Below are 57,509 nucleotides of genomic sequence, written 5' to 3'. Positions count from 1 at the left end.
AGCAGACCGAGCTGGCCGCCTGGGTGGCGCTGCACAAGCGGCTCCGTCCGCTGCTGCACGCCGGCCGGGTGGTCCGGGTCGACCACCCGGACCCGGCCGTCTGGGCGCACGGCGTGGTCGCCCATGACCACAACCGAGCGGTGTACGCGGTGGCGCGGCTGGCCACCTCGGTGACGCAGACCCCGGGCGCGGTACGACTGCCCGGCCTGGACCTGCGCCGGCGTTACCGGGTACGGCCGGTGTCGGGCGTACCCGCCCCGGCCACCATCGACCGGTCCGCGCCCGCCTGGCTGGCGCACGGTGTCACCCTCAGCGGGGCGGCGCTGGCCCGGGTGGGTGTGCAGCTGCCCGCGTTGCACCCGGAGCAGAGCCTGGTGCTGGAGGTCGACGCCGTCGACTGAAAAGATTCCGGGGAATCTTCTGCGGGGGTGTCGAGAAGGGTGGCGCCTGCTTCTACCTCAGGGTGAGAGCACCGACGAGGGTGCGCAGGCGTGAGGAGCGAACCATGAAGTACATGCTGCTGATGCAGTTCAGCGCCGCCGGGACAGACTTCCCGGGCATTGACACCTGGACTCCGGACGAGGTCCGGGCGCACATCGCGTTCATGGGCGAGGTCAACAACAAGCTGACCGCCTCCGGGGAGTGGGTCGACGGGCAGGGCCTTGGCGGCCCACAGCAGGCCCGGATCGTCCGTGCCGGTGAGGGCGGGACGCCAGTGGTCACCGAGGGGCCGTTCGCCGAGACGAAGGAGTTCCTCGCCGGCTTCTGGATCGTCGACTGCGACAGCCCGCAGCGGGCGGTGGAGCTGGCCGCGTACATCTCCACCGCACCCGGCCCCGGCGACCGGCCACTGAACATGCCGATCGAGGTGCACCCGGTGATGTCCGCCCCACCTGAGGAGCTGTGAGGGCTGACCACTAATCCCCGCATCGAGGACCTGCTGCGCGAGCTGGCGCCGCAGGTCCTCGGCGTGCTCGCCCGCCGTTTCGGTGATTTCGCCACCGCCGAGGACGCCGTGCAGGAGGCGCTGCTGGCCGCCGCCACCCAGTGGCCAGCCGAAGGGCAGCCGACAAACCCACGCGGCTGGCTGATCCAGGTCGGTTACCGGCGCATGATCGAGCTGGTCCGTGGTGAGCAGGCCCGGCGCCGCCGGGAGGACCTGGTCGCCCGCCAGGATCCCGACGACCGGGCGTACGCACCGGCTGCGGACGAGGAGTTGACCGCCGAGCGGGACGACACCCTGGTCCTGCTGATGCTCTGCTGCCACCCGGCGCTCGCCCCGGCGTCGGCCGTGGCGCTGACCCTGCGCGCGGTCGGCGGGCTGAGTACCGGCGAGATCGCCCGCGCGTTCCTGGTGCCCGAGGCGACCATGGCCCAGCGGATCAGCCGGGCCAAGCAACGCATCCGCGCATCCGGGCTGCCGTTCCGGATGCCCGAGCCGGCGGAGCGGACTGACCGGTTGACGGCCGTCCGGCAGGTGCTCTACCTGGTCTTCACCGAGGGGCACACCAGCACCACCGGCCCGGACCTGCGCCGGATCGACCTCGCGGCGGAGGCGATCCGGCTGACCCGCGCGCTGCACACACTGCTGCCCGACGACAGCGAATCAGCCGGTCTGCTGGCGTTGATGCTGCTCACCGAGGCGCGCGGCCCGGCACGCACCGGGCCCTCTGGCGAGCTGATCTCACTCGCCGATCAGGACCGCAGTCGCTGGGACGCGGCGGCGATCGCCGAGGGCGTCGCACTGGTCACCCGTGCACTGCCGCGTGGACCGATCGGCCCGTACCAGGTGCAGGCCGCCATCGCCGCGCTCCACGACGAGGCGCCGAGCACCGGCGAGACCGACTGGCCGCAGATCCTGGCGCTCTACGAGGTGCTGGAACGGCTCGCCGGCAGCCCCGTGGTGGCGCTCAACCGAGCTGTGGCGACCGCCATGGTGTACGGGCCGGCGGCCGGCCTCGCCGCCCTCGACGCGCTGGCCGACGACCCCCGATTGGCGGGGCACCACCGGCTGCCCGCCGCCCGCGCGCACCTGCACGAGATGGCCGGTGACCGGGCCCGGGCGATCGCCGACTACCGGGCAGCCGCCGCGCGGACGAGCAGCCTTCCCGAGCAGCGCTACCTCACCATGCGGGCAGCCCGACTAGCCGCCGAACCGGAACCGCCCGCCGCCAACTGATCGCCCTCCGCGACCCCGGACCAGCCACCGCCAACGCCGCACCGCCCGCCGCCAACGCCGCACCGCCCACCGCCAACGCCGCACCGCCCGCTACCGCCTCCGCACCAGCCGGCGCCGGATCCAGACCGACCGCCACGGCGGCACCCGGCGCCTGGTTGAGCTGAGCCGGACGCGAGGTCACCTCGCGCCGGGTGTGGACCCGGTCGGCCGGTTGGGTGGGCAGCCAGGCCTCAAGGCCGGAGGAGGTACCCGGACCGCCTTTGGAGCTGATGTCGTAAACGATTCACCGACGCATGCCTGGAGACCGCGGCAAAGGCGGGACGGGCAAGCGGGCCGGCCGAGCGGGCGACGGGCTCGCGGGCTCGCGGGCTGGGCTCGCGGGCTGATCTGAATCGTGTGTGACATCAGCTCCAAAGGGGCCGGAGAACAAGCACCGAACGACGCGGCCCCACCCGTTGATCTAGGGCATATCGTCGCGATTCGAGATCCACTAGCAGTGATACGCCCTAGATCGACGAGGATCGGAGCCGGACGGCGGCGGCGGCGTTAGCCTGACCGGCGACGAGTTTCCCGCCGAACATTCAGGACTGAGGGCCGCATGGCGTACGTGCTGCTGGGGATCGCCATCCTCGCCGAGGTGCTGGCGACCAGCCTGCTCAAGAGCACCGCCGGGTTCAGTCGCCTCTGGCCGACGCTGGGTTGCATCGGCGGTTACCTGCTGGCGTTCATCCTGTTGGCCCAGGCGGTCAAGGAGATCCCGGTGGGCGTCGCGTACGCCCTCTGGTCGGGTCTGGGCACCGCGACCATCGTGGCGATCGGGGCCGTGTTCCTGGACGAGCCGGTCGGGCTGGCCAAGGTCGCCGGGATCGCGTTGATCATCGCCGGGGTGGTCGTCGTGAACCTGGCCGGGGAGCACTGACAGGGGTCACGGTGGCCGGGCCCGTCGCGGGGCCCGGCCACCTGCCCGTCGGTCAGTTCGCGGTGCAGCTCACCGCCGGCGTGGCGTTGCTGCCGGTCCAGCCGCCGATGAAGCCGAAGCTGGTGCTGGCACCGGCCGCCAGCCGGCCGTTGTAGTCCACGTTGCGGGCGGTCACCGCAGCTCCGCTGCTGGTCAGCGTCGTGTTCCAGGACTGGGTGACACTCTGGCCGTTGGCGAACGTCCACCGGGTGGTCCAGCCCGTGATCGCGCTGGAGCCGGCGGTCACCCGCACCTCACCCTGGAAGCCGCCCTGCCACTGGTTGGTCACCGTGTACGTCGCCGTGCAGCCACCGGCAGGCGGAGGCGTGGTCGGCGGGGGCGTGGTCGGTGGAGGCGTGGTCGGTGGGGGCGTCGTGGGCGGAGGCGTGGTCGGCGGGGGGATGCTGTCGAAGACGCTGGCCTGCCGGGCGGTCTGCCGGATGCCGTTGGCGCCGTTGAAGAGCCGCTGACCCCAGGTGGTCAGGCTGGCCGGGTTGAAGGCGGTTGCCAGGTCCAGATACTCCACCCCACCGCCGTTGCCGCTCCACGACCAGCCCAGCCAGCCGATCCCATTGGCCTGGCTGTACGCGAGGATGGTGTCCTCGTCCGGGTCGCCGTCGGAGTGGTTGAAGCCGAACTCACCGACCACGATGGGCAGCCCTGCGGTGCGGAAGCGACCCAGGTAGTCGGTGATCTCCGCGGCGGTGTCGAACACCCCGTACATGTGGATCGAGAAGACGGTGTTGCGTGCCGGGTCGGCGGCGAAGACGGACGCGGCGTTGTCGCGCATGGTGAACGACCAGTCCTGCCCCCAGTTCGGCGCGTCCACCATGATGGTGTGGGTCAGGCCGCCGGTGCGCAGCCGCTTGATCGCGTTGGCGTTGTCGGTGGCCCAGGAGGCGTAGTTCTGGTTGCCGTACGGCTCGTTGCCGATGTTGACGATGACGTATCTTTCCTGGCCGGCGAGGACGTCGGCGAGGCTGAGCCAGTAGTCGACGGCCCGGGCGAGGGTGATTGCCCCGCTCTGCTCGCCGTACCCGGTGGTGTCGTGCACCTCGAGCACGCAGATCAGCCGGTTGGCCTTGCACAGCGAGATGACGTTCGCGACGTCGGCGTTGGTGTTGCGGGTCCACCGGTCGCCGCTGGAGAGCACCACCCGCACGGTGTTCGCGCCCAGCGCCTTGACGTTGGCGAACGAGCTGGTCTGCTGCGGGTACCAGGTGTGCGCGTGGTTGACACCGCGCATGATGAATTCGGTGCCGTTGGCGTCGTACAGCTTGCCGCCCGCGACGGAAAAACCAGCTGCGGCATGCGCCGGCTGGCCGAACGCCAGCACGGCGACGAGCAACGCGAGCAGGGCCGCGCCTGCGGCGGAGAGTCGAGTCTTCATGGCCTTCCTCAGGGAGGACCCCCGGTGCCCGACAGGGGTGGGATGTGACAGGGGAAGGCGGCTGCAGCCCGGCAGCCGCCGCCCGACTCACGGCGCGCACGCATCAGCGTAGGACGATGGATTGGTCGGCGCAACCGGTTCAGTGACCGGGCCCGAGCTGCAGACAGCCGTGACGGCCCACGCAGGCGCGGGCCGTCACGGGGCGATCATCCCCACCACAGGATGTGCGCCACCTCCGGCTCTTAACCGGTTAAGAGGGACCGTAGGCAGGTCGCCGCCATCCGTCAAGCACTGCCGGGGCAGAACCGGACGGGAGGGTTGACCGCTGCCGACCTGGGTATCCCGGGAACGATCCGTCGGTGGAAGGGGATACCAGGATGGTCAGCGTCGGCTACACCCTGATGAGCGAGCAGGCCGGTCCCAAGCACCTGGTCGACCATGCGATACGGGCCGAGGCGGCCGGTTTCGACCAGCTGGTGATGTCCGATCACTACTACCCCTGGTTGGACTCCCAAGGCCACTCCCCGTACGCCTGGTCGGTGCTCGGCGCGGTCGCCCACGCCACCTCCCGCGCGCAGCTGATGTCCTTCGTGACCTGCCCGATCCGCCGCTACCACCCGGCCGTGGTCGCGCAGAAGGCCAGCACGATCGGCGCACTATCGGACGGCCGGTTCACCCTCGGTCTGGGTGCCGGCGAGAACCTGAACGAGCACGTGGTCGGTGGCTGGCCGCACGTACAGCAACGGCACGAGATGTTCGAGGAGGCGCTGCAGATCATCCGCCCGCTGCTCAACGGGGAGACGCTCACCTTCTCCGGCAACCACTTCGACGTGCCCGACGCCTACATCTGGGACCGCCCGGAACAGCCGGTGCCGATGGCCGTCGCCGCGTCCGGTCGACAGTCCGCGACGCTGGCCGCCGAATATGGCAACGGCATCATCTCCACCGAACCCGACCGGCGCCTCATCGAGATGTACGACGACGCCGGTGGTGCCGGCCAGCCCCGCTACGGCCAGGTGGCCATCTGCTACGGCCCCGACGAGGCGGAATGCCGCAAGATCGTGCACGACCAGTTCCGCTGGTTCGGAATGGGCTGGAAGGTCAACGCCGACCTGCCCGGCCCGGAGTCCTTCGCCGCCGCCACCCAGTTCGTCCGGGAGGAGGACGTCGCCGAGGGCATCTCCTGCGGCCCGGACGTGGACGCGCACGTCGAGGCGTTCCGCAAGTTCGTCGACGCCGGTTTCACCCACGTGGCGATCGTCCAGGTCGGCGGCGAGACCCAGCCGATGTTCCTGGACTGGGCGCAGGAGCAGCTGCTGCCCCGGTTGCGCGAGCTGTGAGACTCAGCCCGTCCGGGCGGTTCAGTCTGGCGGAACTGCGGCTCGCCATGGCCGCGCCCAGGCCGTCCGCCGGACTGACCAGCGAGTGGCGGCTCGTCGACGGACGGCGCACCCACACCCGGCGCAGTGCGGACCCGGGGACCGGTGCGCCGCCCGTGGTGCTGGTGCACGGCCTGGCGGTCTCGCACCGTTACCTCACCCCGCTGGCCGTCGCGCTCGCCACCACCCACCCGGTGTACGTGCCGGACCTGCCCGGCTTCGGGCTGACCGAACGCCCCCGGAGCGCGTACGACGTGCGCCGGCATACCGACCACCTCGCCGCCTGGCTGGCCGCGTACCGACTGCCGCCGGTCTGCCTGCTGGGGCACTCGTTCGGCGCGGAGGTGGCCGCCTCGGTCGCCGCGACCCACCCGGGCGCGGTACGCGCGTTGGTGCTGGCCGGATTGACCAGCGACCCGGCGGGCCGGTCCCGCCGTACACAGTTCGGCCGGTGGCTCGTGGACACCCTGCGCGAGGCGCCGTTGCAGTCACCGATCCTGGCCCGGGACGTGTGGAACGCCCGGCCCTGGCGGGTCTTCGCGACGCCGTCGCACTCAGTGCGCAACGCGGTCGAGGCGGACCTCGTGCGCATCACCGCGCCCACCCTCGTCCTGGCCGGCGATCGCGACCCGGTCGCACCGCCACGATGGCGGGACCAGGCAACCCGGCTGGTGCCGGACGCCAGCCTGGTGGTGGTCCCCGCCGCCGCGCACAACGTGGTCACGACCGCCCCGACGGCGGTCGCGACCGCGATCCGCCACATCCTCGCCCCCGATCCCGCACTCACGGACAGGTGAACTCATGCGCTTCGGCAACACGGAGATCCGTCCTCTCGGCGGTGGCCTCGGCTGCCTCCTGATGATCCTCTTCTCGATCCTCGCCTCGGTGGTGCTCACCGTCCTGCTCAACCTGGTGCACTGATTCGTCCGACCCGGCGGCGCGGGCTGGTCAGCGGCGCAGGCCCAGGGCGCTGAGCACCTCCCGGGATGCCAGCCGGGCCGGGTCGAGCACCGAACGGCGGGTCCAGCGGGCCGCCGGCGCGACGATGGCCCGCCAGGCCGCCCGGAGGCCGTGCGCCACCGGCACGACCGTCACCGCCCAGACCCAGCGGACACCCCGCACCAGGGGGCGCACGGTGTGCCGCCACAACCAGCGCAACCCTCGCCCGAGCGGGCGCAGCAACAGTCGATGGAGCAGCCGCAGCACCCAGCCGGCCGTCCACCACGCACCGACCACCGCGGCGACGACCAGCCGGCCGCACCCCACGATGACCCACCAGATCCCCCGGAACAGCCCGATGAGCGCTGTGCGCAGCACCCCAGCGAGCACGCCCAGGCCACGCCACACCAGCCGACCGGCGGGCGTGACCGCCGCGCCCAGCCACCGCAGCGGCCGCAGGACCAGGTGTTCGGCGAGCCAGACCAGCACGCGGCACAGACCGACGAGCGGCGGACGCAGCGCCCTGCGGGCCAACCAGACCAGTGGCCCCCAGAGCAGCCGCCGGGCCGACCGCCCAACCGCCGACCCCAACGCGACCAGCGCGGCACCAAGCCAGACCAGCGGGGACCAGACCACCGTGCGGGCGGCCCGGGTGGCGGCGTACGCCAGCCACACCAGCGGACGCCAGATCAGGGTGCGGGCCACCCACGCGAGGCCACGCGCCAGCCAGACCAGCGGGAGCCAGAGGAGGGTGCGGGACGCCCACGTCAACGGAAGCCACAGCAGATTGCGGGCGCACCAGACCAGCGGGAGCCAGACCAGCCGGTGCAGGGCCCAGGCCAACGGGGACAGCAGCCAGTGGCGCAGGAACCGGCCAGCCGGAGCGAGCAGGTGCCGGTGCAGCAGCCGACCGGTAGCCGCGATCAGCTCCCAGAGCAGACGTACCGGCAGCACCACGACGAGCGCCACACCACGCGCGACGGCCGCGACGAGCGGGAACGCGACGGCGGCCGGCTCGGCCGTGTGCGGGGTTGGCGGGTCGAGGGTCGGCCGCGCCACCGCTGGCGCGGCCGGCTGACCGCTCCGGGGCCCAAGCAACGGCGAGCGGACGGTGGGGCGTTCGGTCACGGTGGGCACGGTAATCGGGTCGCGCCATGTCCCGGGTTGCCGGTCGCACCGTCAGGAAGGGGCCCTTCCGCTCATCAAAGGTCGACCGTGGCGAGGAGCGGATAGTGGTCGGAGGCCGTGTCCGCCGCTCCGCCACGGATCACCTGGCAGTCGCGGACCCGCTCAGCCAACGCGCGGGTGCCGAGCAGGTAGTCCAGTCGCATCCCGGCGAACTCGGCCCCGCCGAACCGGGTCGGGACGGTGAGGCCGTCGGCCTCCGGTGCTCCGGCGGCGAACGACGGCCAGAGGTCGACCAGGCCGGCGGCGAGCAGCCGGGCGATCGCGCGGGTGTCCACCTCGCCACCGGTCCGGCGCAGGTGCCGCCGCCGGTAGAGGGTGGGAATGCCGGCGAGGCGGGCGGTGTGATCGACGGTCGGGTCGAGCGAGTTGAGGTCACCGGTGATCAACGTCAGCGGCCCCTCGGAGCGTCGCATCGCGGCGACCAGCCAGTCGGCCTCCATCCGCCGTCGTCCCCCGGAGTACGGATAGAGGTGGGTGCCGAGCACGGTGAGCGGGCCGGCGGAGGTGGCCACCACGACGCGGGCCGCAGCGTGATGGAACGGCCGGCGCAGCGTCCCCGCGTCGATGACCTGCAACGGCGGCCGGACCAGCACCGCCACGGGCTGCCCGAAGCAGGACCGGGCCAGGTGGGGTGTCATCCCCACCCGGCCCGCCACCTCAGCCATGAGCCCGCCGCGGTCGAAGCCGCGCAGCTCCTGGAGGGCCAGCACGTCCGGTGCCTGCTCGTTGACGACCTGAACCACCTGATCCAGCCGGTCCGGGCCGCCGCGATCCCGACCGCCGGTGCGGATGTTCCAGGTCATCACTCGCAGCACGGTGGTGCTCAGTCGGCTCGGCCGGCCCGCGCCAGCTCGTCGTCGAGGGTGTCCACATCCTCGGACTCGATGGCCGGCTGGTTGCCTTCCTTCAGGTCGGCGTTCGGGCGGATGACGAGGTAGAGCAGCCCGATCCAGAGCGCGGAGAGCAGGATCGCGCCCATGAAGTCGGTCGGGTGGTGCATCCCCCGGTACATCCGGGAGGTGGCCACCCCGACCGGCATGATCACGGCCAACGCCACGAAGATCCAACGCCACCACCGATCGGTACGCGGCAGCACGATGACGGCGATCGCCAGCCAGATGCAGATCGTGGCCGCGATGTGCCCCGACGGGAACGACGAGGTGGGCATCTGCCCGTCCAGGTTCTCCACGGCCGGGCGCGGCCGGTCGATCGCGCGGGCCGAGGCGAGGAAGAGGGTCAGCTCACCCACCATCGCCAGCGCCACGAACAGCACCGGACGCCAGCGCCGCCACACCGCCAGCACCAGTGGGCAGAACACCAGCGAGATCAGCAGGATCGCGTGGGTGTCACCGAACTTGCTCCACCACCAGCTCACGTCGGTCAGCACCTCGGTGTGCCGCTCGGCGAACCAGCGCGGCACCTCGGTGTCGAGGGTGTCGAAGATGGTGCCCTTGGCGTGGTAGCTGACGTACGTGCCGAAGGCGTACAGCGCTCCGAACACGAGCACCCAGCCGACCAGCAGCTCGGCCACCGCCGAGCGGGGATGGGCCAGCACGTGCTCCTCGGCCGGGGCGGGGGCGATGTCGTGCCCCGCCTCCGGCTCCAGGCCCTCGGTCAGCGGCGCCACCGGGCGCCCTCGCTCACGCCGCCACAACCGGAAGGCGTACGCGGTGACGCCCAGCCACGCGGCGCCGAGCAGCCAGCCGGCCAGCACGTCCGAGATGAAGTGCACGCCCAGCGCGATCCGGGTCAGGCCGATCAGCGCCACCAGCACGCCGACACCGACGATCGCAGGCTTGCGCCAGCGGGGGGCCATCGCCGGCAGGAACACCAGCAGCAGGGCCCCGTACGCGACGAACGAGCCCAGCGCGTGCCCACTCGGGAAGCTGTTGCCGGGGGCGCTGGCGATCGGCACATCCACGACCGGGCGGAGCCGGCCGACCAGCGCCTTCAGTGACGGGTCGAGGATCAGGCCACCGACCCCGGTGATGATCAGGTAGACGGCGAGTCGTGGCTGGCGCCGGATCAGCAACCCGACCACGGCGATGGTGACCAACCAGATGAGGATCGGCCGGCCGCCCAGGTCGGTCACCGCCTCCAGGACGGTGACGAGTGCGTGGTGCGGGGCGATGAGCCCGTTGAACCACTCGGCGACCGCGTGGTCGGCGTCCTGCAACGGGCTCCACCGCACCCGGACGAGCAACAGCAGCAGCCCGAACGCCACCCCGGCGCCGGTGACGGCGACCAGACCAGCGATGCTCCGCTCGGTGAAATGACCGATCGGACGCCGCGCCACCTCTTTGACCGCGGTCACCCCGCACCTCCCTTGTCTGCCTGGCGCTGCGCTTTACCCGATCTGCGCGGCGCGTACACCAAGGTGCCGCTAGAGCGCCGTCATGTCCCCGGTGTCCAGGAGCTCGGCGCGGTCGGCCTCGGGCTCCCACAGGTCCGGTTGGGCGGGCTCCTGCACGCCGATGCGCAACGCCTCCAGCTGGGCGGCGAAGGCCAGCCCGCCGAAGAGCGCCATGCCGGTGAGGTTGGCCCAGAGCAGCAGCGCCATCATCCCGGTCAACGCGCCGTAGGTCTGCCCGAAATCGTCGCTGAACCGCACGTACGCGGCGAGCAGCAGGCTGGCCAGCCACCACAGCGCCGTGGCGATGCCGGCGCCGAAGAACAGCCAGGAGAGGCCGGGCTGCTTGCGGCGCGGCGCGCGCCGGAACAGCACCGCCACGGCGAGCACGGTCAGCCCGAGGCTCAGGGGGAAGCGGACCACGTTCCAGACGCCGTTGGCGAGGGCACCCCACTCGTAGTGCTCCCGCACCGAGTCGCCCACCGCCCCGCCGGCGACCAGGATCAGGAAGCCGGCCAACGCGGGCAGGCCAGCGGTGACGGCCAGCACGGCGGCACGGAGGTACTTCGACAGCGCCGGGCGGTCCCGCTCCACGCCGTAGATGCGGTTGGCGCCCCGTTCGATCTGGGCCATCGTGGTGGTCAGTGCGATCAGCCCGGTGAGCAGACCGAGGGTGAGCGCCAGCTCTCCGGCGTCCTCGACACGTTCGCCCTCGCCGAGCAGCTCGGCGACCATCTGCTCGCTCTGGCCGGGGGTGAGCGCGAGGACGGTGTCGGCGACCACGCGGCCGCCCTCTTCGACGCCCAGCTCACTGATCAGGCCGGTGAGGGCGATCATGAACGGCACCACGGCGAGGCAGAGTTGCAGCGCGAAGGCCCGGGAGTGGCTGAAACCGTCGCCGTAGCGAAAGCGGATGAAGGCGTCCCGCAGCAGGTGCCAGCCGCCCTGGCGGCGCAGGGTGCGCCAGGCGTCGTCGGCGGACAGCTCCGCGTCGGCCATCAGCCGGGTCTCCGGCACGATCCGGGTGCTACTCACGGCGCGCTTCCTCGATCAGCTGCTCGCCCCGCTCCCCGGCGCGTTGCGCATCGACGGCAAGGTCGGGGGCGTCCTCGGGCTGTGGGACGCAGAGCCAGAGCGCCTGGGGCCGGACCTCCGCCAGCAGCTGCCGGCCGGGGGAGATGAGGTCGCCGTCCAGCTCCCGAGGCTGGTCCCGGTTACTGGTGACCACCACGCGCCGGCCCCGGAACACCTCCATCTGCGGCACCTTGCCGCTGCGGCGGATGACCGCCCAGCCGAGCGCGAGCCAGTGCCGCAGGTTGCGCGGAGTGAGCACGGCGACGTCGAGCCAGCCGTCGTCCGGCTCGGCCTCGGTGAGCAGGCGTACCCCGCCCTGGAGCCGGCCGACGTTGGCGATCAGCACCGAGCGGGCCCGGCGGCGCACCGGCGGGCGGTCGTCGATGCGGATCTGCACCCGCATCGGCCGGTCCCGTAGGTGGCGGGCGGCGCCCACCACGTACGCCGGCCAGCCGATGCGGGCCTTGGTGGTCTCGGAGGTGGCAGCCAGCATCTGGGCGTCGAAGCCCATGCCCGCCATCACGGTGAAGTACTGGTCCTCGACGGCGCCGACGTCGAGCAGCCGTCGGCCGCGCTCGATGGCGACCTCCAGCCCGGCGGCCAGGTCGGTGGAGAGCCCCAGGTTGGCGGCGAGCAGGTTGCCGGTGCCCTGCGGCAGCACAGCGAGGGCCACGTCGGTGCCGACCAGTGCGCTGACGCAGGACATCACGGTGCCGTCGCCGCCGCAGGCGAAGACCAGGTCGACGCCGGCCTTGACGGCCTGCTCGGTCTGACCGCGGCCCGGGTCGTCAGCGGTCGTCTCGTACCACTGCGGCGCGGGCCAGCCGGCGGCGCTCAGGGCATCCTCGACGGTGCGGCGCAGTTCGTCGAGATCGTCGACCTTGACCGGGTTGACCACCACCGCGGAGCGCAGCCCGCCGTCGCCGCCCGAGGGCCGCCTGTCGTGTCCAGCATCCACGGCGCCAGTGTGCAGCACCCGGACGGCTTCAGCGACCCGGCGGGCGGCCGACGTCGGAAGTGCCACAGACAGGTTTCAACACGACAGCGCCCGTCACGCCGCCGCCCGGAGCGCGAGCTCCACCCGTCGGCGTAGATCGTCGAGGTCGACCCCGGATTCGGTGAGCACCAGCGCGCCCAGCCCGTGCCCCTCCCGGAGCACCCCGAGCAGGATGTGCTCGGTGCCGATGTGGCGGTGGCGCAGGCGCAGCGCCTCCCGCAGCGACAGCTCCAGCGCCTTCTTGGAGCGGGGCGAGAACGGGCCGCCGAGGTACCGCTTGCGCCCCCAGCGGCGGCGCGGTGCCGGCACGGCCTCGCGCAGCGCGTCCGGGCCGAAGGACTGCTCGATGCGGGCCACGATCGCGGCCAGGTCGATGCCGATCTCCCGCAGGGCCGCAGCGTCGGCGTCGCCGAGGCCGGCACCGCCGCTGGCGGTGTGCCGTCGGACGCGCTCGCGGAGGTCGTCGGCGCGCACCCCGGCGTCGGTGAGCACCTGTCTGGCCAGTCCGGCGTCGTCGGCGAGCAGCGCGAGTAGCAGGTGCTCCGTGCCGACTGGCCGCTGACCTTCGGCCCGCGCCTCCTCCAGCGCACGTCGCACGACGTCGCGCGCCCGGTCGGTGAACCGTTCGAACATCACGCCTCCCAGGATGAGTTGACCGCCGGTCGCCCGGCGTGCTTCTTGTGCACCGCCTGCCGGCTGACCTCGAGCGCGTCGGCGATCTCCTGCCAGGACCAGCCCTGTCGACGGGCGTTGTCCACCTGGACCACCTCAAGCCGCTCGAGCAGCCGGCGCAGCGCGCGGACGGCGCGCAGCCCGACCCGGGGGTCGGTGCTGCCGGCTGCCGCCGCGAGTTCTGTCGCCTGACTCATGCCGTCAACATACGTTGACACCGCCACTCGTGTCAACCCCAGTTGACGAGCCCGCGAACGGTGACAGCCCGACCCCCGGCCGTCGACGGGCCCGTCGACGACGAGAGACGCCTCTATAGTGGACAAATGGCATCGGTCAAGCAGATCCAGGTCACCTTCGACTGCGCAGAACCTGAGCGCCTCGCTCGTTTCTGGTGTGAGGTGCTGGGCTACGTCGTGCCGCCGCCACCGGAGGGGTTTGCCACCTGGGACGATTTCGATCGCTCGCTGCCGCCCGCGCATCAGGGTGCGGCGTTCGCCTGCATTGATCCCTCGGGTGTGGGCCCGCGGCTGTTCTTCCAGCGCGTTCCCGAAGGCAAGGTCGTCAAGAATCGGCTGCATCTCGACGTGCGGGTCGGCACCGGGCTCGTGGGCGGCGAGCGCCTGGCCGTGCTTGAGGCCGAATGCGCACGACTGGTCGCGCTCGGCGCGGCACGCGTGCGACTACTGCCTGCCGATGACGACAACGAGTCGTGCCTCGTGATGCAGGACATCGAGGGCAACGAGTTCTGTCTCGACTGAGTGGCCGCGAAGGTGGCACCTTCGCTGGGAACCCACACCGATCCGGCCCGCCGCCGCGCCTATCCGACTACCCTCGGTCAGGGACAGCTTGGCCGCGCCGGGCGCGACGCCCGGGAGGTGATAGCGGATGGCCGCACCCGCCGACGCAGCGGTGCTGGTTGGCCTCGGGTCGGATCACGACCTCCCGGTCGTCGAACAGGCCGCGCAGGAGGCCGCCGGGCAGGGCCGGCCACTGCACCTGCTGCACACCTTCGACTGGCACGCGGCCTTCGCCGCGGACACCGTCGCCGTGCCCCGCGACCAGGCCGAAGAGCTGATCACGCGGGCCGCGCAACTCGCCCACCAGACCGAGCCAGGGCTGACCGTGCAGGCCGAGATCGTCGAGAGCGCCATGCTGCCCACGCTCATCCGCCGGTCGGAGGCGGCCTTCCTGCTGGCCGTCGGCGACAGCGGAATGGCGGGCAGCGGCCAGTGCGTCCCGGCCGAAACGCCTGCCGTGCAGTTGGCCGCACGGGCCGGCTGCCCGCTGTTGGTGGTCCGCCGCGAGCCGCCGCCGCAGGGCCCGGTGCTGGTCGGGGTGGACGGCTCACCCAGCGCACACCTCGCTCTGCAGTGGGCCGTGACGTGCGCGGCCCACCGGGGCGCCCGACTTGTGGCGCTGCGGGTGGTGGAGTACGACGAGGACACCGACGCGGTCGCCGAGCAGCTCAGCGAGGCGCTGGCCCGGCACACCGTCAGCCACGGCGCGGTGCCTACCGAATGCCGCGTCGTGCATGGCGACCCCAGCCAGGTGCTGATCGACACGTCCCGCACCGCACAGGTGGCGCTCGTCGCCGCCCGCGGCGACGAACCCGCCCGGGCCATGCTGGGAGCGGTCGCCCAGTCCCTGCTCTACCACTCCCCGGCCCCGGTGATCGTCGTCCGCGGCCTGGCCGAGGTGCCGCTGACCGGGCCCGACGCCCGCCCGGTGCGGGACCAACGGCCCTGACCCGGGGCGTCCGCAGCGGCGAAGCTGGACGCCGGACGGCCCCCTACCCGCGAGAGGCAGCATGATGGACACCGCTCTCGACGTGCACCGCGCCCTCACCGACGACGAGCTGCGCCGGCTGGATGCCTACTGGCGCGCCGCGAACTACCTCACCGTCGGGCAGATCTACCTGCTGGGCAACCCGCTGCTGCGGGAGCCGCTGACCCGCGATGACATCAAGCCTCGACTGCTCGGGCACTGGGGCACCAGCCCCGGGCTCAACCTGATCTACGCCCACCTCAACCGGGTGATCGTCGCGCGCGACGTCAACGCCATGCTGGTGACCGGCCCCGGGCACGGCGGCCCGGCCATCGTGGCCAACACCTGGCTGGAGGGCACCTGGTCGGAGCGTTACCACGACGTCGCGCGCGACGAGGCGGGGATGTCCAAGCTCTTCCGCCAGTTCTCCTTCCCGGGCGGCATCCCCAGCCACGTCGCGGCGGACGTGCCAGGCTCGATCCACGAGGGCGGCGAGCTGGGGTACGCGTTGAGCCACGCCTACGGCGCCGCGTTCGACCACCCGGACCTGGTGGTGGCCTGCGTGGTCGGCGACGGCGAGGCGGAGACCGGGCCGCTGGCCGGCAGCTGGCTCTCCGACGTGTTCCTCAACCCGGCGCGCGACGGTGCGGTGCTGCCCATCCTGCACCTCAACGGTTACAAGATCGCCAACCCGACCGTACTGTCCCGGATCCCCGAGGCCGACCTGCTCGATCTCATGCGCGGATCGGGCTACCAGCCGTACGTGGTGGCCGGCGACGACCCCGCCCAGGTGCACCGCATCCTCGCGGCGACACTGGACCGCGCTCTGGACGAGATCGCCGAGATCCAGCGGCGGGCCCGCTCCGGGGGCGTCGTCGAACGTCCCCGCTGGCCGATGATCATTCTGCGTACGCCGAAGGGCTGGACCGGCCCCCGCGAGGTCGACGGCACACAGGTGGAGGGCACGTACCGTGCCCACCAGGTGCCGCTGTCGGGGGTACGCGACAACGCGGCTCACCTGGCCGAGCTGGAGCACTGGCTGCGCAGCTACCGGCCGGAGGAGCTGTTCGACGCCACCGGCGCGCCGGTGGAGGAGCTGCGGGCGCTGCCGCCGCGCGGCGACCGGCGGATGAGCGCCAACCCGGTCACCAACGGTGGCCTGGTGCTGCGCGACCTGAGCCTGCCCGACTTCCGCGAATACGGCGTGGACGTCCCCGAACCGGGCAAGACGATGGCCAGCGCGACCGGGACGCTCGGCCCGTGGATCCGCGACGTCATCGCCGCCAACCCGCAGACGTTCCGACTCTTCGGCCCGGACGAGGTCGCCTCCAACCGGCTGGGCGCCGCGTTCGAGGTGACCGACCGGGCGTGGGTGGCCGCCACCGTGCCCGGTGACGACCACCTCTCCCCCGACGGCAGGGTCATGGAGGTGCTCTCCGAGCACCTGTGCCAGGGCTGGCTGGAGGGCTATCTCCTGACCGGCCGACACGGCGTGTTCACCAGCTACGAGGCGTTCATTCACATCGTCGACTCGATGCTCAACCAGCACGCCAAGTGGCTGAAGGTGACCCGGGCCATTCCCTGGCGGCAACCGATCGCCTCGCTGAACTACCTGCTGTCCAGCCACGTCTGGCGTCAGGACCACAACGGCTTCTCCCACCAGGACCCGGGCTTCATCGACCACGTGGTCAACAAGAAGGCCGAGGTGGTGCGGGTCTACCTGCCACCGGACGCCAACACTCTGCTCGCCACGATGGACCACTGCCTGCGCAGCCGGCACTACATCAACGTGGTGGTGGCCGGTAAGCAGCCGGCGCCGAACTGGCTGACGATGGCCGAGGCGATCCAGCACACCCGGCGTGGCCTGGGAATCTGGGATTGGGCCAGCAACGACGGCGGCAGCGAGCCGGACGTGGTGCTCGCCTGCTGCGGCGACGTGCCCACCCTGGAGACGCTGGCCGCCGCCGAGCTGCTGCGCCAGCACCTCCCCGAGCTGAAGGTACGACTGGTCAACGTGGTCGACCTGATGCGACTCCAGCCGGACACCGAGCACCCGCACGGCCTGACCGACAGCGAGTTCGACACCATCTTCACCAAGGATCGGCCGATCATCTTCGCGTACCACGGCTACCCGTGGCTGCTCCACCGACTCACCTACCGCCGCACCAACCACGACAACCTGCACGTGCGCGGCTACAAGGAGGAGGGCACCACCACGACCCCGTTCGACATGGTGATGCTCAACGACCTGGACCGCTTCCACCTGGTCATCGACGTCATCGACCGGGTGCCCGGCCTGGGCGCGCGCACGGCGCACCTGCGCCAGCAGATGATCGACGCCCGCCAGTCGGCGCGCGACTACACCCGCCAGTACGGCGAGGACGACCCCCAGGTCGCCGAGTGGCGCTGGGTCCGCGAAACCGACCCGACCAACCCCTGAGGAGGACGACGTGCGTGACGCTGAGATCCTGGTTGGCTACGACGGCTCCACCGACTCCTCCGTAGCCCTGAACTGGGCGCTGGAGGAGGCTCGGCACAGCGGCCAACCGGTGCGGCTGGCGTACGTCTTCGAATGGTTGACCGTGGCCGGCTGGGTCGGCCCGGGGGTGGCGCCGGGGATCTGGCCGGACGACACCGCCCGCCGGCAGGTCGAGGACCTGGTGCGCAAGGCTGCGGCGGACGCCGACGCCGCGCACCCCGGGCTCACGATCACCGGCGAGGTGTACGACGGGCCGCCGGCTCTGGTGCTGCAGGAACGCTCCGCCGAGGCCGGGCTGCTGGTGCTCGGCAGCCGAGGCCACGGCGGGTTCGGTGGTCTGCTGGTCGGATCGACGGCGGTATCGGTCGCCGCGCACGCACACTGCCCGGTCGTGGTGGTCCGGGACGGGCCCGGCAGCGCTCTTACCGACGCGTCGCCAGGCCCGGTGGCGGTCGGCGTGGACGGCTCGGAGCAGTCGCTGGTGGCGCTCGGCTTCGCGGCCGAACGGGCGGCGCAGCGGCAGGTGCCGCTGCGCGTGCTGCACGCCTGGACACCGGGCCCCGGCGGGGCGGCCGGGGTGCCCGACGAGCGGGCCGCGGTGGAGGAGGCGCTGGAGCCGTGGCGGCGGACGTTCGCCGACCTGAGCATCAGCGTGGACCTGGTCCCGGGCAGCCCGGCGGCGATGCTGATCGAGGCCAGCCGCGACGCGCGGCTGGTGGTGGTCGGCAGCCGAGGCCGGGGCGGGCTGGCGGGAATGCTGCTCGGCTCGGTCAGCCAGCAGCTGATCCAACACGCCAACTGCCCGGTCGCGGTGGTCCGGGAACGCTGATCCCGGGCCCGGGATCAGCGGGGCTCGGGCTCCGGGTCGGACGGGTCGAGCGAGAAGAACTCCTCCTCTTCCTGTGCCAGGTGCAGACGGAGCACGGCGTCCAACCCGTAGAGGGTGGCCAGCAAGTCGGGCACCTGGTCCGGACGCAGCCGGCCGTTGGTGGTCTGGGCGAGCTGGGCCCCGAGCAGGTCGACCTGACGGCGGATCTCCACGTGTGCCCGACTCATCGTCGCGGTGGCCGATCCGCTGCCCAGCGGGTCGGCCAGCGCCGGATAGAGCTGCCGTTCCTCGGTGGCCTCGTGCGGCAACACCTGGTCGGCCAGCCGGCGGTGCGTCTCCCGCACCGCTGGCAGGCACCTCGGCGAGCCAGGGTCGGTGGCGACCAGGTCGGCGGTGTCGCGCAGCCCGGCCAGCACATCGCGTACCGCCTGGTGCTCCCCGGCGAAACGCGCGAGCAGCTCCCGGGTGCGCGGTGGGACGTCACGTCGGCGCAACCCGCCACCGAGGGCCCGCAACGCGTTGAGGATGACCACCACGTCGATGCCCTCCTGCAGGAACGCGCCAGCGACCGGGGGCAGCCGGCCGGCCGCCGCCGCGAACATCGCCAGCACCGCCAGACCCATCCCGACGGTGGCGCTCTGTACGGCGATGCGCCGGGAGTACCGGGCGATCTCCACCGCGTCGGCGAGCCGGTCCAGCCGGTCCACGGTGAGCACCGCGTCGGCCACGTCCGCCGAGGCGCTCGCGCCGGTCGCGCCCATCGCCACGCCCACGTGTGCCTGAGCCAGTGCCGGCGCGTCGTTCACCCCGTCGCCGACCATCACGGTGACCGCCCGGTCGGCTTCCGCCCGAACGCGGTTCACCTTCTCCTGCGGCGTGCAGCGGGCGAGCACGTCGTCCACACCGACCGCCTCGGCGACCTGGGCGGCGGTGGCCGGTCGGTCACCGGTGACCATCACGATGCGCCGCAGCCCCGCCGCGCGCAGCCGGCGGACGGTCCGGCGGGCGTCGGGGCGTACCGGGTCCTCCAGCAGGATCGCGCCGAGCGGGCCGTCGTCGTCGCTGACCCACACCGTGGACCAGCCGGCCAGCTCGGTGCGGGCGCGCGCGCGATCCGCCCAGTCGGGCAGCTCACCGGTGAACTGGCCGACCCGGATGAGTCGCCCGTCGACCCGGCCGCTCACCCCCCGGCCCGGCTCCTCGGTCACCCCGGTCGGCTCGGTCAGCGCCAGCCCTCGCTCGCGGGCCTGCCGGACCAGCGCGGTGGCCAGCACGTGCGGGGAGAGTTGCTCGACCGAGGCGGCCAGCCGCAGCACCTCGTCCCGGTCGCCGCCCGGGGCGACCACCGTCTCGGCGGCGCGCGGACGCCCGGCCGTCAGGGTTCCGGTCTTGTCCACCAGCAGGGTACGAGCCCGCCCGAGCAGCTCCAGCGCACCACCGTCGCGGACCAGCACCCCGCGCCGGGCCACCCGGGACAGCCCGGACACGATCGCGATCGGGGTGGCCAACAGCAGCGGGCAGGGGGTGGCTACCACCAGCACCGACACCGCCCGGACCACATCGCCGGAGAGCAGCCAGGCCAGGCCGGCCACGATGAGCGTGAACGGCACGAACGCGGCGGCGTACCGGTCCGCCAGCCGGACCATCGGGGCCTTGTGGGCGGTCGCCTCCTCGGCCAGCCGCACGATTCCGGCGTAGGTGCTCTGCGCCGCGTTCTTCGTCGCCCGCATGCCGAACCCCGCACCGGCGTTGACGACACCACTGGCCACTGCCTCACCAACCGTTCGCTGGACCAGCCGCGACTCCCCGGTCACCACCGACTCGTCCAGGGTGGCTGCCTCGTCGATGGTCCCGTCGACCGGCACCACGTCCCCCGGGCCGACCAGCAACCGGTCCGCCGCCGCCACCTGGTCCAGCGGCACCACCTCGATCGCGCCGCCCGGCCCGCGCCGTCGCGCGGTACGCGGAGCGCGCTCCAGCAGGGCCCGTAGGTCGCGGGTGGCCCGCTGCTGCGCGTACGCCTCCAACGATCGTCCGGTCGCCACCATCACCGCGATCACCGCCCCGGCCAGGTACTCCCCGACCCCGAGCGCACCGGCCAGGGCCAGCACGGCGATCACGTCCACGCCGAAGTGCCGGTGCCACAGCGCCCGCAGCATCGACCAGACGGCGGGCAACAGCGCGACCACCGTGACGGTCGCCCAGACCAGGTCGGCCGCGTCGGCCCGCCCAGCGATCTGCAGCACGGCACCCGCCAGCACCGCGGCGGTGAGCCCGACCAGCGGCGTCCACGCCCACCAGCGGCGGATGCGGCGTCGGGCCGGCTGTTCCGGCACACACTCGGTCGGCTCCGCCCTCACCTGCGCATCGTCGCAGCTGAGGACCGCCACCGGCCGGACACGGGGCTTTTCGCCGGTCCGGCGGCGACCAGTTGCGGCGGACCGCGGGGTGGGCGATCGGAAGGCGGGCCGGTGGCGGGCGGACGGACCCGGGTCGGGTCGGGCGGGGCGGGTCGGGGCGGTGGCGTGACGACCCGGCGGGGTCGGGACCTGCGGCCCGTGCGGGACGCCGCCGCATGCCACAGGATGGAGCGGCGAGCCACGCAGGCACCCAGCGGTGAGGCACGATGAGCAGAGATGGAAAGGTCGTGACCATGAGTCAGGAGAGCCAGCTGATCACCGCGCTGGCGGAGGCCGCCGCCACCGCCGGCCACGCCCCCTCGGTGCACAACACCCAGCCGTGGCGTTGGCGGGTGCTGCCCGACGCGCTTGAGCTGCGCTCGGTCGCCGACCGGCAGCTCGCCGCCACCGACCCGGAGGGCCGACTGCTCGCGATCAGCTGTGGCACCGCCCTGCACCACGCCCGGTTGGCGCTGGCGGCCGAGGGGTGGCGGGCCGTGGTGGAGCGGCTGCCCGACCCGGGCGACAGCGAGCTGCTGGCCCGACTGACCGACCTGAGCCGGACCGCGGCCGACCCGGACGCCATGCGCATGGTGCAGTGCATGCAGATCCGACACACCGACCGGCGGCCGGTCAGAGACGAGCCGGTGCCGTCCACCGCGATCAAGGAGATCACCCAGGCGGTCACCGCCGAGGGCAGCCGGCTGCAGATCCTCGACCACGACCAGATGTTGGAGCTGGCCGCCACCGCTGGGCACGCCGACACGGTCGAGGCCGAGGATCCGGAGCTGCGCGCCGAGCTGGCGTACTGGACCAGCCGTGCCGGCGACGGCACCGGCCTGCCGCCGGAGGTGCTGCCCGAGCAGCCTCCGCAGACCACCGTGCCGGGTCGCGACTTCGGCCGCCCCGGCAGCCTGCCGGTCGGTCCCGGCCACGACCGCATGGCGATGTACGCGATGCTGCACGGCGACGAGGACGAACCGGACAGCTGGCTGCGCGCTGGCGAGGCGCTCTCCGCCGGCTGGCTGACCGCCACTCGGCTCGGCGTGTCGGTGGTGCCGCTCAGCGCGGTGGTGGAGGTGCCCGGCACCCGGCAGACCCTGCGTCAGCTCCTCTCCGGGATCGGCTTCCCGTACATCGTGCTGCGGTTGGGCATCGCGGACCCGGCGCACGCGGGTCCGCCGCACACGCCGCGGCTGGCCACCGCGCAGGTGGTCGACACCTCCGCGGTCCGCGCCGAGCAGGGCTGACGAGTCTGACCCCGAGGGAAACCGGAGCTACCATCGCCCGGTGACCAGCAGCGTGCCGCAACCCCGTCAGGAACCGCCAGCGACCCCGTCGCTCGGGCTGAGCCCGCTGTCACGTGTGCGCCTCGACGAGCTGCTGCAGGAGATGCTGGTCCGGGTCGGCGAGGTGGTCACCAGCCGGGAGCGGCTGCGCGCCCTGCTCGACGCGGTGGTCAGCATCGGCACCGACCTGGATCTGCGCACCACCCTGCAACGCATCGTGGAGGCGGCCTGCGAGCTGGTCGGCGCCCGGTACGGCGCCCTGGGCGTGATCGGTCCGGACCGCCTGCTGCACGACTTCATCGTGTACGGCATCACCCCCGAGCAGCACGAGCAGATCGGCGACCTGCCACACGGGCGGGGCGTGCTCGGTCTGCTCATCGACGACCCCCGGCCGCTGCGGATGCCGGACATCACCCAGCATCCGCGCTCGTTCGGCTTCCCGGCCAACCACCCGCCGATGCACAGCTTCCTGGGGGTGCCGGTACGCATCCGCGACCAGGTGTTCGGCAACCTCTACCTGGCGGAGAAGCAGGGCGGCGCGCAGTTCACCGAGGACGACGAGGAGATCGTCGTCGCGCTCGCCGCCGCCGCCGGCGTGGCCATCGAGAACGCCCGCCTGTACGCCCTGGCGCACCGGCGGGAACGCTGGCTGGCCGCCACCGCCGAGATCACCACGGTGCTGCTCGGGGAGGTACGCCGTACCGACGCGTTGGCGTTGGTCGCCCGTCGCGCCCGGGAGGTCGCCGAGGCGGAGCTGGCGCTGGTGCTGCTCTACGACACCGACAGCGCGCAGTTCACCGTGGAGGTGGTCGACGGCGCCGACGAGCAGGCCCGAGGGCTGGTCGGCGCGGTCCTGCCGTTCGCCGACACCAGCTTCGGCGCGGCGGTCGTCAAGGGCCAGCACGACCAGGTGGACAATCTCGCGCACGCCGCACCGTGGCCGGCGGTGCTGGACACCGGGCCGGCGGTGATCTCACCACTGACCACCGCCGAGACCCTGCACGGCGTGCTGGTCGTGGCGCACCGGCCGGAGCGCGGCGGTGGTGCCAGCGAGGAGGACGTGGCCCTGCTGGGCAGCTTCGCCGGGCAGGCGGCGCTGGCCATGGAGCGTGCCCGTGGCCAGGAGGAGCGGGAGCTGCTGGTGGTCCTGGAGGACCGCGAACGGATCGCCCGCGACCTGCACGACGTGGTGATCCAGCGGCTCTTCGCCACCGGCCTGCAACTACAGAGCGCCGCACCGATGATGGCCCGCCCGGAGGTGGCCAAGCGGATCAACGCGGCCGTCGACGACCTGGACGCCACCATCCGGGACATCCGCCGGACCATCTTCGAGCTGCGTACACCCATGACCGCGGCGCTGCGTACCGAGATCCGTGAGGCGATCGAGGTGGCCGCCGAGTCGCTGGGCCACAAGCCCCGCCTGGAGCTGACCGGGCCGGTGGACAGCGCGGTCCCGGACGCGGTCCGCCCGGACCTGACCGCCGTGCTGCGCGAAGCGCTGTCCAACGCGGTCCGCCACGCGCGGGCCGACCAGGTCACCGTGGCCGTACGCGTCGACGGCGGCCACGTCACCGTCACCGTCACCGACGACGGGGTGGGCTGCGACCCGGCCGCCGCCCGGGGCGGGCTGGTCAACCTGCGCGAACGCGCCGAACGTCACGCCGGCACCTTCACGGTCCGCCCGGTCGAGCCGCACGGCACCGAGGTGAGCTGGTCCGTGCCGCTGCGCGACTGACCCGCGAGGGTCGGGTCAGGGGGTCTTGCCGAGCAGGCGGGTGGCCAGGACGGCGGCCTGGGTGCGGCGCTCCAGGCCCAGCTTGGCCAGCACGCTGGAGACGTAGTTCTTCACCGTCTTCTCCGCCAGGAACATCCGCCCGGCGATCTCCCGGTTGGTCAGCCCCTCCGCCACGTACTCCAGGATTCGCCGCTCCTGCTCGGTGAGCGACTTCAGCTCGCGCGGCTGCTCGACGCCGTTGCGGATGCGCTCCAGCACCCGGGTGGTGATCGCCGGGTCGAGCAGCGACTGACCGGCCGCCACCCGGCGCACCGCGTCGACCAGGTCGGTGCCCCGGATCTGCTTGAGCACGTATCCGGCGGCACCCGCCATGATCGCCGCGAACAGCGCCTCGTCGTCCTCGTACGAGGTGAGGATCAGGCCCTTGATGGACGAGTCGACGGCGCGGACGTCGCGGCACACGTCGATGCCGTTTCCGTCGGGCAGCCGTGCGTCGAGGATCGCCACGTCGGGCCGCAACGCCGGGATACGCCGGGCCGCCTCCTGCGCGGAGCCGGACTCGCCGACCACCTCGATGTCGCCGCTGCTCTGCAGCAGGTCGGCCAGGCCACGGCGGACGACTTCATGGTCATCGAGGAGGAACACGCGGATCATCCCTCGTTTCTACCCGCATCGTGCGTCAAGTGCACGGGCCGAAGGTCCCGACCAGGCCGGACCGAGGTCCGGGGCGGTGGCGCTCGGGCCTGCGGGGGCGGTCGGGCCCGACGAATCGGGACGTACGGCCCTGCTGGTCACCCACCCGCCGGGCGGAGCGTAGGGGTGGCCAGCGGTCGCGGCGTTCCCCGCCGCCGGCCCACCGCGAAGGGAGCACCGCCATGGACATCGTCGGCTACACCGCGGACCACCTGCGGGCCGCCGCCGTGGACGCGGTCCGGGCACCGTCGTTGCACAACACCCAGCCGTGGCGGCTGCGGCTGCGCGACGGCGGCATCGAGGTGCTGGCCGACCCGACCCGCCGGCTGCCGGCGACCGACCCGAGCGGCTGGGGTGTCCGGATCGCCTGCGGCGCGGCGCTGTTCAACCTGCGGATGGCCCTGGCCGTGGCCGGCGTCCCGGCCCGGGTGCGGCTCCGGCCCGACCCGGCCGAGCCGGACCTGCTGGCCCGGCTGGTGCCGGACATCCCGCGCCGGCCCTCCCCCGCCGAGCAGGGCCTGTACGCGGCCATCCCCCGCCGGTTCAGCAACCGGATGCCGTTCTGGCCCGACCCGGTGCCGGCCGACGCCCGGTGGCGGCTCGGCGAGGCGGCCCGTGCCGAGCAGTGCTGGTTGGAGCTGCTGATCGGGGTGAGCGCGGTCTCCGCGTTCGGCGAGATCGCCCGCAGCGCGCACCGGGTGCTGGAGCGGGACCCCGCGTACCGGGCGGAGCGCGAGCGGTGGCTGCGCCGGGAACCCGCGCCGGACGGCGTACCCGCCTCGGCCGGCGGCCCGCAGGGTGAGCCGCAGGACACGCTGCCGACGCGTGCCTTCGGTGGGCGTGACCGGGCCCCGGGGCGGGACTTCGAGCCGGAGCCCCTGGTGGGGGTGCTCGGCTCGGTGGGCAACACCGCCGTGGACCAGGTGATCGCCGGCCAGGCCCTGCAGCGGCTGCTGCTCACCGCCACCGATGCCGGGCTCAGCGTGTCGATGCTGTCCCAGCCGATCGAGGTGCCCACCGCACGGGAGCAGCTGCGGCTGTCGCTGGGGCGGCTCGGCACGCCGCAGATGGTGCTACGGATCGGGTACGGCCAGCCGGGCCGGCCGACCCCCCGGCGGGGCGTGGACGAGGTGGTGGACCTGCCGGTCGTGCAGAGCTGAGCCGGCACACATCAGCCGCACCCCGTCGACGGCGAACGCCCCGTTCAGGCCATGAGCAGCTCCGCCTCCCGGGCGGCGTCCAGCCCCACCGGCTCCCGGGCCGGCCGACCGGCGCGCGGCGGCACCGACCCCACCGCGCGCAGCCAGCGCCAGGTGTCGGCGGCGGTGTCGGCCACCGGGCGGCAGGTCAGCCCCGCCGCGTACGCCTTCTGCACCCCGCGCTCCTGCATCCACCGGAACTCGTGACCCTCCGGAACCCAGATGGGCAGGTCGTTCCACGGGACCACGCCCGCGGCCAGGATCGGCGCCGGATCGGTCCAGCGCAACCGGGCGGCGGAGCCGGTCACCGCTACGACCGCGTCGAGCAGCTCACCCATCGTGGTGTGCCCCGGTTGGCTGATCACGTTGAACGCCCCACCGACCCCCTCGGCGGCGCGGTCCAACGTCCATGCGGCCAGGTCGCGCACGTCGATGTACTGCACGGGCAGATCCGCCGGGCCGGGCGCGAGCACGTCACCGCCCCGGGCCACCCGCTGCAACCACCAGGGCAGCCGGCCGATGTCCTCCCCCGGCCCGAGGATCAGCCCGGCGCGCACCAGCAGCGCCCGCTCGCCGAAGACCTCCGTCGCGGCCAGTTCCCCGCCCGCCTTGCACTCCGCGTAGTCTCCCCCGGTGGCATCGGCGGCAGCCGTGTCCACAGTGGGCGCATCTTCGCCGACCTGCGGCGGCACCGGCAGGGCGTAGACCGAGCCGCTGGAGATGTAGGCGTAGTGCGGGACCGCACCCACCAGCGCGCGAGCCGCGTCCCGTACCCCCCGGGGCGCACCGTCCCAGGTGTCGACCACCAGGTCCCAATCGCCGCCGGCCAGCGCCGCCAGGCCGTCCGGCGCCGTCCGGTCACCGCGCAACCGCTGAACGCCAGGCGGGACGGTGCCGTGCATCCCCCGGTTGAACACCGTCACCGACCAGCCACGGCGGACCGCCTCGGTGACCGTCGCCCCACCCACGAAACCCGTCCCGCCCAGCACCAGCAGTCTCATGCGCTCCACCCTGCCGGCACGGGACAGCAGACGGCACCCCTGTTCACCGGTAGCGGATCTGCCCGTGGCAGAACCGTCAGGTGAGCAACCGATCCAACGGCTGTGGGATGCCGCTCGGGTCGAGGGCGCGCACGAGCGCTCGGGCGTAGCGGGCCTTCCGGCCGCTCATCGTGCCCATGAAGCGGCGTAGTTGCCGCTCGATCGGCCGCCCGCGCTGCGCCGGCTGGTTCTGGAAGATCCGGAACCTGGCCAGATCCCGCTCGGCGGCGATGACCCGCTCGACGCCGGAGCTGCCCAGCGCACGGATCAACTCGTCCTCCAGGTCGGTCACGCACACGTGGAAGCCGAGCGCCCGCATCGTCGAGCGGGTCAGGTCGGTGCCGAAGCCGGCCTGCTCCAACCCGCGCCGGAAGAAGCCCTCCTCGGCCTCGTCGCAGAGCCCTCGTACGGTCAGCGCCAGCCCGTGCGCCCCGAAGAGCCGCAGGTAGCGAGCGACACCCATCGCGCCACCGATCGGGACGACGCACACGCCCTCGCCGGCCAGGTCGAGGTCACGCCGCTCGGCCAGCGTCTCCACCGCGCACTGGTCGCTGAACCCCTCGACGAGCACGACCACGCGCAGGCCGCCGGCCAGTTCACGGGCCACTGTGGCGGCTGCCGCGGCGTCCGCGCCGCCGGCCGCCCACGCGTGCACGGCGGTTCGGAAGCGGTCCGGCTCTCGCACAGGTCAGAGTCTCGCAACGGCCGACGAGGACCGCCACCGGATTGTGCACGGGAACGGCCCGTCACCGGGTCTCCGGTAACGAGCCGTCTTTTCTGGTGGGCGATACTGGGTTTGAACCAGTGACCTCTTCCGTGTCAGGGAAGCGCGCTCCCACTGCGCCAATCGCCCGTGGTGACCGCCCGACCCGGAAGCCAGGCCCTCAGGGCAGATCGCGAGCGGACGACGGGATTCGAACCCGCGACCCTCACCTTGGCAAGGTGATGCGCTACCAGCTGCGCTACGTCCGCACGTCCCCGACAAGCGTCGGCGACAGGTGAACTCTACCCGATGCCAAGATCGCTTGGCGCGGCGCCCTGAGGGCGGTGGCGATTGCGCTGGTCGACAGTGGGGTAATGAAGAACCTCGACAGCGCACCCCCATCCCCCTTAAGGAGGCTGTCGTGGGTATCGGCACCAGCATCTTCCTGATCGCGCTCGGCGCGATCCTCACCTTCGCGCTCGACGCGAGCGTCGGCGGCATCAACCTCGACGTGGTCGGCTGGATTTTGATGGGGGCCGGCGTGCTCGGCCTGATCATGACCACGCTGATCTGGGGTCGCCGCCGCCAGGTGGTCACCACCACCGAGCAGCCGGTGGAATACCGGCAGGTCGAGGAGCGGCGGGACATCGCCCCGCCGCTGTGACACGACCCCCGTCCATCGCCAGCGGATCAACCGATCTCGGGCCGGCCACCTCGATGAAGGTGGCCGGCCCGTCGCACCCGTGCACACCGCAGGAGGCTCCGAGCGCGGCGCAGCCCGCACCGCTCACCGCATCAGCGCGTTGAGCGTGCCGTAGTCGAGGGCGTTCGCCAGTGCGCCGTACGTGCCCGCACCGAGCGCCTCGACCGCCGCGCGGCGGGCAACCGCGTACGCGGCCTCCGCGACCGACGAGCCGAGGCTCACCCGGGCCACCCCCAGCCGGGCCAACTCCCCCACCGAAGGCGCACCCGGCCCGGCGAGCACGTTCAGCGGCGCCGGCACCGCCTGCACCAGCGCGCGGATCGCCACCGGGTCGACCACACCGGGCACGAAGATGCCGTCCGCGCCGGCTGCGAGATAGGCGGCGGCCCGGGCGACGGTCTCGTCGACGTCCTCGGCGCCGCTGAGGAACGTGTCGATCCGGGCGTTGACGTAGAGCGGCAGCCCTGCCGCGTCGGCCGCGCCCCGCACCGCGCGGATCCGGGCGCACTGGTCGGCCACGTCGCGCAACGGTGCGCCGGCCGCACGTCGGGCGTCCTCGATGTTCACGCCGACGGCACCGGCATCGAGCACCGCGCGGGTGGTCATGCCGACCTCCGCCGGTGTCGCACCGTACCCGGACTCGATGTCCGCGGTGACCGGCAGCGACACCGAGGCGGTAACCCGGCCGACCAGGTCGACGGCCGCGTCGCGGCCGAGGACGTCGCCGTCGGGTGCACCCAGGCTCCAGGCGACGCCGGCGCTGGTGGTGGCCACCGCGCGGGCGCCGGCGGCCGCCACGATGCGGGCGCTCGCGGCATCCCAGGCGTTGACCAGGACCAACGGCGACCCGGGGAGGTGGAGGTACTGGAACAGTTCAGCTCGGGTGTGGTGTTCGCTCACCCGGCAAGTCTCGGCTGGCCACGACCCCGGCGGTAAGAACGATCGACAAAGTACCGCCGGTCACAGGTGCCGAAACGGCCGCCCTCACGTGACCTTTTGAACCGGTCCGCGAGGCGATCCCGGCCTGACCAAACCATTGACTATGGGGGTCAGACAGCGTTGTCTTTCACGTGGCGCCTGGTGAAGGAGAGGAGTGGTCGAAGACGTGTCCCTCGTGTTCTGCGTTAGCGCTGACGTGTCGGTGCGTGAACGAATGGTCCGGCGGCTGGACGGGCTCGGCACTCTGGTGATCTGCACCGACCTAGCAGAGCTGCAGGCGATGATCGGCCCGCCCATGATCGGCGCACCAGCCCCGCTCCTCGGCCCCGCGACCACCCCGGTCGCCGCTCCGCCCGCCGCCACCGCATCAGCCGTCACCCCCGTCGCCGGTCGGATCAGCCTCCGCGACCTCGACATCGATCCGCTCGACCACCTGGTGACCTGGCGCGGACAGCCGCTGGCCCTGACCCGCCTCGAACGCCACCTGCTCACCCAGCTCGCCACCGCACCGGTCGGAGTCTGGACGTACGAGAGGCTCTTCGAGTCGGTCTGGGGCTGTGCGTACCTCGGCGACACGTCGATCCTGCACTCGGCCGTGAAGCGGTTACGCCGCAAACTGCGCGCGGCCGATGACACCCTGAGCGTGCACACCGTACGCGGGATCGGTTACCGGCTGAGCGTGACCTGAGGCCGCGCCCCGGGGACAGAGCCGCGCCCGGTGGACACAAGCGAAACGGCTCGTCACCGGAGATCCGGTAACGAGCCGTCGACCTGCTCATCCAACTGGTGGGCGATACTGGGTTTGAACCAGTGACCTCTTCCGTGTCAAGGAAGCGCGCTCCCACTGCGCCAATCGCCCGTGCTTGTTGCCGAGGTGGGGACGGGATTTGAACCCGCGTACACGGCTTTGCAGGCCGTTGCCTCGCCTCTCGGCCACCCCACCGAGGTTGCCCCCGTCATACATGGCGGCAGCTCCGAGCGGACGACGGGATTCGAACCCGCGACCCTCACCTTGGCAAGGTGATGCGCTACCAGCTGCGCTACGTCCGCACGCCCCCGGACGTTCCCGGGTGACGGATGAGAACTTTAGCCGAGCCGGTGAGCGACTGCCAACTCGGGGTCGCCTCGGCGCGTCCCGCCCAGGAACGGGCAGGATCGGGGTCACCGCCAGCGGGCTTCCTAGGGGGCTGGTCTGGTGCTCCGACCCGCCGCCGACCGTCACACTCCGGCATCGCCGGATCATGATCGCCACCCCCGCGCCGGACGCCGGCCGGCAGACCTCTCCGTGCTCCGGCCAGTGGTAGCGGACCTCGACGAACGCTCCCAGGACAACGATCCACGGCACCCCGAGGAAGTGTCCGGCTTCCGACTGTCGCGTCGCGAATCGGACGGTAGTGGTAACTGTTCGTGTTCAGTCGGATGGGCTACGGTAACGGTCGTGACGAGACGTGCGGCCGAGATCCGCCTGGATGCCCTGCTGCGCACCGCCTGTGACGTGATCGTGGAGCGCGGGCTGGCCAACACCCGGACGGCGGACGTGGCGCAGGCCGCCGGCGTGAGTCAGGCGTTGGTTTTCTACCACTTTGCCACCAAGGACCGGCTACTCGCGCAGGCTTTCGCGTACGCGGTCGAGCAGGATCTGGCCCGGCTGGACGCGGTGACCCGCTCCTCGGCCCCACCACTGACCAAGCTCCGCCGGATCCTCAAGCTCTACACCCCGGCCGGGCGGGCAACCTCCTGGTCAATGTGGATCGACGGCTGGTCCGAGTCGCTGCGTACACCGGAGTTGGAAAAGGTCTCCCGCCGGCTCGATCTGCGCTGGCGACAGGACCTGGCCGCGGTGATCTCCGCCGGGGTGGCCGACGGCACCTTCCAGTGCGCCGACCCGGACGGGGCCGCCTGGCGCATCAGCGCGGTGATGGACGGCCTTGCCGTACAACTCGCCGTGCACGACCGGGTGATCTCTCGCCGGCAGTTCGGCGAGTGGGTCCGGCTGGTCACCGCCCGGGAGCTCGGCCTGGACCCGACCGACCTGGACTGAGCCGGGCGGCCAGTCACCGATCCCCCACACCAGGCCGGGCAAAACGGCTCGGCCCGCCCCGCCGACCGGAACAATCGGCAGCATGGATCTGCTGGAGGCGTACCGCCGGAGCCTGGCCGAGTTCATCGACCGGGTGGACCAGGTCGAGCCCGGCCAGTGGTCCGACCCGACGCCCTGCCCGGACTGGGACGTACGCGCGGTGGTCAACCACGTGGTGAGTGAGGACCGGTGGAGCGTCCCGCTGCTCGCCGGCCGGACCATCGACGAAGTCGGCGACCGGCTCGAGGGCGACCTGCTCGGCGCCGACCCGATCGCGGCGGCGCGGGAGGCGGCCGCGCAGGCCGAGATCGCCGCCACCCATCCGGGCTCGATCGACGGCACCGTGCACCTCTCCGGTGGCGACACCCCGGCGGCGGAGTACCTCCAGCAGCTCCTCGCGGAGCACCTCGTGCACGGCTGGGACGTGGCGGTGGCGATTGGGGTGCAGCCGCGGCTCGACCCGGACGTGGTGCACGCGGCCACCCAATGGTTCGCCGGCCAGATCGACGACTACCGGCGCAACAACCTGGTCCAGACCGGGGTACGGGTGGCCGACGACGCCGACGAGCAGGACCATCTGCTGGCCGCCTTCGGCCGCGACCCGGACTGGGCGCCGGGCGACTGAGCACGCGCAGCGTGCCGGGCGACTGAACACGCGCCGCGTGCCGGGCGACTGAACACGCCCGTCGTCAGCTCCGGCGGTGGACGTTGGCCGCTTGGTCCACGGCACCGCTCGGGCCTCGGCGGCCCTCCCAGCGCGGGCCTTCGGGTAGCCACCATGCCCAGGCACCGCCACCGGCCCGCCAGAGGGCGAAGCCGGCGAAGGGCAACGTCGGGCTTATTTCGATCTGTTGGCGCGTCGGCGCCCTCCAGGCCTTGCCGCCGTCACGACCGGCTGATATCCACAGATGCGCATGCGTTACCGCGCAGCGTCGGCCGGCGACCGCCGGCCATCCCGCTCCCACGAGGAGGTCCCGTGCCACAACCGGAGTGGTCACCCCCGATGAGCCGGCGTCGACGCCGGCTCATCGCCGTCCTGGCGACGACGGCGACGGTCGCCGCGCTGCTCCCGACCGGCGTGAGCACCGCGGCCCCCACCGGCAGCGCAGGGTCCGCCGAGCGCCGGTCCGGACCGTTCGCCGAGGGGCACGAGCCCGCCGACGCCGACAACCGCACCGGTACGGCGGCACCCGACGCCCGCCAGCGCGGCCTGGCCCGCGCCGCCGACCCCGACGTCCGGTGGAACCGGCTCGGCACCCCGCAGGCGCTCGGCCCCGGCCGCACCCCGCTGGCCACCGGGCTGTCCTCCGACCCGGAGGCCGCGGCCCGCGCCTACCTGACCGGCAACCGCGACCTGTTCGGAATGGACGCCGCCGCGGTGACCACCATGGAACGGGTGCTGGTCCGGCCGATCGGCAGCGGTGCCGTGGTCACCCTGCGGCAGCGCTTCGGCGACCTGCCGGCCGGGCCGGACGGCCTGGTCACTCTGGCGGTCGCCGACGGCGCGGTGCTCTCGGTCAGCTCCTCGCTGGCCCGCGACACCAGTGCGCCCGCACCGGCCACCCGCACCGCCGAGCAGGCGTACGCCGCCGCGCTCGCCGACGTCAAGCTGGCCGCCGGCGCGGTGGCCGACCACACCATCCGGGCGGTGGCCGTACCCACCCCGCTGGACGGGCCGCGAGCCGCCTACGAGGTGACCGTGATCGGCGCGGACACCGACCACCCGGCGGCGTTCACCAGCTACGTGGACGGCATCACCGGGCAGGTGCTGGTCCGCGAGGATCTTGTCGACTTCGACTCCGACAACCCGAGCTGGGCGGTCTTCCCCGCCACGCCGCCCCGCGACCTCGGCCCCGGGCAGGACCCCCGGGTGCGCTGGTGCGGCGACCCGGCGCCGGGCTGCCAGGCCGCCTCGCGCGACCCGGCCACCGGCCAACCGTGGGATGTCGACGCGGCCACCGGCACGCCAACCTTCACCTCGCGCGGCAACTCGGCCAACACGGTGCTCTCCTGGGGTGCGGGCACCCCGGTCGTCCCGGCCGCCCCCAGCCCGGAGCGCCGCTACGAGTACCCGTTCACCGACCAGTGGCACCAGTCGAAGTGCAACCCGGAGGTGTTCACCTCCGCGCAGCGCAACGACGCGGACGCGTCGATCGCCAACCTCTTCGCCATGCACAACCGGATGCACGACTGGTCCTACCAGTTGGGCTTCACCGAGTCGGCGTGGAACCTCCAGGCCGTCAACCTCACTCCGGCCGGGCTGGGCGGTGACGCCGAGCAGGGCCGCGCCCAGCAGGGCGCGCTGTCCGGCAACCGCAACAACGCCAACCAGGGCACCCCGCGCGACGGGCTGCCGCCGACCACCAACATGTACCTGTGGCAGCCGCAGGCCGGCGGACCGTACCCGCCGTGTGTGGACGGTGACTACGACATGACCGTGATCGGCCACGAATACACCCACGCGATCACCAACCGGATGATCGCCGGCCCGGACAGCGGGATCGGCGGCCACCAGGGCGGGGCGATGGGTGAGTCGTGGGGCGATCTGCTCGCTGCCGAGTACCTCTTCCAGAACGGGCTGCGCGCACCCGGTGAGACGCCCTTCGTCACCGGCGGCTACGTCACCGGCAACCTGGTCAGCGGCATCCGCAACTACGACCTCAGTCGCAGTCCGCTCAACTACTCCGACATCGGCTACAACACCGGTGGCCCCGCCGTGCACGCCGACGGGGAGATCTGGGGTGCCACCAACTTCCGGGTCCGCTCCGCGCTGGTCAAGCGGTACGGCCTCGGCACCCCGCAGCGACAGATTGAGTGCGCGCAGGGGAAGGTCGCCGCCGACCAGTGCCCGGGCAACCGGCGCTGGTCGCAACTGGTCTTCGACTCGTTCCTGCTCCAGGCCGCCAGCCAGGTCAGCATGCTCGACATGCGGGACAACATGCTCACCGCCGATCTGCTCCGCTTCGGCGGCGCCAACCAGGACCTGATCTGGGCCGAGTTCGCCCGCTCCGGGATGGGTCGGGATGCCGTCACCAACGGTGCCGGCGACACCGACCCGACGCCGAGCTTCGCCTCGCCGCGCGGTGGCAACGCGACGCTCACCCTGCGCCCGCGCGGGGACAGCGCCGACGCGCCGATCCGGGTGTACGTCGGGGCGTACGAGGCGCGGGCCACGCCGGTGGCCGACACCGACCCGGCAACGCCGATCCCGGACACCGTGGAGCTGGTGGCCGGCACGTACGACCTGCTCGCCGTGGCCCCCGGCTTCGGGCACCAGCGGCTCAGCGTGGCCGCCAAGGCCGGTCAGAACGGGTACGTGGACCTGCGGATGAGCCGCAACCTCGCGTCCGCCGCGTCCGGCGCCACGATCAGCGGCGACGGGGTCAACCTGGACCGGATCGTCGACGACACCGAGGCGACGAACTGGGCCTCCCTGGACGGGGTGGCCGGTCGGCAGCTCACCGTGGCGCTGCCGGGCGACGCACCGCAGACGGTCAAGCGAGTCAACGTCAGCGCGATGCTGCGTCCCGCGATCACCGGGGACGCCGACACCGGCAGTCAGAACGCGCTCAGCGCGCTGCGCTCGTTCGCGGTGTCCGCCTGCAACGCGAAGACGACCGACTGCGCGGATCCGGCGCGCTGGCAGCGCATCTACACCAGCGCGGGCGAGGCGTTCCCGGGCGGGGCGTACCGGGCGTACAGCCGCGACATCAACCTGCGGACGTTCGCCGTGCCCACCACCCTCGCCACCCATCTGCGGCTGGAGGTGCTGGCGAGCCAGTGCACCGGCGGCCCGCAGTACGCCGGTGAGCAGGACGACGACCCGGCCACGACGACGGACTGCGCGACCGCCAGCCCGGCTCGGGACCAGGTCAGGATCGCCGAGTTCCAGGCGTTCTCGAAGTGACACCGTGGGGGCTGGCGGACCTCCGCCGGCCCCCACGGCCCCCGATCAGCGGCGGGCCGGTCGCCAGCGGCCGGCCTGCGCCGGCCGCTCCCAGCGCCGGTCCACCGGCGGGTCCTCGGCCTCGTTGGTCGCGGCCCGGGTCAGGTGTCGCAGCCGCAGCAGCAACCCCACCCCGAGCGAGAGCAGCAGCCCGCCGAGCAGGAACGCGGCCTGCACGGCACCGAACCCGCCGGACTGCGATACCGGGCGGCCACCCGCCGGTGGCGCGGCGTCGGCGGGGTAGTCCCCGATCGGCTCCGTGCTCTCCTCCACGGCCGGCTCACTCGGCGGGTCGCTGGGTTGCGCCGGTGTCGCGGTCGGCTTCGGCGTACCCGTCGGGGTGGCGCCCGCCCCAACCACCGAGCGGGTGGCGGTCTGTCGGGCCAGGAGGCGCAGGTTCGCGTCGTACGCCTCGGCGGCGAGGGTGACCCGCCCCTGGGTGACGTCCTCGGCGAAGGCCACCCGGTAGCGGGCCGTGACGGTGCGGCCCGGGCAGAGGGTGCCCGGGTCGAGCTGCCGGTCGGTCAGCCGGGCCACGTCACCCTCGGTCTGGATCTCCAGCGGGAAGTCGCCGGTCTCCTCCACCCGATCCATCTTCACCTGGTCGAGTCGGATGCCCTGCACGCTGAGCACCATCGACCAGCGCACCTTCACGCACCCGCCACGCCGATCCGTCTGCGAGACCACCGCGGAGATCGTCCGCACCTGGTCGCCGGCGGTGAACCGGGCCGGCAGGCCGCCCATCTCGGTGGCGAAGGCCGCCTGTGCCGGTGCGGCCAGGGTCAGCACCGCCCCGGTCACGCCGGCAACCAGGGCCCCGAGCCGCAGCGCGTACCGCCACACGATCACCACCACCTCGCTTCTTCTCGTCCCTTCGGGAAACGCTAGGAGGAACCGGGCGGGCCGGACAGAGGGGTGTCTTCGCATCGGACGTCAAGGACGGGGGGTGATTTCACCGAGAGTGGTGAACCCCTGACCCGTACGGTCGACTCACCCGGCGATCTCCCCGCCACTTCGCCCTGGAGACGCACCTGCCGGAGATCGCCCCACTGATCGCCGACTTCCTCGACCGCGTCGGGTAGCGGCGACCACCTCCGCGCGTCGCCGGGGATGCCCGGTACGAGAGAATCGCCAGGTGTCCGAGCTCTCCAGCGCGTTCGTCCGGCTGCACGCCCGGCTGACCCCGGTCCCCTTCGTCCCCGAGGTGCGGCTGCACCAGGCGGACGAACCGATCGGGCTGTGGGAGCTGACCGAGGGCGAGTTCTCCAGCGACCGGCCCCCGCCGTTCTGGGCGTTCGCCTGGGCCGGCGGGCAGGCACTCGCCCGCTACGTGACCGACCACCCGGAGCTGGTCGCCGGTCGCCGGGTGCTCGACCTCGCCTCCGGCTCCGGCCTGGTGGCCATCGCCGCGGCCCGCGCCGGCGCGGCGTCGGTGCGGGCCGTCGAGGTGGACGAGCTGGCGGTGGCGGCGGTCGCGCTCAACGCCGAGGCCAACGGGGTACGCGTCGACGCCGAGTTCGGCGACATCCTCGACGGCGACGCCGGGGACGCCGAGGTGGTGCTCGCCGGCGACGTCTTCTACAGCGACGCGATGGCCCGCCGGGTCCTGCGGTTCCTGCTCCGCGCCGCCCGAGCCGGCGCACCGGCGCTGGTCGGTGACCCCGGCCGCGCGTTCCTGCCCCGGGACCGCTTCGACGAGTTGGCGGCGTACGACGTGCCGGTGCCGGAGGCGCTGGAGAGCGTCCGGGTGAAGCGCACCACCGTCTGGCGGTTGCGGGCAGGGCTGCCGGGGGCCTCCAGCTAGCGTGTCCGGGTGCTGTTCCGCAGTTGGGCGCAGGTGGCCGACCCCGCATGGCCGGACGTGGCCCGGGTGCCGGACCACGTCGGCGGCACACATCTGGTCATCACCCGGCACGCGCTGGTCCGTCAGGTCCTCGCCGACCCGGTCACCTTCCGGCCGGACAACGCGCTGGACGCGGTGACACCGGTGCCGGTGACGGCGCTGCGGGTGCTCGCGGGGCACCGGTTCCGACTGCCGCCGACCCTGGCGAACAACTCCGGCGTCAGCCACCCGCAGATCCGGGCGATCGTCGCGGACGCGTTGCACCCCGCCCGGGTCGCCGCGCAGCGGCCCTGGCTCACCGCGCTGGTCCGCGACCGGGTCGCCCGGCTCGGCGCCACGCTCGACGTCGGTGAGCCGGTCGACCTGTACGCGGATCTCGCCGCCGATTTGCCACTGCTGGTGCTGGCCCGGCTGGTCGAGCTGCCGGACACGCCGGTCGGCGCCGTCAAGGAGTTCGCCCGCGCCGCGCTGGAGTTGTTCTGGGCACCGCTGGACGCCGACCGGCAGTTGGCCCTCGCCGCCGAGGTGGGCCGGTTCCACCGCGTACTGCGCGACTTCGCGGCTACCGGGGGCGGGTTGGCGGCCGAGCTGCGCGCGGCCGGGCACGCGCCGGACGTGGTGGTCGGCGCGCTCTTCTTCCTGTTGGTCGCCGGGCAGGAGACCACCTCGCAGTTCCTCACCCTGCTGCTGCACCGGCTGGCCGGCGAGCCCTCGGTGCGGGCCGGGCTGCGCACCGGCGAGGTCGCGGTGGCCGACGTGGTGGAGGAGGGACTGCGGTTGGAACCGCCCATCGTCACCTGGCGGCGGGTGGCGGCGACGGACACCACGCTGGGCGGGACGGCGGTGCCGGCGGGCAGCAGTCTCGTGCTCTGGCTGGGCCGCGCCGGCCGGGACCCGGCGGTCGTCGAGTCGCCCGACGAGTTCCGACCGGGCCAGCGCGGATCGCGCCGGCACCTGGCGTTCGGGGCGGGGGCGCACCGCTGCGTCGGTGACGTGCTGGCCCGCATGGAGGCGGCCGTGGTGGTGGCCGAGGCCGCGCCGCTGCTGGACGGGGTGACCGTGGTCCGTCCGCCCTGGTGCCCGGACAATCTCACCTTCCGGATGCCCGACGCCTTCGTCGTCCAGCGCTCTTCGGGAACACCGGGCTGACCGGATCCTGATCACCTCGGTAGGTTTCCGGGCGTGTCAGCGACCCCTGCTCGTCGGATCCTCGCCGTCGTACCGCTTCTGGCCCTGCTGGCGCTGAGTGCCTGCACAGTCGGCCCCGCGTTGCACGCCCGGCGGATCACCACGGCCCAGCCGACCCCGTCCGCCCCGCTCCTCACGCCGTCGGTCTCGCCGTCCCCGACGGCGAAGCCCACTCCCGGGAGCCTGGACTGGTACGTATCCCAGGTGCCGACCTTCACCGAGGCGCCACCGCCGCAACCGGTTCCGCTGTCCGCGACCGACACGGCCCCGTTCTGGCACCGCCTGCCGACCGGCCAGAAGGTCGCCTTCATCACCATCGACGACGGTGGGCTGGCCCGTCCGCCCGAGGTGGCCGACTTCATCTGGCGGGCGCACATCCCGGTCACGATGTTCCTGAACTCACCGGCCGCCGAGGAGCACGACGTCTACTTCCGGCAGATCATGGTGGCGGGCGGGGTCGTCGAGAACCACACCATCACGCACACCTCGCTGGCCGGCCGGTCGTACGACCGCCAGAGGCACGAGATCTGCGGTGCGGCGGACAAGCTGGAGGCGCTGTTCGGCAAGCGACCGACCCTGTTCCGGCCACCGTTCGGCGAGCACGACGCCACCACGTTGAAGGCCGCGCACGACTGTGGCGCGAAGGCGGTCTTCCACTGGACCGGGACCGTGCACGAGGGGAAGGTGCGCTACCAGACCCCGGAGAAGGTGGTCCAGCCCGGCGATGTGCTGCTCATGCACTTCCGGCCGGCGCTGATGGACGACCTGCTCGCGGCGCTGAAGGCGATCCACCGGGCCGGGCTCACACCGGCGCTGCTGGAGGATTACGTCCGCTGACCGACGCGCCTGCGACCTGACGAAAGTCAGGGTCGGGTGCTGCCGTTCGGGCGCATTGGAGCGACGGGCCGCGCGCCTAGCGTCAGCGCATGATCACATTACGTGGGTTGACGAAACGGTTCGGGGCGACCCTCGCGGTCGACGCGTTGACCGTCGACATCGCGCCCGGCCGGGTCACCGGCTTTCTCGGCCCCAACGGCGCCGGCAAGTCCACCACCATGCGGATGATCCTCGGACTGGACCGCCCCACCGCCGGACAGGCCCTGGTCGGCGGGCGCGCGTACCGGGAGTTGCGCCGACCGCTGCACGAGGTGGGCGCGCTGCTCGACGCCCGGGCCATCCACCCGGCCCGGTCCGGTCGGGCGCACCTGCTCGCGATGGCCCGCAGCAACGGCATCCCGGCCCGCCGGGTGGACGAGGTGCTGGACACCGTCGGGCTGGACGGGCGGGCCGCTGGTAAGTCGGGGCGGACCCTCTCCCTCGGCATGGGTCAGCGGCTCGGCATCGCCGGCGCGCTGCTCGGCGACCCACCGGTGCTGATGTTCGACGAGCCGGTGAACGGTCTCGACCCGGACGGGGTGCGCTGGGTCCGACAGCTGATGCGCTCGCTGGCCGACCAGGGGCGGACGGTCTTCGTCTCCAGCCACCTGATGAGCGAGATGCAGCTCACCGCCGACCAGCTCGTGGTGATCGGCCGGGGACGACTGCTCGCCGACGCGCCGATCGGCGACGTGATCGCCGGCAGCACCGTCGCGGTCCGGGTCCGCAGCCCGCACCCGGACGGGCTGGCCACCCTCGCCGCGCGCCTCACGGCCGCCGGCGCGACCGTCGAGGCGGCCGACCGCGACGAGCTGACCGTCTCCGGCACCACCGCTGACCGGGTCGGGGACCTGGCATACGAGCTGGGGGTACGACTGCACGAGCTGAGCCCGCACAACGCGTCGCTGGAGCAGGCGTTCATGGAGCTGACCGCCGACAGCGTCGAGTACGCGGGTGGTTCGACCGGAGGTGGGGCGCGATGAGCACGCACACCAAGGCTGGCGCCCGTTCCGCCGCCACGCCAGCCGCCACCCACGGTGGGGCAACCGCCTTCTGCGGCGCCGTTGCCGCCGAGTGGACCAAGCTTGCCTCCGTGCGGAGCACCTGGTGGACGGCGCTGGCCGGGCTGCTGGTGATGGCCGCGAGCGCCGCACAGCTGGCCATCTACGCGGCCAACGACAACACCAACGACGACCCGGCCGACGACCGGGGAATCGTCACCGTCGGCAGCGTGCTGATCGACTCGGTTGAGCTGACCCAGTACGTGATGCTGGCACTGGGCCTGCTGGCGATCACCGCCGAGTTCACCAGTGGCACCATCCGGACCACCTTGCAGTCCACCCCGTCGCGCGGTCGGGTGCTGCTGGCCAAGGCCGTGGTCGCCGGCGCGGTCACCTTCGCTCTCGGGCTGCTGCTCGGCGGCGTCGGCGCCCTGGTCGCCCGCCCGGTGCTCGGCGACTGGGGCAGCGCCCCGGCCGCCGGCACGATCGGCGACATCGTTGCGGTGGCGACCTACCTGGCACTGGTCGGCGTGCTCGCCCTGGGCCTCGGCGCAGCGCTGCGGAATGCGGTGCTCACGATCACCGTGCTCCTCGCCACCCTGATGATCGTGCCGCTGTCGTTGCAGGAGCCGGACATCGACGTGCTGAACCGGATCGCCGACGTGTTCCCCGGTGTGGCCGGCGGGCACTTCCTGGCCGGCGACACCGAGCCGTACCCGAAATTGGTCGGGCTGCTCCTGCTCGCCGGGTGGGCCGGCGCCACTCTGCTGCTGGGCCGGGCCGCTCTGCGTCGCCGCGACGCGTAAGGCGTGCGGGCTGAGCGGGGGCCGTGGCGGCTCCCGCTCAGCCGTCGACCAGGCCCGCCTCGTACGCGAGGATCGCCGCCTGCACCCGGTTACGCACGTCCAGCCGGGTGAAGATGCTGGTCAGGTAGCTCTTCACGGTGCCCTCCACCAGGTGCAGCCGGCGGGCGATCTCGGCGTTGGACAGCCCCGCCCCGACCAGGGCCAGCACCTCGCGTTCCCGCTCGGTCAGCCCGGCCGTACGGTCCTGGGCGGCAGGCCGACGGGCCAACCGCCCGGCACCCAACTCGATCACCCGGCGGGCCACCCTCGGCGACAGGTACGCACCACCGTCGGCGACGGCGTGCACCCCGGCGAGAAGCTCACGCGGGTCGCCGGCCTTGAGCAGGAACCCGTTGGCGCCGTGCCCGAGCGCCCGGGCCACGTGGTCGTCCTCGCCGAACGTGGTCAGCATGATCGTCGCGGTCTCCGGCACGACCCGGCGGATCTCGGCGGCGGCGGCCAACCCGTCCAACCGCGGCATCCGGATGTCCAGCAGCGCGACCCGCGGTCGGTGCGCACGGACCAACTCCACCGCCGCGTGCCCGTCACCGGCCTCGGCAACCACCTCGATGCCGGGATCGGTGGCGAGGATGGCCCGGACACCGGCCCGGATCATCGCCTCGTCGTCGGCCAGGACCACCCGGACCGGCGGTGCCCCGCCCGTGTCGGTGCTCACTACGCGATCCACTCCTTGCTGGCCAGCCGGCCGTCGGTGAAGCAGAGCCGCCAGGTCGGCTGTGCAAGCGGGAAGTTCCCGTCGGTGTAGTACTCGCATTCGGCCCGGTCGACCGCCGTGGGACGTGTCAACTGCCGTCGGGGCAGCCCGGCCAGCTCCGACCGGGCCGTGCCGACGCGCATCTGGTCGAAGGTGGCCCGGTCCAGCACCGTCCCGGCGGTCACCACCGGGTAGTAGACGAGGGAGAGCACCAGGGCGAAGCCGACCGGCGCCACGAGCGCCACGAGCAGACTGCGCCGGACTCGTCGGCGGGCATCGTGCAGCCGCCGCGCCGCGTCGACCGGCCGCTCCACCGGACCGGGCTGGTCGCCGGACAGTGGTGCCAGGTCAGTTTCGGCTGCCGACTCGATCGCCTCCATCGGCGGCGCGGTGGCCGGCAACGCCGCCCGTACGGCGAAACCGCCGTCGGCGCGTGGGCTGGCGTCGAGCGTCCCACCGGCGAGACGGACCCGCTCGGCGAGTGCGAGCAGCCCGCTGCCCTGCGACGGCGGCGCGGGCAGCGGCCCAGCCGGCGGAGCGCCGTTGACGACGGCCACCTCGACCCGGTCACCGTCGCGGGTGAGGTGCACGTCGACCGAAGCGCCCGGCGCGTACCGGGCGGCGTTGGTCAGCGCCTCCCGGACGATCCGGTGAGCCGCGTGGCCTGTCATCGCCGGTAGCTCGGCGACAGCCGGGGCGGCGTCCATCCGTACCGTCATGCCGGCCTCCCGGGCACCCTCGACCAGGTCGGCGACGGTCTCCCCGCTCGGACGCACCGACGCGCCACCCTCCTCGCGGAGCACCCCGATGATCTCGTGCAGTCGCTCCGTGGCGGCGGAGACGCTGGCCCGCAACTCCCCCGCCGCGGCTCGGTGCCGCACGTCGAGGTCGGCGGCGACCTCCAGTGCGGCCGCGCGCAACGCGATCAGGCTGAGGTCGTGACCGAGCGAGTCGTGCATCTCCCCGGCGATCCGAGCCCGTTCCCGCAGCCGGATCCGCTCGGCGGCACCGCGCTCCTCGCGGGTCAGCGCGTCGACGTGCCGGCGACCGGCGTCGGCCAACTCCTGCTGCTGGCGCCGGTACCGACCAACCAACCAGGGGAACACCGCGGCGAAGAGCAGCACCGAGGCGAGCAGGAACCAGGTCGCCGCGCCGGTGCCGAGCAGCCCCAGGTTGAGCGCCGTGCCGCCGGCCGCGATCAGCACGAAGACAACGGCCGCCGGGCCCGCTGCGGCGCTACGCCGCCCAGCGAGGTAGCTGAAGACCGGGATGGAGAACACGAAGTTGCCATCGACCACCGACCCGAGCACCACCAGCACGAGGGCGACCACCGGTCGGCGTCGACTCGCCACCACCGCCGCGCCGAGCAGCAGCAGCTTGCCGACCAGCAGCGGCAATGTGTACCGCGAATAGGGCGGGCTGACCTCGGCGTAGCCGACCGGGGCGGCGACCAACGCCCAGAGCAGCGCGTCCAGCAGCAGGCGACGCCGCCGGTCCAGCCAACCTGTCGTCGAGGCGTCGAGGATCCGCACGGCGGTCAGGCTACCCACGCCCGACCTGGGCGGGCACCGACGAAAGTCAGGTGTTCAGCCGCTCTCCTCGGCCCAGACCCGCCAGTCGTCGAGCACGCCGTGCAGGGCCGGAGTGAGCCAACCCGGCGCGGAGCGCCGGAACACACCCGGATCCATCGCGCCAGCGCCGTCGGGCAACGCGCCGAGCAGGTTCGGCACCAGGTCGGTGAGATTGGTCCAGTGCACCAGCTCCGGTCTGCTCGGCCAGGCACCGATCACCACGCCAGCCGGTACGGCACGCCGGTCGAGTGCCTCCAGGGTCAGCGCGGTGTGGTTGAGCGTGCCCAACCCGGCGCGGGCCACCACCACCGCGGGCGCACCGAGCGACACCGCCAGGTCGGCCATCGTCCACGGCTCGCCCGACGGACGCAGCCCCATCGGAACCAGCAGCCCACCCGCGCCCTCGATCAACACCAGGTCGTGCTTGTCCGCCTCGTCACGGACGGCGTCCACCGCCGCGTACAACTTCAGCGGCGGCAGGTCGGCGACCCGGGCGGCAGCCAGCGGGGCGAGCGGGTCCGGATAGCTGGCCAGGGTCCGTCCGGTCAGCGGGGCAGCCAGCCGGTTGATCGCGTCCACGTCGCCGGGCTCACCGCCGGCCGTACCGGTCTGGCCCGGTTTGACCACGGCCACCCGCAGCCCGGCGGCCTGCGCGGCGGCCGCGATCGACGCGGTCACCACCGTCTTACCGACCTCGGTGTCAGTCCCGGTAACCAGAACCGGCCCCTCCCACCCGGTCATGAACCCACCTCTGTTCGCGACTGCGGGGCTCGCAAACCCGGCTCACTCCTCGCGCTCACGGTGCACACTCCACGATGACCTCCAGCGCCCGCTCGAACTCCACCCGGGGCACCCCGGCGCTGACCGTGAGACGCAGTCGGGAGCGGCTGTCCGGCGTGGACGGCGGTCGGAAACAGCCCACCGCGACGCCCCGGTCCCGGCAGTCGGCGGCCCAGGCGGTCGCCGCCTCCGGCCCGGGGGCCGTCACCGAGATCACCGCCGCGTCCGGCGCGGAGACGGTCAGCCCGGCCGCACGCAGTCGACCGACCGCCAACCCCACCCGGTCGGACAGCTCCGTGCGCAGGTCGTCGCCGGCCCGGGTCAGCCGCAGCGCGGCGTGCACGCCCGCGGCGACCGCCGGCGGCAGTGCCGTGTCGAAGATGAACGTGCGCCCGGTCTCGACCAGGTGCCGGACGAACTCGGCCGGGCCGGCGACCACTCCACCCGCACCACCGAGCGCCTTGGACAGGGTGGCGGTGACGACCACGTCCGGCTCGCCGGCCAGCCCGGCGGCGGCCACCCCGCCCGCGCCGGCCGGACCGGTCACGCCGAGCGCGTGCGCGTCGTCGACCAGCAGGAGCGCGCCGTGACCGCGGGCCACCGAGTGCAGCCGGGCCAGCGGGGCGAGGTCACCGTCGACCGAGAAGACCGACTCGGTGACCACCACCGCCGGGCGGCCCGGAGCCGCCGCGAGTGCGGCGGCGACCGCGTTCACGTCGGCGTGCGGGGTGACCACCGTCTCCGCACCGGAGATGCGGCAGCCGTCGATCAGGGAGGCGTGGTTGTGCGCATCGGAGACGAGCAGCGTCCGAGGTTGAACGAGGGACCGCAGCGCACCGAGGTTGGCCAGGTAGCCGGAGGAGAAGACGAGGGCGCGGTCGGTGCCGAGCCACTGCGCCAGCTCGTCCTCCAACGCCTGGTGTGCGTCGGTGGAGCCACGCACCAGGCGCGACCCGGTCGCCCCCAGCCCGTACGCCGACAGTGCCGCCGTGGCCGCGGCGGTGACCTCCGGGTGGGTGGCCAGGCCGAGGTAGTCGTTGCCGGCCAGATCGGTCATCTGATCGCCGGCGGGACGCGGGTGCAGCCGCCGGGTCAGCCCGGCCTTCGCCCGCAGCTCCGCGCGGCGGTCGAGCGCCGCCAGCCAGTCCGCCACCGTCACCCCTTTGCGCTGTCCGTGCCGGTCAGCCCGACACCCGCCGGGCGAAATTACCACCCGCCACCACCGGCCCGACGGATCCACTCGGTGCGAGGGGGTCGACGGGCTGCCAGGCCATTCCGACTGATCGGGGGGCCTTGTAGGGTACGAGCCATGCCAGAGATCCTCGACCAGGCCCGGACCCAGGTCCTGGGTGACGGTGTCGGCCTCGACGAGGCCGGCGTCCTCGCCGTGCTGAACCTGCCCGACGAGCACCTGCCCGCCGCCCTGCAGCTCGCCCACGAGGTGCGGATGCGCTGGTGCGGCCCGGAGGTCGAGGTCGAGGGGATCGTCTCGTTGAAGACCGGCGGCTGCCCGGAGGACTGCCACTTCTGCTCCCAGTCCGGCCTGTTCACCTCCCCGGTGCGCTCCGTCCTGCTGGACATCCCGTCGCTGGTCGAGGCGGCGAAGCAGACCGCCAAGACCGGGGCGACCGAGTTCTGCATCGTCGCCGCGGTGCGCGGCCCGGACGCCCGGCTCATGAAGCAGATGCGCGAGGGCGTCGCCGCCATCAGGGCCGAGGTCGACATCCAGGTCGCCGCGTCGCTGGGCATGCTCACCCAGGAGCAGGTCGACGACCTGGTCGACATGGGTGTGCACCGCTACAACCACAACCTGGAGACCTGCCGGTCGTACTTCCCCAACGTGGTCACCACCCACTCTTGGGAGGAGCGCTGGGAGACGCTACGGATGGTCCGCGACTCCGGCATGGAGGTGTGCTGCGGCGGCATCCTCGGCCTCGGCGAGACCGTCGAGCAGCGGGCGGAGTTCGCCGCGCAGCTCGCCGAGCTGAACCCGCACGAGGTGCCACTCAACTTCCTCAACCCCCGACCCGGCACGCCGCTGGGTGACCGCCCGGTCGTGGAGGGCAAGGACGCGCTGCGGGCCATCGCCGCATTCCGGCTGGCCATGCCGCGCACCATCCTGCGGTACGCGGGTGGCCGGGAGATCACCCTCGGTGACCTGGGCACACGTGCCGGCCTGCTCGGCGGCATCAACGCGGTGATCGTCGGCAACTACCTGACCACGTTGGGTCGGCCGGCGAACGCCGACCTGGACCTGCTCGACGAGCTGAAGATGCCGGTGAAGGCGCTGTCGGCGACCCTCTGAGACGATCCGGTGAGGACGACGTGACCAAGCTTGTCGAGACCGTGTCGGCGCGGCGCTGGTGCGACCGGTGTGGCGAGGACGCGGCGGTCGGTGGGCACGAGCCGTGCGCGGCGGCCCGGGCGTTGGAGCCGCCGCGCTACTGCGCGCACTGCCGCCGCCGGATGAAGGTGCAGGTGCTGCCGGTCGGCTGGTCGGCGGTCTGCGTCGAGCACGGCGAGACCCGGGGCTGAGATGGTGCTGCGCGGGCGGGTGGTGACACTGCGACCGGCCACGGTCGCGGATGTGCCGGTCCTCGCGGCGATCCGGGCCGACCCGGAGGTGCGCCGGTGGTGGCGGGGCGGCGACGACCTGACCGCGTCCGTCGACGCCGACCTCGCCGACGACGACCTGCACCTGTACGCGATCGAGCACGACGGCCGGGTGGTCGGCGCGATCCAGTGGCACGCCGAGCAGGACCCGGACTACCGGCACGCCAGCCTGGACGTCTTCCTCGACCCGGCGGTGCGCGGTGCCGGCCTCGGCGGTGACGCGATCCGCACCATGGCCCGGCACCTGATCGACGAGTACGGCCACCACCGCTTCACCATCGACCCGGCCGCGACGAACAGCGCCGCCATCCGGGCGTACGCCAAGGTGGGCTTCCGCCCGGTGGGGGTGCTGCGCCGCTACGAGCGTGGCGAGGACGGTCGCTGGCACGACGGCCTGCTGATGGACCTGCTCGCCGACGACCTCGTGGAGTGAGTGGTCGCCTCAACCGTCCCAGCACAGGTGCCCGTTTGGGAGTCGGCGGGCGCCCTCGGCGGGCTGGTGCGGGCTGAGCTGCCCGTCCGGTATGAGGTGCGCCACCGGCGTCCCGCGACCGAGAGTCGCGACGTCGGCGATCAACCGCCGGTGGCAGCGCCACCAGAGGCTCTCGCTGCACATCACGGCGGTGGTCCGCTGGGCCGCGTCAGCCAGCACCCCGGTCAGCGCCACGTCGAACTCCGGCATGCGGGTGTACGCGGCGTACGCCCGGAACGCCGCGACCCTCCACCAGGTGTCCGGCTCGGGGTCCCCGGCCGGGATGTGCCGACGTCCGCCAAGGCGCGGCTCCCAGCGGTAGTCGATCCCGTACTCGGGCAGCCACCGCTCAAGTTCCTCCCGCCGGACGTCCGGGTTGGTGCGGCTGGCCGGGTACCGCCGCACGTCCACCAGCAGGGCCACCCCGGCTCCGGTCAGCAGCTCCCCCAACCGCACCCGGTCGGCTGTGCCGTGCCCGACGGTCAGCAACTCCCCCACAAGGCTGGCTTGCCCCGAATCCCGATGGCTTATCCCTGGTCCGTGCGGCGAGATCGTGGACAGTTGCCGTTCGCGGGGCCCGCCCCTCGAACGACAACTGTCCAAGATCTCGTCACGCTTCAGGTCAGGCGAGGGCGCAGGAGGAGTTGTTGAGGGTGAAGGCGGTCGGCTTCGGGTTGGTGCCGGTGTGGGTGCCGTTGAAGCCGAAGCTGACTGACGCGCCCGGCGCGAGCGTGCCGTTGTAGGAGAGGTTGGTCGCGGTGACCGCCGCGCCGGTCTGGCTGACCGTCGCCGACCAGCCCTGACTGACGGTCTGCCCACCGGGGAAGCTGAACCGCAACGTCCAGCCGTTGATCGCGGTGGTGCCGGTGTTCGTGATCGACACCGTGGCGGTGAAGCCGGTGCTCCAGTCGTTGGTGGCGTACCCCACGGTGCAGGTGCCGCCGACCGGCGGGGGCGCGGTGGTCACCGCGACCGGCGCGGACGCCGCGGAGGTGTTGCCGGCCGCGTCCACGGCCACCACGTAGAACTGGTACGCCGTGGAGGCCGTCAGGCCGGACACCGCCTGCGTGGTGCCGGTCGGCGAGCCGACCAGCGCGTCGGTGGCGCCGGCCTCCCGGTAGACCCGGTACCCGGTGACGCCGACGTTGTCGGTCGACGGGGTCCAGGCCAGGGTGAGCCCGGTGGCGGTGACCGCCGAGGCGACCGGTGTGCCGGGCGTGCTCGGCGCGGTGGTGTCGGCGGAGCCGGCCGGTGGCGTGGTCACGCTGAGCGTCGGTGAGGCGGCCGACGTGTTGCCGGCGCCGTCGCGGGCCACCACCGTGAACTGGTACGTCCGCTCCGGCAACAGCGTCGAGACGGTCAGCGTGGTGCCGGTGACCGGCCGGTTCAGCACGGTGTCGCTGCCGACCAGGATTTCACGGACGGTGTAGCCGGCCAGGCCGCTGCCGCCGCTGTCGGTGGACGCCGCCCAGGTCAGGGTGACCGACCGGGGCGCGAGGCCGGACGCGACCGGCTGACCCGGCACGGTCGGCGCGGTGGTGTCGGGCACGGCCGGCCCCGGCTCGTCGCCCCAGACGCGGGTGGTGCCGGAATAGAGCGGCACCTTCCGGTTCGGTCCGGCGGTGGCCTGGTACGACGGGTCGTTGGTCGGGTCCCAGGTGCCGCCCTCGGGCACACCGACCTTGAACTGGACCTCCATCCGGTGCTGCGACTGCCCGGCGGGGGCGATGGTGTAGCCGGTGCAGTCCACCTCGACGTACCAGATGTCGCCGCTGAACTGCTTGGCGGTGGTCGGGGACGGGCAGCCCTGGGTGTAGCCGGCCGTGACCTGCACCGGGCCGGTGCCGTCGGGCCGGAAGTAGTACCGGAACCGGCCGTTGGTCAGCGCGCGGGCCGGGAACGCCGACTTGTTGTAGAGCATCACCTTGAGCCCGGTGGCCCGGGGTTCGGCCTGCGTCACCGTGGTCTCCACGGTCAGCTCGTCGATGTCCGGCGTCTCGGCGACCGGGAAGTTGGCGAGTGGCGTGCCGCCGTACTCGGAGGTCAACCGGACCAGCGCGGACGTGAAGCCGGCGTTGTAGTCGGTGGCCACCTCGTTCATCACGTAGTCGGACCGGCTGTCGGTGTACGCGTCGTTGGCCGCGGACGGGCCGCCGACCAGCGCGCCGTAGAGGGTGTGCCGGGTCTCGACGGGCACGGTCTGGCTGTCCCACCAGGAGCCGTGCGCGGTGCGGTGGTGCGGGTTGCGCGGCGCGTTGGCGCCGAAACCGATGACGTAGCTGGAGTTGCGCGGGTTGTCGCCGAGCGCGTAGTTGATCTGCCGGACGGCGAAGTCGTGGTAGCGCGCTTTGCGGGTGGTGTCGGTGGTCTTGTCGCTGTAGACCAGCGCGGCGAACGAGGTGTTGGCGGCGTAGCGCAGCGCACCCCAGGAGTCGAGCACCGCCATCCCGCCCGGCGAGTACGGCACCCGCTGCCCGTTCACCCCGACGGTCCAGTAGTCCAGCCACCGGTTCGCGTCGTCGACGTACTTCTGCTTGCCGGTCAGGTTGGCCAGCAGCACGTACGCCCCGAACTGCTTGTTGTCCCAGGCGATGGTCCACTTGTACGAGCGGGTGGTGGACTGGTTCTCGGTGCCGAGTTTGTCGTACTCACTCTCGGCCTTGGCCAGGTAGCTGGCCTCGCCGGTGGCCCGGTGCAGCCAGATCGCGGCCCAGACCAGCTCGTCCTGCCAGCCGCTCCACGAGCGGTAGAAGCTCGTCGCGTCGGTGATGCACTCGTGGTAGGACTTCCGGACCGTGTCGGCGAACGTGTAGAGCTGTCGGGCGTGCCCGAGCAGCCGGTCGGCGTAGGCCGCGTCGGTGGGCCGGAACACCATCGAGGAGGCGGCCATCGCGGCCGCCGTCTCCCCCGCCAGGTCCGCGCCGCCACAGCTCGCATCGATCCTGTACGCGGGTCGCGCCATCGGCAGCACCTCGGCCGGGCCCCACCACTTGTGGTCGTCGTCGCCCTTGCCGACCTGTCCGTAGAGGACGTTGGCCGACGGGTGTGCCTTGATGAAGTAGTCGTTGACGTAGCGGAGGTTGTTGAGCAGGTGCGGCAGTTGCCCGGACGTGGTGTACCCGCTGCGGTATTCCACCGCACCCCAGGCCAGCATCGTGGCGCTGAATGCCATCGGGAAGCCGAACTTGACGTGGTCGCCCGCGTCGTACCAGCCGCCGGTGAGGTCCAGCCCGACGTCGGCACCGTCGGTGAGCGCGCTGTCGCCGCGCCAGGAGACCCGGTTCCAGTCCGGCAGCCGGCCGGACTGCTGCGCCTCGTAGAAGAGCAGCGACTTCTGCAACGCCTCGGCGTAGTTGTAGGCCGCCTGTGCCGCGGACGCGGGCCCGGACGGCGGTGCGGTGATCGCGAGGGACAGCCCGGTGAGCAGGGCGACGGCGGCGGCCACCAGCCGTCGCGGCCAGGGCTGGTCGACGACCGGCGACCGGCCGCGGTGGCCGGTCGTCGACCAGGTGGGGTGGCGCATGGCGGGCTCCTGTCGGTGGCGCCGCCGGTGGTCGCACCGACGCGGGACGGCGTCGGACGGCACGGCCACCGGCGACAACGGGGGCGACGGTGTGACCAGGGGTCGCCGTGGAAGCGCTCCCATGGATAAGCGACAATGTAATGCGCGCGCGGTCGATTGGGAAGCGTCCGAGCGCCGACAGTGGCCGGTCCCGACGTTGTTACGGTCGTGCCATGGAAGCCCTGGACCCAGCCCGCACCGCCGTTGTCCTGATCGACCTGCAACGACAGATGGTCGACCAGTCCCTCGCCCCGCACTCCGGCCCCGAGGTGGTGGCCCGGTGCGTCACGCTCGCCGACGCCGCACGGGCCGCCGGAGCGCTGGTCGTGGTGGTCCAGTTCGAGCAGCCGGGCGTCGATCCGCAGTCGGCCGGCAACAGGCTGGTCCCGGAGGTCACGCCGAAGCCCGGCGACCTGAAGATCATCAAGCGCACCTGGGGCCCCTTCCAGGACACCGGCCTGGACGCGACCCTGCGCGAGCGGGGCGTCGACACGCTGGTGGTGGCCGGCGTGGCCACCAACTACGGGGTGGAGCAGACCGCCCGGATCGGCTACGAGATCGGCTACCGGATGGTGCTGCCGCAGGACGCGATGAGCGGTCTCCAGACGGAGGCGCACGAGTTCGCGGTGAGCCACATCTTCCGCGCGCTGGGCACGGTCTGCACCACCGCCGAGGTGGTCGACGCACTGGGCGGTTGATCCGCTCCCGCCGTCGATCCGTACTGACGGGTAACCGGTCGACGGCGCCCGGGGGCTAGGTCACATCATCGATGCTCACCGATCAATGGAGGACGTCGTCGCAGGTCGGGCGAGTCACCACCGAGCGAGCTGTCGGGCCGAGTGGCGCGGCGGCGCCCAGCCAGACAAACGTACTGTTGCTGACCCGCTACCCGGCGCGAGACAGTACGGATCACCAGTGGTGCCATCGACGCCGCCGCTCCCCGGTCAACTCTGAGGAGAACGCGATGGCACTACGACTCGCCGACGGCACCGCCTGGTCCGACGTCCTGGCCCGCGCGGTGGCCGCCACCCCGGAGGCGTTCGGCGCCGAGGTCGACGGCGTCACCACCCTGCACAACCTGATCGAGGGCGACTGGCGGGCGGGCGGCCAACCAGCCCCGGTCCGTACCCCGGTGGACAACACAGTCGTCATCAACCTGCCCCGGCTCGACGCCGACGCCGCCCGCGCCGCCGTCGCGCACGCCGCCGCCGCGCACCGGGCCTGGGCGGCGACCCCGCTGGCCGACCGCAAGGCCCGGGTCGCCGACGCGCTGGACTCTCTCACCGCCCACCGCGACCTGCTCGCACTGCTGCTGGTCTGGGAGATCGGCAAGCCGTGGCGGCTCGCCTGCGCCGACGTGGACCGGGCGCTGGACGGCGTCCGCTGGTACGCGGGCGAGATCGACCGGATGCTCGCCGACGGCCGCGAGCCGCTGCCCGGCCCGGTCAGCAACATCGCCTCGTGGAACTACCCGATGAGCGTCCTGGTGCACGCCGAGCTGGTGCAGTTGCTGGCCGGCAACGCGGTGATCGCCAAGACCCCGTCCCAGGGCGGCGCGGTCTGCCTGACCGTCGCGCACGCGCTGATGCGCCGGGCCGGGCTGCCCGCCACCCTCATCTCCGGCGGTGGCGAGGAGTTGTCCGAAGTGCTGGTTCGGGCACCCGAGATCGGTGCCGTGGCGTTCGTCGGCGGTCGCTCCAACGGTGGCAAGGTGGCCGCCGCGCTCCTGGACAGCGACAAGCGGCACTTCATCGAGCAGGAGGGCCTCAACGCCTGGGGCATCTGGAACTTCTCCCAATGGGACCTGCTCGCCACGCACCTGAAGAAGGGCTTCGAGTACGGCAAGCAGCGCTGCACCGCGTACCCCCGGTTCGTGGTGCAACGCGACCTGGTCGACGAGTTCCTCGACATGTACCTGCCGGTCGTGCGCTCGGTCCGCTTCGGCCACCCGCTCGCCGTCGGCGACGACTGGGCCGCCGGCGACCCGCTGCCCGAGCTGGACTTCGGGCCGCTGATCAGCGCAGCCAAGGCCGACGAGTTGCACCGCAAGGTCGAGGAGGCGGTCCGTGGCGGCGCGGTGCCACTGCACCGGGGCAAGCTGACCGGAGCGCCGTTCCTGCCCGGGCAGGACACCTCGGCGTACGTCGCTCCGTCGGTGCTACTCGCCCCACCCGGCCGGTCCCGCCTGATGCACGCCGAGCCGTTCGGGCCGGTCGACACGATCGTCGTGGTGGACACCACCGACGAACTGCTGGCCGCGATGAACGCCTCCAACGGCGCACTGGTCGCATCGCTGGCCTGCGACGACACCGACGAGGCCAGCAAGCTCGCGGTGGACCTGCAGGCGTTCAAGGTGGGCATCAACAAGCCGCGTTCCCGGGGCGACCGCGACGAGGCATTCGGCGGGCGGGGCGCCTCCTGGAAGGGCGCGTTCGTCGGCGGCGACCTGCTGGTGCACGCGGTCACCGTGGGCGGCGACAGCCGGCTCTACGGCAACTTCCCCGACTACAGCAGCTACCCCACCACCTGACGTCGGTCTGCGGAGGGCCCCCTGTGGACGCGTGATGCGGAGCAGGGGGCCCCTGTTGACAGCGGGCCGACGGCAACAGGTTCTGCGTGTCCGGCCGCCGCGAACATCCCGCGCGTTGACGCGTCCACGCCCCATCCCTCAGGTGGACGTCGGCGAGGGGCCCTTCCTATGCGCCAGGCATCAGGTAGGTGCCCTTCCTTTCCGCGGCGAGAGGGACGGTGAGAGTGAGCAGGGCGCCGTCGCGCTCGACCGTGCTGGACCTGCCCAGTCGGTGCAGCGTCCGCACCATGGGGCCGTTCTCGGCGTGGACGTGCAGCACCAGCGCCGCGTACCCGGCCCGGTCGGCGTGTCGGGCCAGCCGGCGCAGCAACGCCGAGCCCAGCCCGCGTCGCTGCCAGTCGTCGCGCACCAACAGCGCGACCTCGGCCTCGTCCCCCTCGCCGAGCAGGTTCGCCATCGCGACCACCGACTCCGCGCCGCCCTCGTCATCGGTGGCCGTGGCGATCAGGGTCAGCCCCCGGCTCGGCTCCAGCAGGCGACGCAGCCGGGCCGGACGCGGCAGGGCCGCCCCACCCAGATAGCGCCGGTGCCGGCTCCCCGGCGAGCAGCCCTCGTGCAACTCCAGCACACCCGACAGGTCGTCCACACAGGCCGGTCGGACGGCCAGCTCGGCGCCGTCGGGCAACACCAGGATGACCTGTTCGGCGGCCCGGCGCGCCACGGTGGCGGCCAACTCGGCCAGAGCCTGCGCCCGCGCGTACTCCGCCGGGGTGAAGGCCGGCGCGGCCCGGCGCAGCGCGAACGAACCGCCCGCCGGGTCGGCCAGCAGCATGCTGGCGCCGATGATCCCCCGCTCGACGCCGGTCGACGCGGGTCGCCAGCTGACCGAGTCCGCGCCGAGCAGGGTCCGCAGCGCCTCACCCGTCGCGTCCGGGTCACGCACCAGCCGGTTGGCCAGCCCGAGCACCCGGGTGGGCTGGTCGGCCAGGCCGCGCGCCTCGCTGCGCGCCACGAAGCAGTCCCGGCCCCGACCCCGCTCGACGGCGGCGATCAGCTCGGCCTCGTCGAGCGCGTCCGGTGCGTCGACCAGGAAGTCATCCACCGCGCCCTGCTCGGTGGGCTGCACCTGCACGGTGAGGATGTTGACCCCGCGCAACGCGAGGCTCGCCGTGAGCACCGACAGGTAACCCGGCCGGTCGTCCACGGTGGCCCGAATCCGCCACAACGTCATGGTTGGCTCCCTTCCCCAGTAAGAGCCTCACCCCCGCCTGTTGCCGCCCGGTTGCCCAGCGGTGTCGGCCCGGGAACTCCTCGGGCTGCTCAGGGGCCGGCGACGACCGGAGGCGCGCCGACCAGGTCCAACCGGTCACCGAGGATCACCGCGCTGGCCCGGACGAGCTGGCTGAGTCGGTCGACCTCCGTGCTGTGGAACGCGGCGGCGGAGAGGGTCTCGCTGTGCTCACGGGCCACCACCAGCACCAGGCCCGCCCGGCCGAACGGCGCGATCGCGTGGTGGGTGCCGTCCGGCGTGGTCATCGACCGGCCGCGCAGCGGGGTCACCTCCGGCAACCGCGGGGGTACGGGAGCACGCCAGCTCGCGTGCCCCACGGTCGCCCCGCCACCCCCGGTCCGCGAGGCCCAGTCGACCGGCACCACGGCGGCGACGGCCCAGTCGGCCGCTAACAGCCCGGGCACCGCGTCGACCAGGGTGGCCAGCCCGTCGGCCGGGTTGGCCGCGACCTGGGCCAGCAACTCCGCGTCCTGGCCGGTGGTGGTGGGCGCGCCGATCGCCCGCCACACACCGTCGACCCGCACGCCCGGAATCGCCGCGAGACCAGCCAACAGCCGCTCGACCCGCGCCGCGCCCGGCCAGACCACCGTGAAGTCGTCCACCGCGCGCCCGCCGAGCCGTTCGAGGACCACCACCTGGACGATGTCCGCCCCGGAGACGCCCAACGTGCGGGCGACCTGGCCGAGGGTTCCCGGACGATCCGGCAGGGTGACCCGAACTCGCAGCAACATGTCTGTCCCTCCGCTCGGCGGGCCGGCGAAGAGCGGCCGGCAGGCTGGCTCCAGCCTGGTAGTTGACCATTTCGTCCCTGTTGCAGGGGCATGTCCCAAGGGGAAAATCTGACCTTGACAACGTGAGCGAGCTGCCATCAACTAGTCGGATGAGCGATCCGGCCGTCGATGCGCTGCGGCCGGGGGCCGTCCCCACCTCCCCCGCGGGGCTGACCCTGGACCGGCTCGCCGACTATCTGTCCCAGCACCAACCCGAGCTGGCCGTCGGGCCGCTGCGGGCCAGCCTGATCGCGGGCGGCAAATCCAACCTCACCTACCTGCTGCACCTCGGCGACCGCGAGGTCGTGCTGCGCCGGCCGCCGCTGGGGCACGTGCTGGCGACCGCGCACGACATGGCCCGCGAGTTCCGGGTCATCTCGGCGCTGGCGTCGACCGAGGTGCCGGTGCCGGGCGCGCTGCTGCTCTGCACCGACCCGGAGGTGATCGGCGCGCCGTTCTACCTCATGGAGCGGATGCCCGGCGAGGTGTTCCGCACCCGCGCACAGACCGACCCGCTGGGCGACGAGCGACGTCGGGCCCTCGCGATGGCGATGATGGACACGCTCGCCGCACTGCACAGCGTCGAGCCGTCCACGGTCGGGCTGAGCGACTTCGGCCGCCCGGAGGGCTACCTGGCCCGGCAGGTCCGCCGCTGGGCCGGGCAGCTCGACCGCTCGCGCAGCCGTCCACTGCCCGGCATCGACGAGCTGCGTGACCTGCTCGCGGCGACCACCCCGGAGGGCGCGAACGCCGGTCGGATCGTGCACGGCGACTACCGGCTGGACAATCTCCTCGCCTCGGCCGACCCGGTGGCCGTGCACGCGGTGCTCGACTGGGAGATGGCCACCCTCGGCGACCCCCTCGCCGACCTGGGGCTGCTACTGACGTACTGGGATGTGCTGGGCGGCAGCGACACGGCCGACGGCAACCCGGTCGCCGACGGGCTCGGCCCGCGCGCCGGCTTCCCCACCGGCACCGAGCTGATCGACCGGTACGCCGGGCGCAGCGACGTGGACGTCGGGCCACTGCACTGGCACGTGGCGCTGGGCTGTTTCAAACTCGCGGTCATCTGCGAGGGCATCCACTACCGCCACACGCTCGGGCAGACGCTCGGCGAGGGCTTCGACCGGATCGGCGAGATGGTGGCACCGCTGGTCGCGCACGGGCTGACCGCCGCCAGGGAGCGGTGATGGACTTCGCTTACGACAGCCGGACCGAGGAGCTGCGCGACGAGCTGGCCCGGTTCCTGACCGAGCACGTCTACCCGGCCGAGGCCGTGCACGCCGAACAGGTGGCCGCCGGTGACCCGTGGTCGCGTACCCCGGTGCTGGCCGAGCTGAAGGCGGAGGCCCGCAGGCGCGGCCTGTGGAACCTCTTCCTGCCCGATCCGCGCTACGGCGCTGGCCTGACCAACCTGCAGTACGCGCCGCTCGCCGAGCTGACCGGGCGCAGCCCGCACCTGGCGCCGGAGGCCGTCAACTGCGCGGCACCGGACACCGGCAACATGGAGTTGCTGGCCGAGTTCGGCTCGGACGCGCAGCAGAAGCGGTGGCTCATGCCGCTGCTGGAGGGCGAGATCCGCTCCGCGTTCTGCATGACCGAACCGGACGTCGCATCCTCCGACGCCACCAACATCGCCACCCGGATCACCCGGGACGGCGACGAGTACGTGATCAACGGGCGCAAGTGGTGGTCATCGGGTGCGATGGACCCGCGCTGCGAGATCTTCATCGTGATGGGCAAGACCGACCCCACCGCCGAGCGGCACCGCCAGCAGAGCATGGTGCTCGTCCCCCGGGACACCCCCGGTGTGGTCGTACGCCGGGGCATGACCGTCTTCGGCTACACCGACGGGTCCCACGGCGGGCACGCCGAAATCGACTTCACCGATGTCCGGGTGCCCGCGGAGAATCTGATCGACGCCGAGGGCACCGGCTTCGCCATCGCCCAGGCCCGGCTGGGTCCGGGTCGGATCCACCACTGCATGCGGCTGATCGGGATGGCCGAACGAGCACTGGAGCTGCTCTGCCGCCGGGCCAACGAGCGGATCGCGTTCGGCCGGCCCCTCGCGGAGCAGGGCGTCGTCCGGGAGTGGATCGCCGAGTCGCGGGTGCGCATCGAGCAGGCCCGGTTGCTGGTGCTCAAGACGGCCTGGCTGATGGACACGGTCGGCAACAAGGGCGCCCACACCGAGATCCAAGCCATCAAGATCGGCACCCCGGCGATGGCGGAATGGGTGATCGACAAGGCCATCCAGGGGTACGGCGGCGCTGGCGTCAGCCAGGACACCCCGCTGGCTGCCCTCTGGGCGCAGACCCGCACGCTGCGCCTGGCCGACGGCCCCGATGAGGTTCACCGCAACTCCCTCGCCAAGCGCGAGCTCCGCCGCTGGACCCCCACCCCGGCCTGACCCCACCCCAACCACCCAACACCCCGCGCGCCGGCGCGGGGTGCCGCCACCGCGCGCCCCGCGCGCCACGCCCCCGCGCACCCTGCGCGTGCCGCCCTGCGCCCCCGCACGTCGTGCC

Annotated in this window: 51 protein-coding genes, 5 tRNA genes and 1 pseudogene (1 of these 57 running past the window's edge); 30 read left to right on the top strand and 27 right to left on the bottom strand. The window is 72.7% G+C overall.

Going from position 1 to position 57,509, the window contains the following annotated elements; translation table 11 throughout:
- From ABZS37_RS09325 to ABZS37_RS09310, 4 genes are all read left to right on the top strand, one after another.
- A protein-coding gene (locus tag ABZS37_RS09325) for an alpha-galactosidase (RefSeq protein WP_355167183.1) crosses the window boundary here: on the top strand, positions 1-401 show its final stretch. The gene continues 1,735 nt to the left of window position 1, outside the view; only the last 401 of its 2,136 coding nucleotides appear in the window; its start codon lies beyond the left edge, outside the window; the stop codon is at positions 399-401.
- Positions 402-505: 104 nt separating this feature from the next.
- A complete protein-coding gene (locus ABZS37_RS09320; protein ID WP_355167181.1) occupies positions 506-907 on the top strand; it encodes a YciI family protein in 402 nt (133 codons plus the stop codon).
- Between the two features lie 3 nt (positions 908-910).
- The gene (locus tag ABZS37_RS09315) at positions 911-2,179 is read left to right on the top strand and encodes a sigma-70 family RNA polymerase sigma factor (protein WP_355167458.1); all 1,269 of its coding nucleotides are present in this window, start codon (positions 911-913) and stop codon (positions 2,177-2,179) included.
- Between the two features lie 598 nt (positions 2,180-2,777).
- Complete coding sequence (locus ABZS37_RS09310) at positions 2,778-3,098, top strand: multidrug efflux SMR transporter (protein WP_355167179.1); 321 nt, start codon at positions 2,778-2,780, stop codon at positions 3,096-3,098.
- 52 nt (positions 3,099-3,150) lie between these two features.
- On the opposite strand, the gene ABZS37_RS09305 is transcribed toward ABZS37_RS09310, so the two are convergent.
- Positions 3,151-4,527, bottom strand: a complete 1,377-nt coding sequence (locus tag ABZS37_RS09305; RefSeq protein ID WP_355167177.1) for a cellulase family glycosylhydrolase — start codon at positions 4,525-4,527, stop codon at positions 3,151-3,153.
- Positions 4,528-4,904: 377 nt separating this feature from the next.
- Here ABZS37_RS09305 and ABZS37_RS09300 point away from each other — a divergent pair, with 377 nt between their 5' ends.
- Both ABZS37_RS09300 and ABZS37_RS09295 read left to right on the top strand, forming a co-directional pair.
- Positions 4,905-5,867 (top strand): TIGR03557 family F420-dependent LLM class oxidoreductase, encoded by a 963-nt coding sequence (locus ABZS37_RS09300; protein WP_355167175.1) that lies wholly within the window; start codon positions 4,905-4,907, stop codon positions 5,865-5,867.
- Positions 5,864-6,703 carry an alpha/beta fold hydrolase gene (locus ABZS37_RS09295; RefSeq protein WP_355167173.1) on the top strand — a complete coding sequence of 280 codons (840 nt, stop codon included), beginning with the start codon at positions 5,864-5,866 and terminating at the stop codon, positions 6,701-6,703. Before ABZS37_RS09300 ends, ABZS37_RS09295 begins: the two co-directional genes overlap by 4 nt.
- Before the next feature lie 151 nt (positions 6,704-6,854).
- Here the strand turns inward: ABZS37_RS09295 and ABZS37_RS09290 are convergent, their stop codons facing one another.
- From ABZS37_RS09290 to ABZS37_RS09260, 7 genes are all read right to left on the bottom strand, one after another.
- Positions 6,855-7,973 (bottom strand): hypothetical protein, encoded by a 1,119-nt coding sequence (locus ABZS37_RS09290; protein ID WP_355167171.1) that lies wholly within the window; start codon positions 7,971-7,973, stop codon positions 6,855-6,857.
- 74 nt (positions 7,974-8,047) lie between these two features.
- A complete protein-coding gene (locus ABZS37_RS09285; RefSeq protein WP_355167169.1) occupies positions 8,048-8,848 on the bottom strand; it encodes an endonuclease/exonuclease/phosphatase family protein in 801 nt (266 codons plus the stop codon).
- A gap of 8 nt (positions 8,849-8,856) precedes the next feature.
- Positions 8,857-10,347 (bottom strand): phosphatase PAP2 family protein, encoded by a 1,491-nt coding sequence (locus tag ABZS37_RS09280; RefSeq protein ID WP_355167167.1) that lies wholly within the window; start codon positions 10,345-10,347, stop codon positions 8,857-8,859.
- Between the two features lie 69 nt (positions 10,348-10,416).
- The gene (locus ABZS37_RS09275) at positions 10,417-11,418 is read right to left on the bottom strand and encodes a YihY/virulence factor BrkB family protein (RefSeq protein WP_355167165.1); all 1,002 of its coding nucleotides are present in this window, start codon (positions 11,416-11,418) and stop codon (positions 10,417-10,419) included.
- Positions 11,411-12,415 (bottom strand): diacylglycerol kinase family protein, encoded by a 1,005-nt coding sequence (locus ABZS37_RS09270; protein WP_355167163.1) that lies wholly within the window; start codon positions 12,413-12,415, stop codon positions 11,411-11,413. Before ABZS37_RS09270 ends, ABZS37_RS09275 begins: the two co-directional genes overlap by 8 nt.
- Before the next feature lie 93 nt (positions 12,416-12,508).
- A complete protein-coding gene (locus ABZS37_RS09265; RefSeq protein ID WP_355167161.1) occupies positions 12,509-13,087 on the bottom strand; it encodes a Clp protease N-terminal domain-containing protein in 579 nt (192 codons plus the stop codon).
- Positions 13,087-13,323 carry an HTH domain-containing protein gene (locus tag ABZS37_RS09260; protein ID WP_007457155.1) on the bottom strand — a complete coding sequence of 79 codons (237 nt, stop codon included), beginning with the start codon at positions 13,321-13,323 and terminating at the stop codon, positions 13,087-13,089. The genes ABZS37_RS09265 and ABZS37_RS09260 overlap by 1 nt, the downstream gene beginning before the upstream one ends.
- Before the next feature lie 126 nt (positions 13,324-13,449).
- Between ABZS37_RS09260 and ABZS37_RS09255 the strand changes: the two genes are divergently transcribed.
- From ABZS37_RS09255 to ABZS37_RS09240, 4 genes are all read left to right on the top strand, one after another.
- Positions 13,450-13,884 (top strand): VOC family protein, encoded by a 435-nt coding sequence (locus ABZS37_RS09255; protein ID WP_355167159.1) that lies wholly within the window; start codon positions 13,450-13,452, stop codon positions 13,882-13,884.
- 127 nt (positions 13,885-14,011) lie between these two features.
- Positions 14,012-14,872, top strand: coding sequence for a universal stress protein (locus tag ABZS37_RS09250; protein ID WP_355167157.1), 861 nt, complete (start codon positions 14,012-14,014; stop codon positions 14,870-14,872).
- A gap of 64 nt (positions 14,873-14,936) precedes the next feature.
- Positions 14,937-17,330 (top strand): phosphoketolase family protein, encoded by a 2,394-nt coding sequence (locus ABZS37_RS09245; RefSeq protein ID WP_355167456.1) that lies wholly within the window; start codon positions 14,937-14,939, stop codon positions 17,328-17,330.
- 10 nt (positions 17,331-17,340) lie between these two features.
- Positions 17,341-18,198: a universal stress protein gene (locus ABZS37_RS09240; RefSeq protein ID WP_355167155.1), complete on the top strand. Its 858-nt coding sequence runs from the start codon at positions 17,341-17,343 to the stop codon at positions 18,196-18,198.
- A 14-nt stretch (positions 18,199-18,212) separates the two neighbouring features.
- Here the strand turns inward: ABZS37_RS09240 and ABZS37_RS09235 are convergent, their stop codons facing one another.
- On the bottom strand, positions 18,213-20,558 hold the full coding sequence (locus ABZS37_RS09235; RefSeq protein WP_355167153.1) for a heavy metal translocating P-type ATPase: 2,346 nt from the start codon (positions 20,556-20,558) through the stop codon (positions 18,213-18,215).
- Between the two features lie 256 nt (positions 20,559-20,814).
- On the opposite strand from ABZS37_RS09235, the pseudogene ABZS37_RS09230 reads away from it, so the two are divergent.
- Together ABZS37_RS09230 and ABZS37_RS09225 are read left to right on the top strand one after the other, a co-directional pair.
- Positions 20,815-21,847 (top strand): annotated as a pseudogene (locus ABZS37_RS09230) (nitroreductase).
- A gap of 97 nt (positions 21,848-21,944) precedes the next feature.
- The gene (locus tag ABZS37_RS09225; RefSeq protein ID WP_355167454.1) at positions 21,945-23,621 is read left to right on the top strand and encodes a GAF domain-containing sensor histidine kinase; all 1,677 of its coding nucleotides are present in this window, start codon (positions 21,945-21,947) and stop codon (positions 23,619-23,621) included.
- A 15-nt stretch (positions 23,622-23,636) separates the two neighbouring features.
- Here the strand turns inward: ABZS37_RS09225 and ABZS37_RS09220 are convergent, their stop codons facing one another.
- Positions 23,637-24,275: a response regulator transcription factor gene (locus ABZS37_RS09220; RefSeq protein ID WP_030336079.1), complete on the bottom strand. Its 639-nt coding sequence runs from the start codon at positions 24,273-24,275 to the stop codon at positions 23,637-23,639.
- Between the two features lie 221 nt (positions 24,276-24,496).
- On the opposite strand from ABZS37_RS09220, the gene ABZS37_RS09215 reads away from it, so the two are divergent.
- Entirely contained in the window at positions 24,497-25,474 is a 978-nt protein-coding gene (locus ABZS37_RS09215; RefSeq protein ID WP_355167151.1) for a nitroreductase, read from the top strand.
- Between the two features lie 44 nt (positions 25,475-25,518).
- On the opposite strand, the gene ABZS37_RS09210 is transcribed toward ABZS37_RS09215, so the two are convergent.
- From ABZS37_RS09210 to ABZS37_RS09195, 4 genes are all read right to left on the bottom strand, one after another.
- Positions 25,519-26,514 (bottom strand): NAD-dependent epimerase/dehydratase family protein, encoded by a 996-nt coding sequence (locus ABZS37_RS09210; RefSeq protein WP_355167149.1) that lies wholly within the window; start codon positions 26,512-26,514, stop codon positions 25,519-25,521.
- 76 nt (positions 26,515-26,590) lie between these two features.
- Positions 26,591-27,238 (bottom strand): TOPRIM nucleotidyl transferase/hydrolase domain-containing protein, encoded by a 648-nt coding sequence (locus ABZS37_RS09205; RefSeq protein WP_355167148.1) that lies wholly within the window; start codon positions 27,236-27,238, stop codon positions 26,591-26,593.
- 93 nt (positions 27,239-27,331) lie between these two features.
- Positions 27,332-27,406: transfer RNA gene (locus ABZS37_RS09200), tRNA-Val, on the bottom strand.
- A gap of 46 nt (positions 27,407-27,452) precedes the next feature.
- Positions 27,453-27,525 (bottom strand) — tRNA-Gly (locus ABZS37_RS09195).
- A gap of 152 nt (positions 27,526-27,677) precedes the next feature.
- On the opposite strand from ABZS37_RS09195, the gene ABZS37_RS09190 reads away from it, so the two are divergent.
- Positions 27,678-27,920, top strand: a complete 243-nt coding sequence (locus tag ABZS37_RS09190; RefSeq protein WP_091400768.1) for a DUF6458 family protein — start codon at positions 27,678-27,680, stop codon at positions 27,918-27,920.
- A gap of 123 nt (positions 27,921-28,043) precedes the next feature.
- Here ABZS37_RS09190 and ABZS37_RS09185 read toward each other — a convergent pair whose 3' ends face one another.
- A complete protein-coding gene (locus ABZS37_RS09185; protein WP_355167146.1) occupies positions 28,044-28,859 on the bottom strand; it encodes an isocitrate lyase/phosphoenolpyruvate mutase family protein in 816 nt (271 codons plus the stop codon).
- A gap of 235 nt (positions 28,860-29,094) precedes the next feature.
- On the opposite strand from ABZS37_RS09185, the gene ABZS37_RS09180 reads away from it, so the two are divergent.
- Positions 29,095-29,586, top strand: coding sequence for a winged helix-turn-helix domain-containing protein (locus ABZS37_RS09180; RefSeq protein WP_355167452.1), 492 nt, complete (start codon positions 29,095-29,097; stop codon positions 29,584-29,586).
- A 96-nt stretch (positions 29,587-29,682) separates the two neighbouring features.
- On the opposite strand, the gene ABZS37_RS09175 is transcribed toward ABZS37_RS09180, so the two are convergent.
- The 3 genes from ABZS37_RS09175 to ABZS37_RS09165 all read right to left on the bottom strand — a co-directional run bounded on the left by ABZS37_RS09175 (position 29,683) and on the right by ABZS37_RS09165 (position 29,948).
- A tRNA-Val gene (locus ABZS37_RS09175) sits at positions 29,683-29,757 on the bottom strand.
- Between the two features lie 13 nt (positions 29,758-29,770).
- Positions 29,771-29,841: transfer RNA gene (locus tag ABZS37_RS09170), tRNA-Cys, on the bottom strand.
- A 34-nt stretch (positions 29,842-29,875) separates the two neighbouring features.
- A tRNA-Gly gene (locus ABZS37_RS09165) sits at positions 29,876-29,948 on the bottom strand.
- A gap of 388 nt (positions 29,949-30,336) precedes the next feature.
- On the opposite strand from ABZS37_RS09165, the gene ABZS37_RS09160 reads away from it, so the two are divergent.
- From ABZS37_RS09160 to ABZS37_RS09150, 3 genes are all read left to right on the top strand, one after another.
- A complete protein-coding gene (locus ABZS37_RS09160; RefSeq protein ID WP_355167144.1) occupies positions 30,337-30,939 on the top strand; it encodes a TetR/AcrR family transcriptional regulator in 603 nt (200 codons plus the stop codon).
- 82 nt (positions 30,940-31,021) lie between these two features.
- Entirely contained in the window at positions 31,022-31,603 is a 582-nt protein-coding gene (locus tag ABZS37_RS09155) for a TIGR03086 family metal-binding protein (RefSeq protein WP_355167142.1), read from the top strand.
- 351 nt (positions 31,604-31,954) lie between these two features.
- Complete coding sequence (locus tag ABZS37_RS09150) at positions 31,955-34,885, top strand: M36 family metallopeptidase (protein ID WP_355167140.1); 2,931 nt, start codon at positions 31,955-31,957, stop codon at positions 34,883-34,885.
- A 45-nt stretch (positions 34,886-34,930) separates the two neighbouring features.
- Here ABZS37_RS09150 and ABZS37_RS09145 read toward each other — a convergent pair whose 3' ends face one another.
- Complete coding sequence (locus ABZS37_RS09145) at positions 34,931-35,779, bottom strand: hypothetical protein (RefSeq protein WP_355167138.1); 849 nt, start codon at positions 35,777-35,779, stop codon at positions 34,931-34,933.
- Between the two features lie 280 nt (positions 35,780-36,059).
- On the opposite strand from ABZS37_RS09145, the gene ABZS37_RS09140 reads away from it, so the two are divergent.
- The 5 genes from ABZS37_RS09140 (at position 36,060) to ABZS37_RS09120 (ending at position 40,638) form a co-directional block, all read left to right on the top strand.
- Complete coding sequence (locus tag ABZS37_RS09140; RefSeq protein ID WP_355167136.1) at positions 36,060-36,728, top strand: 50S ribosomal protein L11 methyltransferase; 669 nt, start codon at positions 36,060-36,062, stop codon at positions 36,726-36,728.
- Between the two features lie 9 nt (positions 36,729-36,737).
- Positions 36,738-37,916, top strand: coding sequence for a cytochrome P450 (locus ABZS37_RS09135; RefSeq protein WP_355167134.1), 1,179 nt, complete (start codon positions 36,738-36,740; stop codon positions 37,914-37,916).
- Positions 37,917-37,949: 33 nt separating this feature from the next.
- A complete protein-coding gene (locus ABZS37_RS09130) occupies positions 37,950-38,792 on the top strand; it encodes a polysaccharide deacetylase family protein (protein WP_355167132.1) in 843 nt (280 codons plus the stop codon).
- A gap of 89 nt (positions 38,793-38,881) precedes the next feature.
- Positions 38,882-39,814, top strand: a complete 933-nt coding sequence (locus ABZS37_RS09125) for an ATP-binding cassette domain-containing protein (RefSeq protein WP_355167130.1) — start codon at positions 38,882-38,884, stop codon at positions 39,812-39,814.
- Positions 39,811-40,638: an ABC transporter permease subunit gene (locus tag ABZS37_RS09120; RefSeq protein WP_355167128.1), complete on the top strand. Its 828-nt coding sequence runs from the start codon at positions 39,811-39,813 to the stop codon at positions 40,636-40,638. The genes ABZS37_RS09125 and ABZS37_RS09120 overlap by 4 nt, the downstream gene beginning before the upstream one ends.
- 37 nt (positions 40,639-40,675) lie before the next feature.
- Here ABZS37_RS09120 and ABZS37_RS09115 read toward each other — a convergent pair whose 3' ends face one another.
- From ABZS37_RS09115 to ABZS37_RS09100, 4 genes are read right to left on the bottom strand one after another with little or no spacing between them, the layout of a single operon-like run.
- Entirely contained in the window at positions 40,676-41,353 is a 678-nt protein-coding gene (locus ABZS37_RS09115) for a response regulator transcription factor (RefSeq protein WP_355167126.1), read from the bottom strand.
- The gene (locus ABZS37_RS09110; protein ID WP_355167124.1) at positions 41,353-42,924 is read right to left on the bottom strand and encodes a histidine kinase; all 1,572 of its coding nucleotides are present in this window, start codon (positions 42,922-42,924) and stop codon (positions 41,353-41,355) included. Before ABZS37_RS09110 ends, ABZS37_RS09115 begins: the two co-directional genes overlap by 1 nt.
- 54 nt (positions 42,925-42,978) lie before the next feature.
- Positions 42,979-43,704: a dethiobiotin synthase gene (gene bioD, locus ABZS37_RS09105; protein ID WP_355167122.1), complete on the bottom strand. Its 726-nt coding sequence runs from the start codon at positions 43,702-43,704 to the stop codon at positions 42,979-42,981.
- Between the two features lie 55 nt (positions 43,705-43,759).
- Entirely contained in the window at positions 43,760-44,896 is a 1,137-nt protein-coding gene (locus tag ABZS37_RS09100; RefSeq protein ID WP_355167120.1) for an 8-amino-7-oxononanoate synthase, read from the bottom strand.
- 156 nt (positions 44,897-45,052) lie between these two features.
- Here ABZS37_RS09100 and bioB point away from each other — a divergent pair, with 156 nt between their 5' ends.
- Genes bioB through ABZS37_RS09085 form a run of 3 tightly spaced genes read left to right on the top strand, consistent with a single transcriptional unit; the run spans position 45,053 to position 46,789 of the window.
- A complete protein-coding gene (gene bioB / locus ABZS37_RS09095) occupies positions 45,053-46,048 on the top strand; it encodes a biotin synthase BioB (protein WP_355167118.1) in 996 nt (331 codons plus the stop codon).
- Positions 46,049-46,068: 20 nt separating this feature from the next.
- On the top strand, positions 46,069-46,278 hold the full coding sequence (locus tag ABZS37_RS09090) for a hypothetical protein (RefSeq protein WP_355167116.1): 210 nt from the start codon (positions 46,069-46,071) through the stop codon (positions 46,276-46,278).
- 4 nt (positions 46,279-46,282) lie between these two features.
- On the top strand, positions 46,283-46,789 hold the full coding sequence (locus ABZS37_RS09085; protein ID WP_355167450.1) for a GNAT family protein: 507 nt from the start codon (positions 46,283-46,285) through the stop codon (positions 46,787-46,789).
- A gap of 9 nt (positions 46,790-46,798) precedes the next feature.
- Here the strand turns inward: ABZS37_RS09085 and ABZS37_RS09080 are convergent, their stop codons facing one another.
- On the bottom strand, positions 46,799-47,326 hold the full coding sequence (locus ABZS37_RS09080; RefSeq protein WP_355167114.1) for a DUF488 domain-containing protein: 528 nt from the start codon (positions 47,324-47,326) through the stop codon (positions 46,799-46,801).
- A gap of 124 nt (positions 47,327-47,450) precedes the next feature.
- Positions 47,451-50,351 carry a glycoside hydrolase family 9 protein gene (locus ABZS37_RS09075; protein ID WP_355167112.1) on the bottom strand — a complete coding sequence of 967 codons (2,901 nt, stop codon included), beginning with the start codon at positions 50,349-50,351 and terminating at the stop codon, positions 47,451-47,453.
- A 212-nt stretch (positions 50,352-50,563) separates the two neighbouring features.
- On the opposite strand from ABZS37_RS09075, the gene ABZS37_RS09070 reads away from it, so the two are divergent.
- Complete coding sequence (locus ABZS37_RS09070) at positions 50,564-51,088, top strand: isochorismatase family protein (RefSeq protein WP_355167110.1); 525 nt, start codon at positions 50,564-50,566, stop codon at positions 51,086-51,088.
- Between the two features lie 266 nt (positions 51,089-51,354).
- Positions 51,355-52,920: an aldehyde dehydrogenase family protein gene (locus tag ABZS37_RS09065; protein ID WP_355167108.1), complete on the top strand. Its 1,566-nt coding sequence runs from the start codon at positions 51,355-51,357 to the stop codon at positions 52,918-52,920.
- 166 nt (positions 52,921-53,086) lie between these two features.
- Here ABZS37_RS09065 and ABZS37_RS09060 read toward each other — a convergent pair whose 3' ends face one another.
- Positions 53,087-54,151: a GNAT family N-acetyltransferase gene (locus ABZS37_RS09060; protein WP_355167106.1), complete on the bottom strand. Its 1,065-nt coding sequence runs from the start codon at positions 54,149-54,151 to the stop codon at positions 53,087-53,089.
- Between the two features lie 89 nt (positions 54,152-54,240).
- Entirely contained in the window at positions 54,241-54,942 is a 702-nt protein-coding gene (locus ABZS37_RS09055) for an amino acid-binding protein (RefSeq protein WP_355167104.1), read from the bottom strand.
- A 149-nt stretch (positions 54,943-55,091) separates the two neighbouring features.
- Between ABZS37_RS09055 and ABZS37_RS09050 the strand changes: the two genes are divergently transcribed.
- Together ABZS37_RS09050 and ABZS37_RS09045 are read left to right on the top strand one after the other, a co-directional pair.
- Positions 55,092-56,171: a phosphotransferase family protein gene (locus ABZS37_RS09050; protein WP_355167102.1), complete on the top strand. Its 1,080-nt coding sequence runs from the start codon at positions 55,092-55,094 to the stop codon at positions 56,169-56,171.
- Entirely contained in the window at positions 56,171-57,391 is a 1,221-nt protein-coding gene (locus ABZS37_RS09045; RefSeq protein WP_355167100.1) for an acyl-CoA dehydrogenase family protein, read from the top strand. The genes ABZS37_RS09050 and ABZS37_RS09045 overlap by 1 nt, the downstream gene beginning before the upstream one ends.
- The last annotated feature ends 118 nt before the right edge of the window (positions 57,392-57,509 follow it).

The sequence above is a fragment of the Micromonospora sp. NPDC005413 genome (assembly GCF_040606435.1).
Taxonomy (GTDB): Bacteria; Actinomycetota; Actinomycetes; order Mycobacteriales; family Micromonosporaceae; genus Micromonospora.
Note: the sequence above shows the minus strand (reverse complement) of the source record. Positions and strands in the feature narration are given on the sequence as shown.

Bases quoted from the DNA above. Each gene is read 5' to 3' on its own strand.
- ABZS37_RS09045 (WP_355167100.1), top strand. From the start codon at position 56,171: ATGGACTTCGCTTACGACAGCCGGACCGAGGAGCTGCGCGACGAGCTG.
- ABZS37_RS09125 (WP_355167130.1), top strand. From the start codon at position 38,882: ATGATCACATTACGTGGGTTGACGAAACGGTTCGGGGCGACCCTCGCG.
- ABZS37_RS09305 (WP_355167177.1), bottom strand. From the start codon at position 4,527: ATGAAGACTCGACTCTCCGCCGCAGGCGCGGCCCTGCTCGCGTTGCTC.
- ABZS37_RS09120 (WP_355167128.1), top strand. From the start codon at position 39,811: ATGAGCACGCACACCAAGGCTGGCGCCCGTTCCGCCGCCACGCCAGCC.
- ABZS37_RS09215 (WP_355167151.1), top strand. From the start codon at position 24,497: ATGGACATCGTCGGCTACACCGCGGACCACCTGCGGGCCGCCGCCGTG.
- bioB (WP_355167118.1), top strand. From the start codon at position 45,053: ATGCCAGAGATCCTCGACCAGGCCCGGACCCAGGTCCTGGGTGACGGT.
- ABZS37_RS09070 (WP_355167110.1), top strand. From the start codon at position 50,564: ATGGAAGCCCTGGACCCAGCCCGCACCGCCGTTGTCCTGATCGACCTG.
- ABZS37_RS09260 (WP_007457155.1), bottom strand. From the start codon at position 13,323: ATGAGTCAGGCGACAGAACTCGCGGCGGCAGCCGGCAGCACCGACCCC.
- ABZS37_RS09155 (WP_355167142.1), top strand. From the start codon at position 31,022: ATGGATCTGCTGGAGGCGTACCGCCGGAGCCTGGCCGAGTTCATCGAC.
- ABZS37_RS09050 (WP_355167102.1), top strand. From the start codon at position 55,092: ATGAGCGATCCGGCCGTCGATGCGCTGCGGCCGGGGGCCGTCCCCACC.
- ABZS37_RS09255 (WP_355167159.1), top strand. From the start codon at position 13,450: ATGGCATCGGTCAAGCAGATCCAGGTCACCTTCGACTGCGCAGAACCT.
- ABZS37_RS09210 (WP_355167149.1), bottom strand. From the start codon at position 26,514: ATGAGACTGCTGGTGCTGGGCGGGACGGGTTTCGTGGGTGGGGCGACG.
- ABZS37_RS09265 (WP_355167161.1), bottom strand. From the start codon at position 13,087: ATGTTCGAACGGTTCACCGACCGGGCGCGCGACGTCGTGCGACGTGCG.
- ABZS37_RS09250 (WP_355167157.1), top strand. From the start codon at position 14,012: ATGGCCGCACCCGCCGACGCAGCGGTGCTGGTTGGCCTCGGGTCGGAT.
- bioD (WP_355167122.1), bottom strand. From the start codon at position 43,704: ATGACCGGGTGGGAGGGGCCGGTTCTGGTTACCGGGACTGACACCGAG.
- ABZS37_RS09245 (WP_355167456.1), top strand. From the start codon at position 14,937: ATGGACACCGCTCTCGACGTGCACCGCGCCCTCACCGACGACGAGCTG.
- ABZS37_RS09320 (WP_355167181.1), top strand. From the start codon at position 506: ATGAAGTACATGCTGCTGATGCAGTTCAGCGCCGCCGGGACAGACTTC.
- ABZS37_RS09065 (WP_355167108.1), top strand. From the start codon at position 51,355: ATGGCACTACGACTCGCCGACGGCACCGCCTGGTCCGACGTCCTGGCC.
- ABZS37_RS09060 (WP_355167106.1), bottom strand. From the start codon at position 54,151: ATGACGTTGTGGCGGATTCGGGCCACCGTGGACGACCGGCCGGGTTAC.
- ABZS37_RS09310 (WP_355167179.1), top strand. From the start codon at position 2,778: ATGGCGTACGTGCTGCTGGGGATCGCCATCCTCGCCGAGGTGCTGGCG.
- ABZS37_RS09300 (WP_355167175.1), top strand. From the start codon at position 4,905: ATGGTCAGCGTCGGCTACACCCTGATGAGCGAGCAGGCCGGTCCCAAG.
- ABZS37_RS09075 (WP_355167112.1), bottom strand. From the start codon at position 50,351: ATGCGCCACCCCACCTGGTCGACGACCGGCCACCGCGGCCGGTCGCCG.
- ABZS37_RS09055 (WP_355167104.1), bottom strand. From the start codon at position 54,942: ATGTTGCTGCGAGTTCGGGTCACCCTGCCGGATCGTCCGGGAACCCTC.
- ABZS37_RS09220 (WP_030336079.1), bottom strand. From the start codon at position 24,275: ATGATCCGCGTGTTCCTCCTCGATGACCATGAAGTCGTCCGCCGTGGC.